This is a genomic window from Paenibacillus sp. FSL R5-0341, assembly GCF_037975235.1.
Taxonomy (GTDB): Bacteria; Bacillota; Bacilli; order Paenibacillales; family Paenibacillaceae; genus Paenibacillus; species Paenibacillus amylolyticus_A.
Genome location: NZ_CP150241.1, coordinates 1,095,761 through 1,153,431 on the forward strand (window position 1 = coordinate 1,095,761; position 57,671 = coordinate 1,153,431).

Here is a 57,671-nt window from a genome sequence, read left to right on the forward strand (position 1 = left end):
CATGGGTTTGAGAAGTTTGAAGTGCACTGAGACCACCGATGATCGCACCAACGTTTCCGCCAACTAGGCTCCCAATCATGGCACCACCGACTTGGCTAGATCTTGAGGTTTTGGTGTGAGTTACTCCATCAATAATAATCTCGGACTGGAGTATATCTTCATACTGAAATATTTTCGTTTCATAATTAAACTTGGAGAGAGTACGAGAGAGTTCAACCCCTTGGTTATCATGTGTGTTATACATAAAACATACTTGCTGCTTCATTTCGTCAATTGCAATCATACTCTCTAAATCTACGGAACGGAACTCCTGACTAGCAGCGAATTGACTTGTACGATTAAGAGTCATATCCATTACTCCATCCATATCTTCAGCAAATCTCCTCTTCCTAACTTCACCAAGAATAAGAGCTCCGAAGTTGAATATGGCGAACCCCACTACTCCAAACCAAAAAACAAATTTACTATCATTGGAGATACCTAGCAAACTAATTGATCCAAAAATGATCATACCCAAACAACCTACACCATACCACAAACTACTCACACTCCTAATTATGTATAATTAAAATACGATCTGTTATATTTATCGGAATTTATCTAGGAAATTGAATAAGAAAGGATTCTATACTATCGGTAGTAAATAGGGATATATAGAGATTTACAATACGTTATCTACAAACATCCTACACCCACACGAGGTACATTTATGAAACAAGGCATATATGAACAGCTTATCAACACTATCACCAGGCAAGAGATTTCGGCGCTGGACCCGGATGTGTATAACATTGGGACCGAGAAGCTGGATGCAGAGGAAGCGCGCAAGCTGCTGTCCACGTATTTGGCGGCGGTGACTCGGCGAGCGCTCAAGATTGTGCGGGAACAGACGGAAGATAAGACGGCAGTGTTGGCGCAGATTCGAACGTGTAATGAGATTATTGCTACCCTGAAAGGCACACTGGGGGAAGAAGAGTACAATGAATTGCAACTGGATGAGCAGGGGGAAGTGCTGACCCATGTATATTCCAAACTGAACAGCATTCGTGCGGTCCGGGATACCAAAATCGTTCGTCCAGATACGCCAATCTCCCAAAGCTCTTTGTTCACAGGTGCAAAGTCCGAGCCGAGTATGTTATTGGAGCTGCAAAAGGAGATCGTGACCGCCGATCGGATCGATTGGCTGGTATCGTTTATCAAATTCAGCGGGCTTCGCCTGCTTCTGGAACAGCTTCAGCAATTTACAGCATGTGGCGGGAAGCTGCGTATCATCACAACTACATACATGGAAGCAACCGACCTTAAGGCCATCACTGAACTTAGCAAACTGCCCAACACGGAAATCCAGATTTCGTATGATACCAAAGTGACTCGACTGCACGCCAAAACGTACATTTTCCACCGTGATACTGGCTTCACTACAGCCTATGTCGGCTCCTCTAACCTTTCCAACCCGGCGCTAACCAGTGGTATGGAGTGGAACCTCAAGGTGACGGAGAAGGATTCACTCGACGTGCTGCGCAAGATTGAAGCGACCTTCGAGAGTTACTGGAATGACCGTGAATTTACGCGATATGTAGCTGAGGATGAAGGCCATGAGGCACAGTTGAAGGCGGCTCTGAATCGTAAAAAAGATCAGTCCAGCTACTTTCACCTCGACATCCAGCCTTACGATTATCAAAAGGAAGTGCTGGAGCAGCTGCACGCCGAGCGTACGCTGTACGGACGAAACCGCAACCTGATCGTCGCCGCCACAGGCGTTGGCAAGACGGTCATCTCTGCCTTCGACTACAAGCGATTCCGTGCAAGCCATGCGGGAGCAAAGCTGCTTTTTGTCGCCCATCGGGAAGAAATCTTGAAGCAAAGTCGGGATACGTTCCGGTATATCCTGAAGGATATGAATTTTGGCGAGCTGCATGTCGGGAATCACCGAGCTGAGGCGCTGGACCATCTGTTTGTTAGCATTCAGAGTCTTAACTCTATGAAGTTGACGGAGATCACCAGCCCTGATTATTACGATTACATCATTGTGGATGAATTCCATCATGCGGCTGCTCCTTCATACCAGAAGCTGTTGTCCCATTACGAACCGAAGATTTTGCTGGGACTCACAGCCACGCCGGAACGGATGGATGACAAAGACATTACCGCCTACTTCGATCATACGATTGCCGCCGAGATCCGTCTAACCGATGCCATTGACCGGAAACTACTGAGTCCTTTCCAGTATTTTGGCGTCACCGATACTGTCGATCTATCTCAGGTAAAGTGGTCGCGCAAAGGCTACGATCTGAACGAACTGGAGAAACTCTATACCCATAACAAAATCCGTGCCAACCAGATCATCCAAAGTCTGAACAAATACGTAACCGATCTCGACGATGTGAAGGGACTTGGGTTCTGCGTAGGGGTGGATCATGCGATGTATATGGCAAAAATATTTAACAAAGCCGGCATTCCATCCATGGCCCTGCATGGCGGGTCGAGCGAACAGGAACGTCATGCTGCGAAAGGACAGCTGGTGAACGGGGAACTGCGCATGATCTTTGTCGTGGATCTGTACAATGAGGGCGTGGATATCCCTGAAGTGAACACCGTCCTGTTCCTGCGTCCTACCGAGAGTCTGACCGTATTCCTGCAACAGTTGGGACGTGGGCTCCGGATGGCGGATGGCAAAGAGTGCCTGACCGTGCTCGACTTCATCGGACAAGCGCATCAGGAATACAGGTTCCGGGATAAATTCCGCGCCCTGATCGGCGCTACTAAACATTCTATCTCGTACTACGTTGAGAATGGATTTTCGAACTTACCACGCGGCACGTTCATTCAATTGGAAAAGCAAGCGAAGGAATACGTCATGCGCAACCTCAAGCAGATGAGTCGTAATCGCAGAGCGTTGATCCAGAAGCTGCAAACGTTCCAGCAAGACACCGGACTGCCGCTGACCTTGGCTGGTTTTGTAGAGCATCATGGGATGACATTGTATGAATTGTATGGTGGACGTACGGGCAAAAGGTATTTCCGGGGTATGTTGGCCGAGGCCGGACTGACAGAGCCAATAGAGAGTGAGCAGGATGAGTACATCCGCAGACTGCCGTCTGTGCTGACGATCAACTCCCGAAGCTGGCTGACGTTCCTGATCGACTTTATTGAAAAAGGCAAAGAACCAACCAACGCGGATGAACAGCGCATGTTGATTATGTTCTATTACACCTTCCACCGGGCCGCGCCTGAGAAACTAGGGTTGAGCAGCATTGAAGAGGGTGTGCAGCGTGTGCTGTCTTGTGAAGCATTCCGAGCAGAGCTTGTGGATATTTTCAAATATAATCTGGCTCATCTGCGATTTGTGGATAAAAGTAATTCGTTCCCGTACACTTGTCCACTGGATATCCACTGTATGTACTCCATCGACCAAGTGCTTGCCGCCTTTGGCTACTGGAACGCTGAGCAATCACCCGCCTTCCGTGAAGGCGTGAAGTATTTTGCCGATGAACAGACCGATATCTTCTTCATTACATTGAACAAATCGGACAAAGATTTCTCACCATCTACGCTGTATGAGGATTATGCGATCAACGAGCGTTTATTCCACTGGCAGACACAGAGCAGGGTGTCGGAGCATACAGCTACCGCACAGCGGTATATCCATCATCGAGAGACGGGCAACCAGATCGTGCTTTTCGTGAGGGAGTATAAGGAGGAGCATGGCTATACGTCTCCGTTTGTGTTTCTGGGCGAAGCCGATTATGTAAGTCATGAGGGGAACAAACCGATGAGCTTTGTATGGCGACTGCATGAAGAGATGCCTGCGAAGATGGTAGCGGTGGCGAATAAGTGTATTGTTTAAAAACTAGAAAAGAAGTACTGAGTAAAAAGTATGTATCGTCTTATAGTTATGGTATATTTATCCTATAATTACGTTTTATCAGGGGGGCTTTGGTACTTGAAAATTTAGTTGTGGAATAAGGGGCAATCTTTTGCCAATAATTTTAATTTTTGCGTAATAAAAAAAATTATAATGAAGGTGTAGTATTTATGAAAAATGTTAATTTACCTAAATTAATATCTATAAACATTGAAAATTATTCATTATATAAAAAATCTCCTACTTTTAAATTTAATTTTCATGATGGTATTTCTGCAATAATTGGAGGAAATGGTATTGGAAAGACTACTTTTGTAGAAACTATTCTTTTTGGATTATTAGGTCATAGGAAAATATATACGGTGCCTGGAAAGAAGAAAATAAAAACTAAAGAGAAGATTTCAAATCCTGATTTCTTTACAGTTAGGATGAACGAATCTTATAAAAATAATAACCTCGCTAGTGTTAGTTTAGACTACAATATCGGTAGTAATAAAATACTTATTCAAAGAAGCCTTTTCAATGATAAGATCTTATATTTGAGAATCAATGATCATGAGTATGATGAAAATGTGGAAGAAGAGTTTTATCAAAGTGCTATCTTAAATATGACTGGTCTCAGTTCTTATCAGAATTTCGATAAAATTGTAAGAACTTTTTTGTTTTTTGATGAAAGAAGAGACAACATCGCCTGGGATCCACAAGTACAAGATGAAATTTTAAGAATTTTATTCTTTGAAGAAAGCTTTCTTGAAAAATTTAAAGAACTAGAAAACGAAGTAATTACTCTCGATACAATGGGACGGCATAGAAGTGAGGCTAGAAGAACAGAGGCAGAGTCTTTAGAAGATCTTAAAAATGAAAAAAGTAAATTATATACTTCGCTAAACTTAAGTGAAGATTCTGATGAACAAAATGATCTTGAAAAGTTGTTGGATCGTAAAAATATTTTGGAGGAGGAGCGCCATGATATCGAACAAAAATTAGAGGTGATTCTTGAAGAGTTTAGTAAAATTAAATCAAAAGCCGATACAGCAATTGGAGAGCGTAACGAATTTTTTATGAGTATGGAGAATGTGGATACTGAAGTTTCAAAACTAGAATCAAAATTATATAAAAGCATATATAATCAATTACCTGATTATTACGTTTCTATTGAAAAGGTTCTTATAAGCGAGGGAAAGTGTCTGGCTTGTGGTAATAAAAATAAATCAGCTAGAGAAAAGGCGATAGAAAGAAAAAAGGAAAATAAGTGTTTGATTTGTGCATCAGAACTACAGATTGTAGAAGAGTACGACTCTCAAACAATTGGAAAGATTAACGAAATTGCAAAAATAAAAACTGAGTTAGAGATAAAAATAAGCAATAAGGATTATTTAGTATCTCAACTTCAAGACCAAGTTCAAAATTGTAATATTGAAATAGTTACTTTAAGAGACTTACTAAATAATAAACACAGGGAGTTAATTAATTTAGAGTCTTTAATAGCAAGAGAAAATCTAGCTAATGGGCCAGATACCTATTCTCAGATCATAGAAGCAAAAAACAGAAGAATTGAAGTGTTAAAAAAAGAGGTAGAGGGCATTTACAATCTAAGAGACCAAAAGAAAAAGGAATTAAACAAAATAAATAATCAATTTAAGGAAATTGTAATTAATTTAAACCAACATTTATCTCATTTTTTTAATAAATATGCCAGTACTTTCCTTGGATTGAATTGTGAATTGACAGTTGAAGAGCGAATGGTTAATAAAATACCTCACATCCTTTATTTGCCAAGAATCAGCGGGAGTATTAGGGAAGGAACTACATCCGTTTCAGAATCACAGCGTTTTTTTTTGGATCAGGCTTTTAGAATGGCAATTATCGATTATTTACAGAATACTATCCCCGGATTTGAAACATTTTTTATCACAGAGACTCCAGAAGGTAGCCTTGACATAGTATATGAGTCCCAAGTAGCAGCGATGTTTCTTTTATTTGCTAAGTCTTCAAATAATATTATTTTTACATCTAATTTAAATAGTTCAAATTTTTTAATGAAATTGTATGACTCTTTTGATATGGAAGAACGCAATCTACGTACTCTTAACCTTTTAGAAAAGGGGAACCCTACAAAACTTCAAAGAGATAATAAAGATTTACAAGCCTTATATATTCAGTTATTAGGAAGTGAATAAATGAAAAGCTCCGATCTAATAATGAAAAATGATTTGTTGATAATTGCCTACAATATGAGTGAGGATGGATGGTCAGGGGCAAACAAATCAACTTTCCAAAGAATACTATATTTTTCCGCTGCACTATCGCCAATATTTATACCAAATAATATATGGAGTTATAACTTCTCGAATACTTTATTTGGTCCTTATAATAATGAAATCAGTGTGCAAATGAATGATTTACATGTTAAAGGTTTTTTTGAATTAGAGAGCAGGAAGATATATGCAACCCGTGTCGAGGATAGATATTCGATTTCAGATCGCGGCAAAGCAGTATGCCGAAATAATCTGTTTTTAATAGATACTCTAAGGAGTAAAGTTGCGTGGTTTAATATTCTTGTTAAGGCTCTTAGTATATATGGAGAAGATTTTTTATCTAAACTGATTAAAGAGGATCCAAATGTTTTTTATCAAAATGCCATGAACAGAAGAGCGAAATTAATTACAGACGAATCAGAAGAAAACCTGACAAAAGAGTTCTTCGAATACATCAAAGTAAAAGGAAAAAGAGATTTGAATCTAGAGTTACAAGATGATCAAGATTATCTTCTATTATTTTTTGATGTATTATATCAAAAATATAAAGGGGATAGTTAAATGCAGTTTGATGCTTACGAGTTTGGAATAAAAAAAGTGTATCAGAAAAATCCCCTATTTAAACTCCAAGATTTACTTAAAGAAGGGAATATAGATATCGATCCTGGAGAACTTTTAAACTTATTTATTTATATAAAGAAAGAATGGGAATCAGTTAAACATTTTAATGTCCAAGGCGCTATTATTATTTCCGATAGTACCACAGTTACTGGGGATGTTAGTTTTAGGAAAAATGAACTAATAAAAGATATTCAAAATGTTATACAGTCAGCGAAAAAATGTATTATTTACAATCTTAATACTAATGGCTTTATTGGTCACGTTGAATTAAAAAATGATAAGTTCACATATGAGGACTTAGTTATCCATTCAAAAGAACACCATATAATTTCTATTTATATGGGAATAAAGGGTATAGATATTATAATTAACGGGATACCTTTTGAAAGTGAAAATAGAATGGAAAACTATTCTGATGTTATTAACTATAGAAGTTTAGTTGATATTTCTAACTATAAGGAACTATTAAATAGATTTTTCAAAGAAAGAATTCAATATGATCCTTTTAAAAGTCTTTTCGTGTACAAAAATGAGTTGCCAAAATCTTTACATTCATTAATTGAAGAAAACCCGAAATTATTAAAAGTGAAGCCAGAAGAAAGGTTCCAAAAGGAGCTTGAATACTTTCTTAAGCAAAACTGTCTTGGGAAGGTGTTAACAGAAGTTAAAAATAAGTTTGGCGAGCGCTATGATGTCTGGATTTCTACGAGTGATGACAAGCTATATGTTTTTGAAATAAAATGGCTTGGCAAATCACTAACAGCTGAGGGGAATATTTTCAAAGGATATAATGACCCGGTTAGGGTTATGGAGGGAGCACACCAATTAAAGAAATACATCGATGATGCAGAGGGCCATTCACAAGCTCTTGGTGGGGATTTCAGAATTTATTGTGGAGTACTAATTACCTACGATGCCAGAGAGGATATGACGGAATTTGATGATTTTAATGAATTCACAGGGTATCCCCAATTGGATTTAAAGCAACATTTTAAAATTGAAAAAGACAAAATACCTGCGAGCAAATATTATAAAAAAGTAATACAATCAAAAGCAAAGTAAATTATTTTCCTATCAGAACTTTAATCTGTTACAATTGATTAATAGTCTATCAGGGAAGGCGAATTACATGCTATCATTTAATGCTACAAGAATTACAGACTGGTCTGAAGATTATTTGAATTTTATGAGTGCACACCGTAACAAAAAAGAAGCAGTAAATAGATGGTTCCCTATACTGGAGGGTTTCTCTAACAGCTTTGTACAATCAATCATTCATGAACAAAAACTTGGAGAATTAACGTGTTTGGATCCTTTTTCCGGTGGGGGCACAACTTCACTAGTTGCGCAAGATTTGGGGATTAAGTGTCATTCATTTGAGGTTAGTCCCTTTATGAGTCAAGTATGCAGAGCGAAACTAGGGAAAAGTTATAAATCTGTAGAGTTCATTGAAATAATCGACCGTATAGAAACCATGCTTAGTAAGTGTCAAACTCATAATTATAAAATTGGACTTAAGACAATTTCAAAAAAAAACAATTTAAAAAAATGGCTCTATCATAAAACTGCTCTAGACTCTTTATTGTGTATACGCAGGGCAATTGACGAAGTTACTGAAGTATTTCCACAATATAAAGATATACTTTATGTAACCCTTGGTTCAATTTTACTGCAATTTAGTAATGTCAATAGAGATGGAAAAGCTCTCAAATATAAAGAAAATTGGGATAAAAAAATATATAGAAGAAAATTGATTTATTCCACATTTATTGAAAAATGTAAAACCAGTGTTTTAGATGACATCCTAAATGTTGAGCGCAAATCATATGATAACCTTGTTAACAACATAGAATTGTTAAAAACAGGCGATTGTAGAGAATTAATTGATCAAATAGAGAATTCTTCTGTTGATTTGGTTATTACTTCTCCGCCTTATCTAAATTCCCGCGATTATACTGATTCGCACATGATTGAATTGTGGATTCTAGGGCATGTTAATTCTTACGAAGATGTTAGGTTTTTACGTAGACAAACGATGAGATCTCATGTTCAGGTTAAATGGGGACAATATGTACTTCCAAACAGCATGCTTTTAGAAGATAGATTAAATAAAGTATTACTACACAAAGAAAGATTTTGGAACAGTAGTATTCCAAGTATGATTGCTGGATATTTTTGTGATTTAGAAGATCTTCTATTGAGTCTTAAATCGAAATGCAAGTCAGGCGCTTTACTATATATTAATGTTGCTAATTCATCATACTTTGGCGTAGTGATTGAGACTGATCGGATTATAGAAGAGATAGCGAATAATTTAAATTATAAGGTTCTCGAAATAAGATTAGCTCGAAAAATTAAAACAAGCAGTCAACAATCTTCCGAAGTTAAATGGCTTCGTGAAACTGTTATAGTGTTGCAAGCCTAAGGAGGCTTGCAATTTTTTTTGATTTCAAATTTCAGTATCTAAAATGAACTTCAATAAATAGCTCATTTATAGACCCAGTAGGCGTCTTTGCTATGTATTTTGTGAAAGTGTAATGAATAAGGATAGGACCGGTGATGTACAGAGGAATAGTATCATTCCCATTATGGATATTATTCCTTAAGTTTATGGTAGTAGTTACCATAGGAGTTAGCATTTAGCAGCAGTATTGTGAGGCTAGGTGTTTTGAGAATATTTCTATTAAATCAACCCATCCCTCCACATAGCAACTTGTATAATGGCAACAAGGGAGATTCTGGATCGAGGCTGGGAGACTTCAAGAGCAGAAAGGATGTTATACCACATGCCTACATACAACAAATTGGTACGGGACAAGATTCCGCATATTATCACATCCAGCGGTAAGGAATGCCGCACACGCATTCTGGACCCGGAGGAGTACAAGCAAGAATTAAGAACGAAGTTGCAAGAAGAATCGGATGAGTATGTAAAAGCAGCAAGCGATCAGGAAGCTCTGGAAGAATTGGCAGACATGCTCGAAGTGATTCGGGCGCTGGCGGAGGTGCATGGTGCGAATGCGGCGCAGCTGGATAAGCTACGGGCAGACAAAGCTGAGGAGCGTGGTGGATTCCAGGAACGGGTGTATCTGATCGATGTCGACGAAGCTTAACGTAAAACTCATTACAGATAACTTGGCAGACGAACTCATTTCCCGGATGCAGCATGCGTCCCGGATTTATATTATGACGTCCTTTATTATGCAGTCCGGGAAAACTACTGACCCCGCACTTAAAGCGGGCGGCGGAGCGTGGGGGCCGAGGTGCGGATGCTCGCGGGAGGCTATCTGTATATCACACAGCTGGAAGGCTTGCGGGCGCTCTGTGAGGTCGATCCACGAATTGATACACGGCTGTGGCAAAGTATGGGCATTTTTTTTCACACGAAAGCTTATCTGTTCGATGCTGATTGTATAAAAACCATAATCGCTTCATACAAAAACCTCAAAAAATCCTCATTGCCAAACTGACCGAAATAACCCACATAGCGACGATCTGTCGTATAGGCTTCAGCGATACACCTCAAAATCTCATCATCACAGCTCATAAACTGCTCCAGACAACCCTTCCATTCTCCCACCAACACTTGCACCTCACCAGAAGCAGGAGACAGATTCTTATGCTTCGCCAACTCCCGAAATACCTGCTCCATGTTGACCGAGAACTGCTGGTAGGCTTTTTCTTGTTCTTCCACAGACAGTTGGTTCACATTAGCTTCGAATTCCTGATATTTCTCGGTGTCTCCATAGATGAACTTCGCCTCGGATTCATATTGCTCTTGAATGGAAAGTATGGAAGAGTCGTCGAACAGATGAAGATGAGAGATATCTGTACCATCTACATACTCGTCCAATTGGTCGATGATGGTTTCGAGTTTTTGTTTGCGTTGAACGAGTGTACTGCGATGCTCTCTCAGGATATCTTTCTGTTCTTCTTTCGAAAGTTGCATCATGGCTGCAATGTCTTTCAAGGAGAAATTCATTTCTTTGAACAAGAGAATCATCTGCAGATTCCCCAGTGCCTCTTGATCGTAATACCGATAGCCATTGTCCTCGACTCTGCTCGGTTTTAAGAGATCGGTTTTATCGTAATAATGTAATGCGCGTTTGGTGATGCCTGTAATCTGAATGATATCTTTAACGGTGAAATAGGGTGTCTTCATTCCAAAAGTCCTTTGTTTCAGCAAGGATAACACTTGCCGGAGTGATGGTTGCTTGGGTAATCGGTGTACCTGTTTTGTTCAGATAATATTGAATTAAGTGATAACCGCAGGCATAGCCAGCCGCATAGGGCATACCTACGGGCGTGAAGTTTTGCAGTGTGGCAAGTTCATCGCCGTATAGATACGGATTGATCTGGTCAAAACCGGTGACATGTAGCTGGTCTTTCATCTTTGGTTTGATAACGTTATTCAAATTCTCCATATCCGTTTTGGCTACCCAGGGTCCTAGCAGTTCTTCTCCATACAGGGATGTCGCAAAGCTCTCAGCCAGCCCCTCGCTAACAACCATCTCGCCAAGCGTAATCTGTGGATTCCACTGGATATATTGATATCTCACATTATGATTGCATTCATGGGCTAACACGGATTGCATACGAGGTAGAGTATACCCATTGGGGATCAGGTTCGCAATAATATAACCCGGGATTCCACCATCTCCGCTGATGCCTTCGTTCATGGTGAGTGAAGGACTATTCTTGTCGCCTAATAAAATCGTATATAGATATTCGGAGACCGATAGCTCAATCCCGTGCTCTGTAAAGGTCGATAGACTCGTACAAATAGCTTCATGACACTGTTGCCAGAATACTTCAGACGAAATCGCTGCTAACGATTCGTTAATCTCGGTCGTGATATCTTCGGGAGCGATATTCATAAAGTTATTCATCATGATCACATCGAAGCCATTAGGTTCGCTTGATCGAAACGGGATCTGTTGAATGTTCCATTTGTTCATGAATGGACTCATCATTCGCTCGCGGTATAACTCCACTTTCTCATCGGGTGCAGCCTGGATGATCTCCTCATAGATTTGATCTGAACGTAAAGCGGTAATCTTCATCCTTAATCTCTCCTTCATGTAAGCTTGAGATCATTATCAAGTATGACCTAACGTTACAGTCAAGCGTTGATGTTAGGCTGCTGATTCTCTGAATGATTCTCCATCTTCATTGCGAATATCAGAGCAGAGAGGATATAGATCAGGCTTAACAAGAGATAAGGGAGTTGCAGCGAAAATACGCGATCAAATGTCGTCTCACTAACCCGCACCAATAATCCGCCGAGAAGCGTACCAATGGCACTGATGCCAAAGGATAGAAAGCGAAACACACTTCCGACCCTGCCAAGCATCTCATTAGGAACGGAACGTTGCAGGATGGAGGAACGGGTAACATTGTAGACAATAATGAAAAATGCAGCACAGAAGTACAGACTACCTACCATATACGCATTTGTAGTTAGACCCACCACACCGTAGATGATTCCCATGCACAAAATGGAGAAAATAATCAATTGTTTTGTACTCCATTTCTTGCGCATATAAGCAACAGCCTGACTTCCTACAATGCTGCCGATTGTTGCAATGGAGATGAGAATACCGAATGCAAAAGCATCCAACTGAAGCACATCTCGTACAAAGAAAATCTGAGTAGCGAGAATGATCGAATACATCAGCGTAATGGTAACAGATAGAATGGCTAGTCCGCGGAGAAAACGATCATGATAGACATATCGAATACCGGACCACATCTCACGTTTCCAATTCTTCATCGGGCGAACTTCCTTCCGGGTTGCTTCCGTATCCCCTGGATAGAATTTTCCCTTCATACTAATTAAAAAGAGCAGAGCAATAACAGCCGTTACGGCGTCTATGGCAAAAGGGAAAACAATATGCAGGGTTATAATGAACCCTCCCAGAGCAACGCCCAGAATATCACTCGTGATTAACTGTCCGGCGGTGAACTGCCCATTCGCTTTCTCCAATTTACTTTCATCTACAAGTTGTGGGATGACCGTCTGCACTGTACTGTCGAATACAACTCGGCTCAGGCCGATACCAAACATGAACAGAGCCAGAATCGGAATGCTCACCCATCCTCCCCAGATGCACAATGTCAGAGCAAGTAGAAGGAACATTCGAGTAAAGCCTGCGCCAATCAGCATATGTTTGCGTGAGTAACGGTCGATGAGGACACCTACAGGTAGACTGAAGAGAAGCCAGGGTAAACGAAGTGCCGTCATCGTGACGGAGGCATACAACGTATCGCTTGTAAGGGTTGATATGAGCCAAGGAACCGCAGCCAGTGTAAGTCCATCACCCAAAAATGTAAGCGAAAATGCACCGAATAACTTGGTATAATTCGATTTGATTTTCATCGTTTCCTCCACCAATAAGATGTAAAGCATAGTAACTTTGAGTCTGGAAAATAATGTGTTTTCACTTAAACCTAATTTAAGTTATTGCAAAATGGTTTTCAATCCTATTTTTACAACAAATAACTTCACAAAACGCTTACAAACTTTCAATTCTACCCTACCTTTTCCGCTACGAAGCTGAGATAATGGGAGAGGAATAAGGTATGAAACAGATGCGACAACCATGTTCACTAACAGCCCAAAAATAAAAGCTGCACATCCATAGGAGGATTATTAATGACGACACAACCATTGAATCTGATCCAATCCACGGAGGGCCAAGCGTTGCTTGCCCAAATGTATGGACAATCACAAGTAGAGGAACAGACTGCACGTTACACCAAGCTGAACGCGACGTTCGAAGAGTACTTTGGTGCGCAAGAGGAAAGCAAGTTGTTCAGCGCAGCAGGACGCAGTGAGATTGGCGGCAACCACACGGATCACAACCATGGTAAAGTGCTAGCGGGCAGCATTACGCTGGATACGATTGCCGTGGCTGCACCAACTGCGGAGTCGGTTATTACGTTTTACTCAGAAGGCTATGACAAGAAATATGTAATCGATCTCACGAACCTCACGCCAAATACGGAAGACGATGGCACAACAGCATTGATTCGTGGTATGGCTGCGGGATTTGGAGAATTTGGATATAAGGTTGGCGGCTTTCAGGCGTATCTCTCCAGTAACGTGTTCTCGGCATCTGGGGTGAGTTCTTCGGCGTCATTCGAGATGCTGATCTGTACGATTTTGAATCACTTCTATAATGACGGTGCACTGGATGTTGTCACCTTGGCGAAAATCGGTCAGTATGCGGAGAACCACTATTGGAACAAACCTTCCGGTCTGTTGGATCAGATGGCTTGTGCGTACGGCGGACTCATTGCTATTGATTTTGAAAATCCCGCACAGCCTGTCATTGAACCTGTTCAGTGGGATTTCCAACAAAATGGCTACTCATTAGTCATTGTAAATACAGGCGGTAACCACGCTGATCTGACGGAAGATTACGCTGCTGTACCTTATGAGATGAGAGCGGTTGCTCAGGCACTGGGCAGTGAGTATGTTCGGGAAATTACAGCTGACGCCATCTATGCCAACCTCAAGAAGGTTCGTGAAGCGGCTGGGGATCGTGCTGTGCTGCGTGCACTTCATTTCCTGGAAGAAAACAATCGTGTCGATGGTCAGGTTCAGGCGTTGCGTGATGGACGTTTTGCTGATTTCTTGAAACTGATTACGGCGTCTGGTAACTCGTCATGGAAGTGGCTGCAGAATGTATATCAGAGTGGTGCTGTGAAGGAACAGGAGATTGGCATCGCGTTGGCACTGACCGAGAATTATCTGCAAAACCTGGGTGATGGTGCTTGTCGGATTCATGGTGGTGGATTCGCAGGGGTTATTCTGACGATCCTTCCGAACGAAAAAGTAGAAGAGTATATGTCCTGGATGCACGACATGTTGGACACGCCGATTATTGTCGTTAATGTGCGTGCACAAGGTGCAGTATGCTTGAATGCATTGATCCCTAACGCGAGCTAAATAACACTCAGTTAAATAGTTCTAGCATGATTCTACGAAGTCCGGGCTATGTCCGGGCTTTTTGGGTTGTCCATTTTTTGAAAAATCTTCAAACCTTGAAGGTCTGTAATGTGTTATTTAAGTAGTGGTTTAGTGAGGAAGGTAGTGACATGGAATACAGGCGTACTAATGATGGTTCGAAAATGATGGTTCGAATAGGTGAGAGGCAGTATCTCAATAATGTGCTCATGGGAGGAAGGATCAGATGATTACACCTACAGTGGCTGGGCAGGAAGAGGCTCAATTATACGAGGAATTGCGGCGTGCGATCGATGAATTCGAAGAGGCCGAGCAGCGGCAAATCGTTCTCAATCGGATGATCAGACGGCTCAGGTTTGCCAAGTGGCGCAAAGATCGAATGCGCAAGGTCGATGCATACTGCCAAAGGATCAAGCCCGCCACACTCTGGATCATCCTAGCCACAGGCGTACTTGCTCCAGTCTTGTTATTTAGCATGTTCATCTGGGTATAGTTGTGGGTGGAATAAAATGAGGAAATGCAAAGAATAGGGCGAGGTTAGGCAGAGACGATCCTAATTATATATAAAGGGTCATTTTTTTACAAAGCTCCTAGGTATTATCAATTCTTCTTGCGCTAACACATCTACTTAAGAGGTTTTATGTCATCAGGTATTGAGCCTGTTTTGACTTCATTAGTATCATAATCCACCATTGTAAATATTTCTTGACTCTTATTTCCTTTTACGTGCCCTGTCAGTGACACCGTATGAGACAAGTCAGACGGAATGAATTTGTGGCCTGTAACCTCAACATCAATTCCATAGATTTCTTTAAAATATGCTTTGCTTGCAATCTCAGCTTTTTGTACAATTTCTTTTTGCTCGTTCGACATGCAACCGCAAAATACAGTGATACTTATAACAATCATTATTAGTACGGTTAGAGCTGTACGATATTTAATACTGAGCATATCTATTACTCCTTGTTGGAACTTACTTGGTTTTTTAGTCAAGTAACTCTTTTGGTACAACGGCTGTTTGAACTTCAAACGTGTCATAATCAATGATGATGGTAATTTCGGTTTCTTTATTATTTTTAACATGACCACTCAAACTGATATTGTGACTAAGATCTTTTGGCATAAATGTATGATCAGTGAATTCCACTTCAGTATTATAGTGATCAATAAAGTATTGATGACCCACTTGAGTTGCTTCTTCAATAGTTTTGTCTTGATTTGGAATATAATTACATCCTCCCAATATAAGGGCTAAGATTATAATTGTAATAGATACAAGTTGAATATTTTTAAAAATAATCTTTAACCTCCTATATATTTGAACTTAACACATTATAATATACTTTAACTTTTTAGATCAGTAAACAGAGAAGAGTTTTTATGGATACCTATATAACTGATCAAACATATAAGGAAATTTCAGAACGGTCCTATCTTAATTTGTATGAAGGAGAGAAGATTTCGTAATCGCTGATCAGCAACGACTTGTACAACAGAAGATATGTACCATTCATGGAAGGTTGCAGCAGGATGCAGTGATTGTCTATATCTGCTCACAAGTAAATAGTCAGATAGGAAGTAAGCTTCCCACCTAACTATTGTTGCTTCATTCATACAATTGTATCGATTGAAGTCACTTGCGTAAGGAGCTAATACTGATTAGTGTAAATCAGTATTATTCTTGTTCAAAGTTTGAATTTTCTCTTGCATATACTGGCGGTAATCACGGAAGCTGCTGATGTGATGCAAAGAATCGGAGTTCTCAGACTGAATCTTTATTTTACCGTCCTGAGGCAATTTTTTCATCTCAGCCACGACGGATTTGGAACCTTGGATATCACCGGACATGTCTTGAATTCGCTGTAATAATGCGGGATGGCCTTCATGTTGGAGCATTTCGGCGAGGGGTCTCATTTCCTCCAGCTTTTGGCTCGATCGTTCAAGTGTGGTTATCACTTTGTCTCCATCTGTACTTGCACTAAGTGAAACCATTCGGTGGATATGATCTTTCTCCATACGCTCAAGTGCCTCAAGATGAGAAGCTTCTAGTCGTTTGGGATCGCTCCAACTCTCCAACCGAACGGTGTCATTCTGTTGCTGGGAAGCATTATTCGTAGTGCCATTACCACAGCCCCATAACAGAGTTGAGCAAGTTAACACAGTTCCAACGACAATGATACTTTTTAACCTCATGCTGTCACTCCTTCGATAATTTTCCTGAAGGTAGTATGAGCTATAATATCCAAAATCATGCTTATTCTCTTCATTTCTATCCCATAATTAAGCATATCATTAATTTTTTTGGTAAAAATGGCCTAGACGGATTTCCATATTATTTTGCTATTCAAACTCAAATTACAGACTTTCTACTTATTTTTGTAGGCATGAGTTTTCGGGTGTGTGGATATTGATTTATAATGAATGGATATATACAGGAAAATTGTTACAAATAAACTACGTCTAACAACTGCATAAAAAAGAGACCTGGACGTTTTCTCCAGGTCATTCCTAATGAGACATATAAATTGGTGTATCACTTTGCAGTTTTTTCTCAGGAAGAAGGTACTTCCTTTTTCGGATTTCGACTATCGATAAACCAGCCTGGTCCTTGTACACTGATAACCTCCTGCGTATCGTAGTCATAGGAAATGGTAATTTGTTCATCTTCATGTCCCTTTATGTGACCGTTTAGGTATAGGCGTGAATGGATGTAAGGGGCGTCAATATCGTGACTTGTTACAATAAAGTCCGCATCATAGTACTTCTTTATGTACTGAACACTTATTGGTGTAGCTGTATCTACAATACTTTGCTTATCTGAGGTAGACATACTTGAACATCCTCCTAATAAGAATAGAAAAATAAGTAAGGTCAGAGCTATAGGCTTTACTTGCATAAGCGTTAATTCTCCTTTTATGGAAATAAACTCTAAAGACACTTTAATACAAATTATTGTAATAGACAAGGTGGGGTATCATGACATACATAAATGATAAGACCTATTGGACCATTGCTGATGAGGTATACATACGAGAATTACCATCATCCGGATATAAAAATGAAAATCTTCCAGGTTGGACAATAGTTGAACCGAAGGGAGCAATACTCCACGATACAAATGGTTCGGGGTTTGATGCTTCAGTGTTTTACAATGAAGATATTAATCAAGTTATTATTGGGTATAGAGGAACTGAACCACCTGATCGTCCCAAATGGAGTGTACTAACAGATTGGGAGACTGATTTAAATGATGTTGTGGGTAATCGAACCAAAAATTTGGAGGAAACTCACAATTATATGGAGCAATATAAGGAAGAGATTTCGTCACTACCTCTACATAAACAAATGCCATTTATTGAAGCTGAATCTAGGTACCAGAATAATCAGTTTGTTCAGGCAATGAACCTCTTTGATAAAGTGAAGGAGGCGTACCCAGAAGCTGCAATATCAACGACTGGACACTCGTTGGGAGGCGCTCAGGCGGAATATGTCGCGATTCGTAATGGAATATCGTCAGCTAGTTATAATCCGCCAAGTATTGTACATTTACTTCCTGATGATTTGCAAGAGAAGGTTCGGAACGGAGACTATCTGAAAACGAATGTGGCTTATGTCCATCCAGGGGATTCTGTGGGTTCTGGTGTGAAGAGTGCTGAGCAGCATGTCGGTGCTACTTATTATATCAATTCCACTTTTGAAGATGCTAATCGATACGAGACAATTCCCATGTTCTTACCTATACCTCGGGAGACGTGGTGGGAACAAAGATTGTTCGGTAACAAGTGGTCGTTTGAATTTATTCGTGTTCCTTCCATAACTGGAGAACAGAGTGTACTATCTAAGTTTTTGGATTCCATGTTAGTCGGTCAGAAAACACATAGTATGGATCATTTTACATTCGATGAGAAAGGGAACATAAGTAACACATTGTATACGATAGATGGGCGACGTGTGGATGGTCAGCCTAGAGTAGATAACTATTCAGAGATGATGAAGGCAAGAGAAGAGTTTAAGGAAGCGATGAATACGCTTGTTGAGAAGCATGGTTCTGCTATGGGAGGTTTCGGACAACTTGCGGCAGCAGTATTAGGGATCAGCCCAGTCGATATGCATAGACAGAACTCAGCGTACTATGTTGGCGACCAACACGGGAGAACCATTCAGCTAACACCTGAGGAGCTTGGACATGCTTCCAGACAGATGCGGGATAGTCTACATGGTTTTGCCAATGATGCTCGCTCTTCAATCCAGATGTTCCAAGCGCATATATCAACAAGTGAGAGCCAGTCCTTTACTCCTATTGCTTATGATGCTACAGCAACGTTGGAGCGGATCAATCGGTGGTACCAAGAATCTATTACAGAGATCGCAGATTATATCGAACGTAAAAGACAGGATTTTGTTCTGGCAGATCAATAATAGCCTAGATTTAATGAACGTACAGGAGGTGTACATATGGGGAGAATATCTGTCTCTCTGTCAGATCTGAGAAGAGCGATCCAGCAGTGTGAACAGTTGCAGCAACGCTTGATTCAACAGGAACAGCAGATGCGAAACATATATGGAAGGCTGCAAGACTGGAAGGGAGAGTCTGCAGTACAGTTGTCTGCAAAAATGTCGACATTTCTTGAAGGGACTACATCCAAATTAGCAGAGCTAGAAGCACACAAAGAACAATTAAAACAATATATAAGGAAGATGGAAGAGGCAGACCTCGAAAATCGACGTAAAGCTCAGTCCCCTTATTAATCGATTTTATTTCCGAGCGAGGAGGAATTATGTTTATCTACATCAATTCGATCTGGCGCTGGGCCATCAATCTTCTGTATCCTGCCATTATCTTTGTCTTCAAGAGCTGGGGACCGATATTGGATTCTTGGATAGGTCCTATTTTGTTCGTCGCGGTGTTCTGCTTTCTATGGAGCGATGTAAAAGACATGTTCGTTTCGACAGGATTGACATGGTTTATTGCCATCCCGTGTTGGTGGTATTGGATTGAGCGTCCGAAACCATCGTTTGGTGCGGAGAATTTTGCCGCACATCTATGGTTAATTGTACTTATGTATATTGTCTTTGTGCTCATTCCTCAGACCTTAATCCTGACTACTCGGTTGCGGGTAATGGATTATTATAAAAAGTGAAAGTCAATTTAGAGTAATCAGCCCTTGCCATCATTTTATAAATTGATGGTAGTAAAGAAGGTGTACAGAGAGGTATGCGTATGACACGTAATTGGAAAAGGACAGCGTACGTGTTGTTCTTTGTATTGGTCGCTCTGTTTTTGATACGCTCTTGTGGTCCGCAGGACATCGACACAATCTTAAGCGAAGAAGGTATTCCCCCAGAACAGGTAAAGCTAGTTACAACTATTGAAACGCGAACTCAATTGGTTTTATATCAAGATCTCACTACGAATAACCTGACTCCTGCTTTGATCCAGCAAAAGATGTGGTTCACTGAACTGGCCAGAATAGGCGGGGGTTTGCAGGATAATCAGGCCGAGCCGCTGACTTCTCATATATCAGGATACGAGGAGTCTAAAGGCAAAATGATCTATATTATATACGGGTATCTTCACGACGCTGACATTACCCAGCTGCATATACGTTACGAACCCAAACCAGTATCTTCACAGGTGGAAGCGAAAATCGTGGAACCTTCTCCCGATCAATCCAGCGGCAGGTTGTGGTATGCGGTAATTCAGCAGCCGATTCACGAGATGATTTGGGACATAAAAGGATTGAACGACGAAGGTCACGTCATCTACTCATCTCTCGATAGTGAGGTTAGGAGGTAGCATATGAGTCGCTTAAAAAGAATCAACAAGCCATACTTCATCTTCCTCATCTGGAACTTACTCATGATTGGTGCCGTACAGGGGTTAACCTTTCAGCATGAACCCGGCAGAGGGGTGTCTGGTAACGGTAATCTAGGGCTTTTGGTGTTATTTCCATCTCTTCTGACCTTTCTGATTCTATGTATCTGGACGACCACTTTGTCCAAATGGTGGTTGTACGATCAGCGTCAGCGCTGGGGAGGGAAGATGCATGCCTTGATACCCCTGGTTGCTTTCCTACTGTGTGTGTTGTCTGTCGCTTGGGAGTTACACATCATCGATGAATTACGCATGCAACTCAACGGATTTACGAATGATTCGGATTCCGCAGTGTACCGTTTTGGCTGGCTGAATCAGTACACGAACACCTTGTTTTACAATATTCCAATCCTGCTGTTCGGTCTGTCTTTCTCCATATGGATTGGCTGGCTGATGGAATGGAAACTTCGCAGTCACAGACCTGTATGACCCGAACTGCAAACGAACTATATCCACATACACAAACACCCCTTATCCGTCGTTTCATACGGGCAAAGGGGTGTTTCGCGTTCTTGCTATACTTTGCGTTTATATTTCCCTGTATACGGGATAGTAAGATGGATCTTGAGATCCTGGATCGAATCTTCCGTAAGCATCATCTTACTCCCATTGTTGGATAACTTACGCCAGAGTTTCGGATTTTTGCGATACAGCTTCTCCTGAAGACCGTAAATATCCACCCCACGCTCAAGGCCGTGACGGTAGGTCTGCATGATCTGTTCCCGCAACTTCACTTCACTGATCTGGATCATCTCTTCATAAGAGGTGGGCACCAGATATTCGTACAACGCGGTTAGGTATTGGGCATCAATGTTGAACTTGACCTCTTCACCTTGAATGACAGGCTTAATTTTGATCTTCGGCAATCCTACACTGAGTGCCCCATAGATCGTTCCGTCCTTCTGGACAAGTAGGGGAGCACGCCGCATGTCCTTGATTAGCCAGTGATAACCGGGAAGCTGACTGCGTGGCAGGAATTCGAAGTTAACCCCCGTCCTTTCAAAAAAGGCCCCCTCGACCAGAAACAGATCATGTTTCTTTTGGTTTTCAGACCATTGAGTATTGTTCAATGCAATACTCGGCAGATACGTGGTGGTAGCCGGATCATTATGCGTTGCAATGAGCTTGAAGCTGAGGACGGGCGGGTACAACGATTCTTCCATATAAGTGGGCAGCGGGTTATGAAGAATGCTATCCAGTGGCGACATATTGTAGATGGACGTTGCACTCAGGATTTTTTCCAGAGGCTCTCGTGTTCCATATACCCAGGTTGTATAACGAGATTCTGGAAACCGTCCCAGCATGTCGAACACTTCTTTGATATGTTTACTGGTGAGCACACCTTCTGCCATAACGATGGCGGTCACATGCCCCCAGGCCATATGCAATTGAGCCGTACGGAACAACTCGTTGAGCGCAAGGCTCATGGTTTTCCCTTCGGCATGGCCGACCCACACAGGTGGGGTATCTGCACTTTTGGTCGAACTTTCACTTTTGGCAACACTGGCAAAATCCAGCGTTTGCACATACAGATGATACATGCCGTCCTTATAATCAATCCCAAAGGCTTTGGCGTAGTCTACCTGTTGGATTTCAAATGCACTCCAGCATCCACTCGTCATCACGCACATCGATAGGCTTAACAGACTCAGCAAACATCGCTGTAACAAGTGTTTCATCGTCCGTTTCCTTTCTTGCGCGGTTCTTGGGTCTCCAGATAGACGGGTCTGCGTTTACCCAACCCTTTGGGCAGTTTGAATAATGAAGCTATCGCTTGTTTGAAATGAAGTGGCGTTAACGGCGTGAGATACGGAATGCCAAACGACTTGAGATCGGTCAGGTAGATGAGGAACAGAATTAACGACAGGATGAACCCATAGATGCCAAGGGAAGCCCCCAGGACAAAACAGAGGAAGCGCAGGATCAGCACAGAGCTGGTCATGACCTGGTTTACAATCGTTGCTCCAGCTACGACCGTGACTGCGATAATAACGATCATGAGTGGGGAGACCATACCGGCCCGGATGGCGGAATCCCCGATAATCAGACCTCCGACGACAGTCAGTGTCTGGCCGATGGCACTAGGCAAACGTACCCCCGCCTCTCGGAACAACTCCATCAGTAGCATAATGAGAAACATCTCCACTCCCGATTCCATCGGCAACCCCATCCGTCCAACGGATATTGTTGCAACCAGAGGGAAGGGGATCTGGTCCATATGAAATGAGGTCAGCGCAATATAAAAGCCAGGCAGGAACACGGTGATCATCAGACCAAGAAAGCGCAGCATCCGTCCTACGTTCACAGGTAAGAAGGGAAAGCTGGCATCCTCCGGGGATTTGAGCAAAAGAAACAGATTGACCGGCCCAATAATGGCGCTGGGATTGCCGTCGACAATGAGGATAAAACGTCCGTTCAGGAGACATTCCGCAGCAAAGTCAGGCCTACCCGTATAATGGGTGACGGGAAATAAAGTAATCTTCGAAGGCGACAGCAACTCTTCCAGTTCATTGGCGGTCAAGATGCGTTCGGTCTCAATCTTGCGCAACCGATCCTGGACGTCTTCGATCAGCTCCGGATTGGCGATATTCTTGATATACATCAATGCCACCTTGGTTGCAGAACGTGTACCGATCAGTTCGATATTACAGGCCAGCTGGTTCGTACGCAGACGTGTACGTATCAGGGCAACATTGACGGCAAGGGGTTCAATGAACCCGTCTCTTGCCCCGCGGATCGAAACTTCGGTGGTCGATTCCTCCGGTGTTCGAGTAGGGATATTAGATATATCAATACTCCACATGGTTTGCAGGGAAGGAATACAGATCAACATTTGGCCTTCAAAAACACGGAGAGACATCAGTTCAGTTCCAAATGCCGGATCTTGCAGATCCATTCGTGTCCAATCCAGACTGATGCACTTTTCAATGTCGGATGTACGGATAAAGTGTGTATTTTCATATGTTCGTTTGAGTTCCGGGAGAATAATATCGTAGATCGCTTCACTGTCCACCATACCGCTGCAATAGGTCATAATGAGTTGCATCGGAGGTTCTCCGATCATATGACTATTGATGATAACATCGTCAGATCCGGCAAAAAAGGTATTCAAGTTATGCTCGTTCATTCGGAACGGTTCAACTTCACGATTATTTTTGGGCTGGGTTGAGATCGGCATGATCGGGAGCCTCCTTGTCTTTTTTATGGATTAATGCAGCAATCGTTAATATCACCGTAACGGCGGAGACATAAGCGAGCATGACCGGGAACTGAATATGGTCCACATAATAGTCGACGTAATCAATGCGCCACCATTGCATCGCCATGAAGCTCATAATGACGGTAATGGTAAGAATGGCGATATATCGTTTCTTCGGTCGGCGGAAATTCAGCAGATCCACAATGAGATACATGGATATAGCAACCCTTGCAAAGGAACCACTAAGCCACTGATAGATGGACAAAAAATCAACGTGTTGCAGCAGCTTTCCGATATTCACAAGTTTCCATTGCTCATAGGGACTGTTCCGTTGCTTCGCTGCTTCTTCAGGACCGAATTCCACAATGGCTCCGATCGTGGGACCGATTGCCATACTGAGCATGAAAATACCTAGGATCAGAACATACCACCAACGAATTTTGCCTTTGACTTCATGTTGGAACAGCATGAGAATCCAGATTTCCATAAGCCCGGCAAGGGAATAAATCATGCCCCGCCACACGGGACCCATGCCGTTCTCCATAATCGGAAACAATAGGCTGTAGTCTTTGTATTTCATATTGGCGGACATCACAAAGTAACCAAGCAGTATCACAAAGGGCAGCAACAGACTGGAAGTCATCGCGATGGATCGTATGCCCTTGGCCGCCGCCCAGGCAGCAACCAGCGCTCCGCCACCGGCCAGAACATAAGGAGGTGTGAATTGAAGATACGTGGAGACTGTCCAGTTGGTTGTCTCATATAACGTATGCGTGCCAAGCGTGAACAGCAAGATGGAAGCGGAGATCCGGAAGATCCAGGAAGGAATGGCTCCGAATTCTCGCGTGATCCAATCTGTTAATCGCTGTCCACGTACCCGTCGAATAATGATGTACATCATACATAGAAACAACATGAACAAGGGAGCGGCTGCGACAACAGATAACCATCCATCTCTGCCCGCAGCTTCGAGAATTGCTGGGATGGACAAGACATGGCAGACCAGTCCGGCACTTAATAAAATGATGGAAAAGGACAACCAAATGGTGATTTGACCTTTTTCACGACTCATGCGAATCCTCCTTTCCAATGAAGGAAGTTTCCGTTAGGTTGTACAGCATACAGGAAGTTGATTCCTTTTTCATATTTTTTCACAGAAAGCGGCAAACGAGATGGACGAGCCAGCCAGAAAGCTTTAACATACAGATATAGCAATGTCGAAGAAAACTTCTGAGCGAAGTATAGAGAAATAGGGAGGAAACCTGCGATGACAAATACGACGAAGGCACCTGGAGAGACGAAAGTTGGCTTTATTGGTACAGGCGTGATGGGTAAAAGCATGGCTGGGCACATCCAGCAAGCGGGATATCCGCTACATGTCTACACGCGAACTGCTGCCAAAGCAGAAGCGTTGGTAAAAGAAGGTGCCGTATGGCATGACACACCAGGCAAACTGGCTGCCGCGTGTGATGTCATCATCACGATGGTGGGGTATCCGAAGGATGTGGAGGAGATTTATCTCGGTGAGGATGGTCTCGTAGCCAATGCCAAACCGGGTTCATATCTCATTGATATGACGACCTCAAGTCCGTTACTGGCTGCACGAATCTTTGAAGCTGCGGAAGCCAAAGGACTGCATGCACTGGACGCGCCTGTGTCGGGCGGTGATATCGGAGCGCAGAACGCGAAGCTGTCCATTATGGTTGGGGGTAGTTCGGAGGCCTTTGAAGCCGTACGTCCACTGTTTGAGCAGATGGGGAGCAACATAGTGCTGCAAGGCAAGGCGGGAGCCGGGCAGCATACCAAAATGTGCAACCAGATTGCCATTGCCTCTGGTATGATGGGCGTATGCGAAGCACTCGCTTATGCCAAGACGTCTGGTCTGGACGCGGAGACCGTGCTGAAGAGCATTGCTACCGGTGCAGCCGGAAGCTGGTCACTCAGCAATCTCGGCCCGCGCATGATCGCAGGCGACTATGAGCCTGGATTCTATGTGAAACATTTTATCAAAGACATGGGAATTGCACTGGAGTCTGCAAAAGCGATGGGCATGAAAACGCCTGGGCTGGCGCTGGCCGAATCCCTGTATCAGGAAATAGCGAATAATGGTCTGGAAGAGAAGGGTACACAGGTGCTCTACACCTATTATCTTCAGGCTTAACAACCAAGAGAACAGCAGCGTATTCTTTTTCTATTCAGGAAAGGTTGCGCTGTTTTTTTAATTTTGCGGCTTGTTTATGCGTCTAAAGTCACGGAATTGGTTAAATGTTCATATGTACTTTGCGTATTGGAGACATTTTGATCGTTTTCCCTTTATTTTTCCCCCTCTTTATCCGACATAAGTAATAGAAGTTTACATAATGAATGTGTCAAAGGATGTTATTCCTCCTGTAATGGTCACCCGTAACCCACACTACAATAGAACGGAGCTTGCCCATGTTCAAGAAGATCCTGTCTCTGTTCAAGACACAGCCAGAGCTTGCGAACCAGATTACAGCCTCCGCTTCAGCGTTACCATCGACGACAACCATTCCTCCGCGTATGGTCCGCAGTAAGCGCAAGAAAAAGGCGGAAGGGGATTGGACACGCCAGCCGGAGGAGCCCAGCACAGCAGATCAGCTGATTGGTCTTCCAAGTGAATATAAAGTGCTGAACGACTTACTCGTTACCAATCCGAAGTCACGCTCCGGTTATTCGCAGGTTGATCATGTTGTGATCGGCCCTCGGGCAATCTTTGTGATCGAAACCCGGAATTTGACGACAGGTGAGATCCGCGGCGGACGAAGAGAGGCCAATTGGTCGGTCAGCAGTAGCCGGGTCAAAATGTACAATCCACTCATGCAGCATCGTGCACATGTGGAAGCCATCCATGCACACCTTGGAGACTACAAAAGAGTACGTCTCGTCTCTATGGTAACCTTCACCAACCGATGCCGCATCAGTGTTGATCCTGCTGTGAGATATGTGAATTCGGATGAACTGATCATCTACGATCATGAATTGGTAGAGACCATTCAGCGGAAGACGGAACGACTTGAGACTGAAGTTCCCGAGACTGTATTTCAAGAGAAGGATATTCAAGCGATCTACGCTCTGCTCTCATCTGTCAATTCCACGGATCCTCAGATTCGGTCAGAACACATGGAGAAAGCTAAAGGCATTAAATAATCACGCTTTACGAACACTGTTGTCCTTAAGGGCGGCAGTGTTTTTGTGTTGCGGTGGTAGTTAATACAGGAATAGTAAAAGGCTTTAGACACAGGTATATCGTCGTATACACCCCATTTTTGACTTGTGATACAATGTAGACCATGTTTAATTGTGAATCGCGCATGTTATCCGAAAGGATATTTTTGTAAGTGAGTGTTCAAGTCTTGGAGCAGAGGTTAATGGTTCTCAGGAATATACATACGATAAGGGGAAGATTATACGATGAAATGGAATTATAAGATAAAGACGTTCACAGTTATGCTTGGTTTGGCAGCGATTCTGACAGCTTGTGGTGGCGGAGCGAAAGAGACGTCATCGCCGGAGTCTGCTTCCGGTACAGAAGTTGTTTCGTCAGAGAGCAGTAGCTCGAATGCTGCTGTAACAGAAACCGCAGCAACCGGTTCGAACGGTAGTGAGCAGACAGGTTCAGCTACAGAAGAGTCTTCTTCAACTGACGAAGGCAAGATTGGAAAGGACTCTACACTGGACGAGTTAAAGCAGCAGTATGCGGATAAGCTTGGTTATATCCGTATCCCTCTGAATGATCATCCGGTGCGTCGGGTGAGTGAGGAAGGTTCCAAAAATATTAATGTTGCCAACTATAGTGATGCCGTTGTGGACATGAATGCAGGGGTGCCGATTCATTCTGATTCGCAGCGGTTGATTGATGATGCCTTTCCTTTTTTCACAACCGTGCAAGCACCTGACGAATCTTATATAACTTGGGAAGAAGCAACCAATCTGGAGCGTGCCATGGTGAAAACGCTGTTTATCGCCCGTGAAGGTCTGCTGATCACCGAAGATGCGATGAAAAATAAGGATTATAACAGTACATCGTTCCAGGATTCCAAGGATTTCTTCAGGGTCACAGCGGAATTTGAATCCATGGCACCTGTTGCACAGCATCCGCGTGACATCACGTTGAGTACGCTATACGACAAAGCACGCACGTCGTGGGGCAAACTTGCTGCGATGGACCCGGAGCAGGATGAAGCGGCGTTTGCCGAGATGTATAAGACGACAAGAACCGATGCCAACAATGCGATGGGATTGCTTAATGTTCTTTTGTCTACGAATGAGGAAGAACGGATCAAAGAGATTTACGGGGAATAAAAATGCCGTGATCCAGAGTTAATCTGGATCATCCCGGTAACATGTCTGGATCACATGCCTTCAAACTCTGACTACCGATTGAAGCGGGGTCAGGGTTTTTCTGGTTTTTTCCAATAGGTGTATGATATGTTTTTAGGAGTAAGACATGTACGGAATATAGGTGAGGTGTGTGAAATATGTGGTGGATGAACTTTTGTAAACGCTTTAAATTTAAAACAAAGCTAATCTTGTTTTTATCTACCGCAACGGTCTTAATCTCCGGAATCACAGGATTGATCACCTATCGCATTCATATCGACCTGTTCAATGAAGAGGTCAGTCGCCAGTATAGTCTTACCGCAGAGCAGATTCTTGCACGTCTGGATTCCAGGGTACACGACATGTATAAAGTCACCGATTATATCACACTGAATCCCTCCGTAAAAAATGCCATCAAAGCACAGACCTCTGGCATCTCGTCCTACGATCAGATGAAGCTGGAAGATGAACTGGATGATCAGTTGTATCAGGTAAGGCTGGATGCACCGGAGATCATGGGGCTCCGCATATATGACCTGAAGGAAAACATATTTAATCTCGGCGCCTTTGCTGGCTCATTTCAACAGATGGATCCTTCCTATCTGGCAGAGATGGTTCATAGACTGGAAGGAACGGGCGGCGAATATGGTTGGAATCGTTTGGGGCCGGATGCCTTCTTGCAGGAGGAACAATCCAATTGGATTCTGGCGGGACGATTAATGCGGTCTGTTGATCTGGAGACCTATGGCGTAATGCTAATACTGTTTAACACCTCGTTGTTCGAATCGTATCTCAAAGATCTGCGACTGAACGAGGAAGTTGCTGTCTACTTGTTTGACGCAGATGCTGAGCTTCTTTATGCATTTCATAATCAGGATGCGGATCCACCACCACTTACCGAGCTAAGCCTAGGGGCGACTGAGATCAGGGACGAGCAGGGAACACCCCAATTGTATACGAAGCAAACGTCAGACAAAGCGGGCTTCACCCTGGTCAGCAAGGTCTCACTCACTCAGATTCAGAACAAGGGAAAGATCATTGTAAAAGTTGCTGTGTTCTCTGCCGTAGCCAGCATATTATGCTCCTGGTTCATCATTACCGTAATTAGCGGCAGACTGTTGCGTCCACTTGCGAGTCTAGTCAACGCGATGAAAAGAGTGCGTGATGGACAGTTCGATACACGGGTACGGATCGAGACACGGGATGAGCTCGGTTTCATCGGTGAACGATTTAATGCAATGGCTTCCCGGATTGATACGCTTATACATGAAGTGTACGAGCGGGAACTCAGTGAAAAAGAAGCTGAACTCAAAGCTATTCAGGCCCAGCTGAATCCCCATTTTCTGTATAACACCTTGAGCATGTTTTTCTGGAAGTTCTATATGCTTGGTGATGAGAAATCGGCTCGCCTGGTCACTGCCTTGTCCGAGATGCTGCAGTATACGCTGGAACCCGTGCAGCAACTGACGACCGTGCAGGATGAGATGAAGCAAATTGATCATTACCTGCAGATTCAGCAGGCCCGGTATCAGGAAGCCTTGTCAATTGAAATTGCCGTTTCTGCTGAATTGCTTCGCTGTCAGGTGATCCGACTGTTGCTTCAGCCCATCGTGGAGAATGTTTTTGTTCATGCCTTCTCGGACAAAAGGAGCAACCGCCATCTGGAGATTCGTGGCTCGCGGCAAAACGGGCATGAAGGAGAGCCGGATCTGCTCATCATTGAAATTTCAGATAACGGCTGCGGCATGCATGCATCGGTCATTGAACGCATTATGACGCCAGTGGCACATGCAGATGAGGAACGTCAGCACATTGGCATGCGGAGTGTACTTCGAAGAATTGAGTTGATACACGGTGAACCCTACGGTGTACATATCGAGTCGACTGTGGGAGAGGGAACGCTAGTACGTCTTCGTTTGCCTTATCAGATCGGTGAGGACTCATGCCGGGAAATTCAGGTGACTGAGAGGAGTAGGTTCTGTTGAATGGACGTATGCTCGTAGTGGATGATGAAGCATTATTTCGTCAGGGTCTGATTCATCTGGTTCGTAATAACCCCCTCGGGTGGGAGGTCGTTGGGGAAGCGGCCGATGGAGAAGAAGCGATACAGGCTGTACACAGCTGCACACCTGATCTGATCATTACGGACATCAACATGCCTGTGATGGATGGTCTAGATATGGCCGAACGCATACACGAGAGTGGACTGGACATTATGATTATCATTTTGACAGGATATCGTGAGTTCGAATATGCACAGCGTGCCATCCGGTATGGGGCAATTGAATTTTTGTTAAAGCCGTTCTCGCTTGATGAAGCATGTCAGGTGTTACAAAAGGCACATGAACGATATCGCCGAAAACAGTCCGACATTCGGATCAGGGAACAATACAGCCAAGTGGACCGTACCGAGAGACTGCGAGAGGAACTGACTTCGTTGCTGCTCCACCATCAATTTGGAGCGATAATGAATCGGATCGAGATGTTGCTAGAAGAAGCGTCCGGGATGAGCTTGTCACAAGGCAAAGCGGAGATTCATATGCTTATGAAGGTCATGATGGACTTACTGGTACAACAGCTTCAGCCTCAGGAATCCGGTGGTATGGACTCAACTGCCCCAGATCCACTGCTCTGGATTCATACCATACCTGAAGTCATCGCTTGGGCCCGTTGCAAGAGCGAAGAGTGGGTGGATATGCTGATGCGGCTAACTCAGGAACAGCAGGATCATGTCGTTACACGAGTTATACAGTATATTGAAATGAACTATTCCAGCACATGCACGTTGCAGGCCGTGGCTGCCCATGTTCATGTGACACCCAACTACTTGAGCCATTTGTTCAAAAAAGAGACAGGACAAGGCTTTAGCCAATATGTCAGCAAGCGCCGAATTGATAAGGCGAAGCTGCTGCTGCATAGCACTCGGCAGAGTATGGCAGATATCGCGGAACTGACCGGGTTCGATAACTCCAGTTATTTTACAACCGTATTCAAACAGATGACGGGGGTATCGCCCCGCGAATATCGCAAGCAAGTAGCCAAGTGAAGTGCCCGGTAGCAATCCCTCTTGAACTGCTGCAGGGTCACAATTAAAGAGAAGCCTTCTCTTAATATCTGTTCGTTTCCAAGGTCAACCCCACCATGTGGGGTTATTTTTGCGTAGAAAATTATAAAAGGATCGTTAAATAACAAATGTTTACGCTTACATTTTTATCTAAAATACAACTATAGTACATCAACAGCAGAGAGGAGTGATGGATGTGAAGGGGGAACTGACCGCAGGTCCGCCGTCTGGATTACAACCGCCGGATAGTGAAATGAAGCATCGGATTCGGCAGCAGCGGCTTCGACGATTCAAGATGAATATACCGTTAATCTTGATGTTTGTTCCGGTGATTATGTTCTACCTTACCTTTCGTTATGCACCCATCGGAGGGCTGGTCATGGCCTTCAAGGACTACAACTTTTATGATGGGCTGTGGAACAGTCCATGGGTGGGCTTTCAGCATTTTCAGACGCTGTTCAGTGATCCGCGCACGGTGGAGATTATTCGTAACACCTTGTTCCTCAGTCTGTTAAGTATCATTATCGGGTTTCCTATTCCGATCATTCTGGCCATTATGCTGAATGAAGTGCGAAATATGGCCTTTAAGCGAACGGTGCAGACGGTGGTCTATATGCCACACTTCTTTTCCTGGGTCATCATTGCGATGATGATCATGACGGTGTTCTCTTTGGAAAATGGGATTGTCAACCGCTGGGTCGAGGCCTGGACGGGAGCACCTTATCCGTTCATGTACAACAAGGGCTCCTGGGTAGCGGTGTTTGTTGGCTCAGGGATCTGGAAGGATATGGGCTTCAATGCCATCATTTTTCTCGCGGCACTAACGACCATTGATCCGAGCCAATACGAGGCTGCACAGATGGATGGGGCCAGCAAAATGCGCCAGATCTGGCATGTCACCCTTCCGGGTATACGCTCCACCATTATTCTCCTGCTTATTCTGTCGATGGGGCGGGTGATGGAGGTCGGATTCGACCAGGTGTATATGCTTCAGAATTCCAATGTCAATGAGATAGCGGATGTAATCAGTACCTATATCTACCGCACCGGTCTTCAGGGAGCACAGTTCAGCCTGACAACGGCGATGGGATTGTTCGAATCACTGGTTGCATTTATCCTCATTTTCAGTGCAAATTATATCGCGCGGCGATTTAACGAAGGTTTGTGGTAGGGAGGGAGAACAGCATGAGAAAAACCAAAGGAGAAAAAGTCTTTTATCTAATCAATTATGTATTGTTGTCATTGGTTGCCGTCAGCTGTATCCTGCCCTTACTGAACACTGTTGCCTTGTCATTTAGTGATGCGAGAGCGGTTGTTTCAGGTCAAGTGGGGTTATGGCCCGTCGATTTCACATGGTTCTCCTATCACAGCCTAATTACGGGAACGCCGATTCTGAATGCATTCTGGAACAGTGTGGAGATCACATTGATCGGTACAGGGCTCAGCATGGCGGTGACGATTATGGCGGCATATCCGCTGTCACGTAGACATTTTTATCACCGGCGCTTCTTTACGATGGCGATGGTGTTCACGATGATTTTTAACGGTGGACTCATCCCGACTTATTTGGTCGTGCAAAATCTCGGTCTTGTGAACAGTTACGGCGCGCTTTGGCTACCGGGCCTGGTGAGCACGTACAACATGCTGATTATGCGATCTTATTTTGAAAATCTGCCGGGGGAAGTGGACGAGGCTGCGCGCATCGATGGTTGTGGTGAACTGGGGCTTTTGTTCCGAATCGTGTTGCCATTATCCAAACCTTTGCTGGCGACTATTGCTCTCTTTTACGGCGTGGGTTACTGGAATTCGTTCATGAGTGTGATGATTTATATCAATGATACGTCCAAATACAACATGACCGTGCTTGTCCAAAATATGATTATGTCCAATCTGAATGTACAGGATTTTACCGATCCAACGATGATATCGAATCTGACCCCGGAAGGCATCCGGGCAGCAGCTGTCATTGTGATGGTCATACCCATTTTGGCAGTGTATCCGTTCTTGCAGAAGTACTTTGTTAAAGGGGTCATGCTTGGATCAATTAAAGGTTAACCCGCATGGGTTCATATTACAGGAGAGAAAGAGGGTCTTATCTATGGCGTTAACGATGAAGGCATGGATGAAGTCGGGTCTCGTTCTGGGCTTGATCGGTGGTTTGCTGGCGGGATGTACAGGAGGTAACGGTAGCGAACAGGCGGAAGGCGAAGGCAACAGGGGGAACATCACGTCAACGATCTATGATCGTGGCGCGGTCCCAAGCGGCATGGGTACGATCGAAGATAATATGTGGTCCAAGTGGATTAACGAGAATGGCCCGGCTAATGTAAAATATACAGCAGTTCCCCGCTGGGAATCCCAGTCCAAACTTAACGTATTATTCGCTTCTGGCAGTGCACCGGATATCATTTTTGAATTCGGTACGCCGATCCGTAACACACTGTTTAATCAGAAACAGCTGATGCCGTTGGATGAGTTGATCGAGAACTCGAGTGTGGAATACAAAGCCTTGATGGAGAAATATCCCCAGCTCAAGAAGGCCGGTATCAAAAGCGATGGTAAGCTCTATGAAGTGGGACGTATGAACGAGGTGTTTCCACTAACGAGCTTTTTCATACGGGAAGATTGGCTGGAAAAGTTGAATCTGGAGGTACCGACCAATGAGGAAGAGATGTTGGCGGTAGCCAAGGCCTTCACGGAGAATGATCCCGATGGAAACGGAGCTAATGATACATATGGCATCGGTGGATTTCAGTTCGGCGATACAGCGGGTCTGTTTCGCTATATGTACAACGCCAACTGGGTGAATGTGGAGGACGGAGAGATGGTAGTTGGTCCCAACAACATGAAAGAAGCCACGGCATTCAAACGTGCATTATATGAAGCAGGTGTGGTCGATAAGGACTTATTGACCGACAAGGACGGGGCCAAGGCGAAGCAGGATTTCCTGAATGGCAAAATCGGTATGTACGCGGCCATGACTTCGGATTATACCGGGTTTGCAGCGAAGGAACTGGATACACTGATGCAGAATGTTCCTGAGGCCAAATTAAAGGTCATCGCTCTGCCAACCACGTCCGTAGGACAGCACACGATGGTGTGGAATAACCCCGTTCAGATGACTGCAGCTGTGAATGCGCGAGCCAAAAATCCGGAAGCAGTTATGCAATATATCGATTTTCTTACCAAAACAGAGTCAGGGCGAACCTTCAAAAATGGATTTGAAAACACGCATTACACGCTGAACGATCAAGGCTGTCCGCGCATCTCTGATCAGGAGAAATACAAGCAGGAGATCAGCTGGGCAGGCGATTACGCCATGTTGTACAGCCGTCTGGAGGAAGGCAAATGCGGGTATACAGAAATGCTGTTCAGCGAAGAGATCCCGTCGCAGAAGGAAGGACTTCGACTATTCAAGGAAGCGCGTGAGGTATACATGACGGATCTTCCGGTAGGAGAGGGTGTTACCCATTCAGAACATATGCCGCAGCTACCCAAGGAGCTTCAGGTGAAGTTGACCAATGTGACAACAGCGATCAACGATATTTTTACCCGTTCCATCATTGGCGGAAGCAAATATACGGTCGAACAGGCAGCAACGGAAGCACAGCAGAAGTGGGAGCAAGGCGGTGGACCGGAGATTGAAGCATGGTATAAAGACTGGTGGAGCAAGGAAAAGGATAATGTACTAGTCTGGGACGACTTCTATGAAATCTATGAACAACAACAGGCTGATTTTGAAAAAGCAGAGTGAATTCAAGGATTCGAATCATTCATAAGATTTATAATTTTGGTGTTGGTAGAAATAAGCGCTCTGATCTCCTGATCAGAGCCTTTTTATGTTTGGGCTTCAAATAGGGGAATATTTGCCTGAAAAATGAAGTGAATAGAAAGTTCTCGCATCTCGCTTGAAACTATATCCAGAACGATGCGTATCATAAGGTATTAATTGTTTTTTAATGTAGAATATTGCCGTATTTCAGAGTATAGTTAAGGAATAATTTAACTTATATTCAATCATGATGTAGGGATGAAAATTACTGAAAACCATGAAAAAAGTAAAGAACACCATGTTTGAAACTATTGGAGGTTGAGTATGAGTTCATTTAAAAGCTGGTTAAATTCAACAAAACAAGGACTTGAAGAGCAAGTCAAAAAGTTTAAAAATAAAGATTTTATGGACGCCGTAGTTGCAGGCTGTGCACTGGTTGCTTTCGCGGATGGTTCCATTGACGAAGCCGAGAAGAACAAGATGGCCGGTTATATTAAACTGAGTCAGGAATTGAAAGTATTCGACATGGGCGAAGTGATTACACGCTTCAATCACTACGTGGCGAACTTTGAGTTCTCTCCGGAGATCGGGAAGCAGGAAGCGCTGAAAGCCATTGGGAAATTCAAATCCAAGCCGGATGTAGGCCGCGTTATTGTGGGCGTATGCAGTGCGATTGGTTCAGCTGACGGCAACTTTGACGATCAGGAGAAAAGAGTGGTTGCCGAGATCTGCAATGTACTTGGACTGAACCCGGGAGAATTCAATCTCTAAGTTTGGGTAGATATTTTACATGTGAAGGGAGGTGAAAATCAGTGGCAAGCATTAATTTGGTCAAAGGACAGAAAATTGATTTAACCAAAGGCAATGCAGGACTTACTGAGGTGATTGCTGGTCTCGGTTGGGACCCGGTAACTGCCAAAGGGTTCTTCGGAAGAAAGAAACAAGCGGATATCGATTGTGATGCATCGGCGATCATGTTGAATGAGGAAGGCAAGTTGGTGAAGGACTCCAACCTGGTTTGCTTCCACAACAAGCAAAGTGCATGTCGTTCGGTTATCCATTCAGGTGACAATTTAACAGGACAGGGAGACGGTGACGACGAACAGATCAAAATGGATCTGTCCCGTATTCCTGCTGATGTTCATAAAGTATTAATCGTTGTTAATATCTACGATTGTGTCAATCGCAAGCAAGATTTTGGCATGATTGAGAAGGCTTATATTCGTATTCTGGATGGTAAGAATTCCAGTGAATTGGTGAAGTTCAACCTATCCGATAATTACACAGGTTCAACAGCGTTGATCTGTGGTGAATTGTATCGTCATGGAGGCGAATGGAAATTCTCGGCAATTGGAGAGGGTTCCCATGCGGTACATATCAACGAACTCGCTCGCAGGTACTCATAAGTACAAGATTTAACCTAAATCGACAATAATCCTGATATTCATATGTCACGATAACTACAATACATTTAAATAAGCGAGGATGATCATACGATGGCAATTAATCTCTCTAAAGGTCAAAAAATCGATCTGACTAAAACGAACCCAGGTTTGACAAAAATCACAGTAGGCTTGGGCTGGGATACCAATAAGTATGATGGCGGAAAAGACTTTGACCTGGATGTATCGGTATTCTGTGCCAATGCAAACGGTAAAGTAGAAGGCGAGAAAAACTTCATCTTCTTCAACAATCCACAAAATGAAAATGGTTCTGTTGTTCACACCGGTGACAACCGTACAGGAGATGGCGATGGTGATGATGAGCAGATCAATATCGACCTGCCTAACGTACCCGCAAATGTAGAGAAAATTGCTTTCTCCATTACAATCTACGAAGCTACAGAACGTAGCCAGAACTTCGGACAAGTCTCCCGTGCTTATGTGCGAATCGTCAACGAAGCAAACAGTGAAGAACTGATTCGTTTCGACTTGGGAGAAGATTTCTCCATTGAAACAGGTGTAGTTGTTGGTGAATTGTATCGTCATAACGGCGAGTGGAAGTTCAGTGCCATCGGTAGTGGTTACCAGGATGGATTGGTTGGATTGACACGCGATTACGGTTTGCAATAGGACGTACAGAACGACTTACAGGATGGGAAGAACCGTCTCCTGGACGGTTCTCCTTTTCATTTAATCACATATCTTTGGAAGGGTGGAAAAACAAATGACAATCAGTCTTGCCAAAGGACAACGTATTGACCTGACTAAGACGAATCCGGGTCTTACCCGTGTGGTGGTTGGTTTGGGTTGGGATACGAACAAATATAGTGGTGGAGTCGATTTTGACCTGGACGCTTCGGCTTTTTTGCTGTACGAAGATGGAAAAGCCAAAGGTACGGATGACTTTGTTTTTTACAACAATCCAAGCGGTGGTGCGGGTTCAGTGACACATACCGGTGACAATCGTACGGGTGAGGGTGACGGCGATGATGAGCAAGTTGTCGTGGATTTCAGCAAAATCCCTGCGCACATTCACCGGATCGGTATTACCGTAACCATCTATGATGGAGATGGACGAGGGCAGAATTTTGGACAAGTCTCCAACGCTTTCGTTCGTGTTGTGGATGCTGCAAGCGATCGGGAAGTGCTTCGGTTCGACCTCGGAGAAGACTACTCTACCGAAACAGCTGTGGTGTTCTGTGAGTTTTACCGTGCAGGTGCGGACTGGAAATTCCAGGCGGTAGGCAGCGGCTTCACAGGTGGACTATCTGCTTTATGCAAAAATTACGGACTGGATGCACAATAACTTGGCATAGAAAGGTGAATCTGCTATGGCGATTTCTGTCGTGAAAGGCCAGAAGAGTGACCTGACCAAAACCAATCCGGGCTTGTCCCGTCTAACCGTAGGCATTGGTTGGGAAGCAGCATCGGGTGTGGAGCTGGACACATCAGCATTCCTTCTGGGTTCAGACAATAAAGTGGCTGGAGATGAGGATTTTATCTTTTATAACCAGCCCTCTACCTCGTTCATCACGTATAAGGATGGCGGGCAGGTTGGTGGCGAGAAGAAACAGTTCGCCATTGATCTTGACAAAATTCCTGCTCGAATTGAGAAAATCGCCTTCAGCCTGACGATTCATGACGGTGAAGCACGACGCCATCATTTTGGAAAGGTTCAGCATGGTTTTCTACGGTTTGCCAATGCAGCTACAGGTCAGGAAGTGATGAGATACGATCTGGGAAGCGGTTTTACAGTGGAGACCGCGATTGTCATCGGTGAATTGTATCGCCATAACGGAGAATGGAAGTTCAATGCAATAGGGTCGGGTTTTGCAGGCGGATTGAATGCACTCTGCGCTAACTTTGGTGTGGATGTGGATGGTGGATCAGACCCTGCGCCAACGACTTCAACCGTTCCTCCGACAGCTGCACCGACTCCACTACCGCCCCCGGTACCCGTATCCGAGCCAACGCCTTCTCCTGTGAATTCGATCAATTTCAGCAAAATTGAATTGAAGAAGAAGGGCGACACCATTAACCTCAAGAAAAATGCGGGGGGACTTGGTGAAATCCTGATTAACCTCAACTGGAATCAACAGGGTAGCAAAGGATTATTTGGTCGTAGCAAGAGTGTGGATCTGGACTTGGGTTGCCTGTTCGAGATGAAGGATGGTACACGGGACGTGATTCAGGCTTTGGGACAAACGTTTGGCTCACTGAACCGTTTCCCTTACATTGCGCTGGATGGGGATGACCGGACGGGATCGGTTAAGACGGGAGAGAATCTACGGATTAATGGTGCCCGCATCTCGGAAATTGAGCGCATTCTGGTATTTACCTATATTTATGGTGGTGTGGCCAACTGGTCTCAAGTAGACGGTGTGGTAACCATTCAGCAGAAGGACGGTCCCGATATCATTGTCCGAATGAATGAATACGGGAGTCCGCTCGGCATGTGTGGCATTGCGATGTTACGCAATGTGAACAATGAGACATTCAGCATTGAACGAATCGTGCAGTTCTATAATGGGCATCAGGCGTTGGACGAGGCTCATGACTGGGGAATGCAGTGGGTTGCAGGAAGAAAATAATCATTCGTAATTATTCAATATAAATGCTGTATCGGTCAGCACCATTGTAAGGATACTGTTGACCAACGTTATCCTCGATAATAGACCATCAATCCCTCCAGATTAAGGAGGGATTGGTTTTTATGCCCCGACAGCTGGAATCAATTCATGCAGATTGGCTATTGCCAAAGGTGCGAGGAGGAGACAATCCTGAAATATTTCAATTTTTTGAGTCTGGAAGAAGAAGATACGTTATTTTTCTCTTCACCCGTCTCGTTCAATCACCGGACTTCCAAAGATTTACTGGCATATGCTGTTGGGGCTGCTTTATATATGCCCGCGACGCGCACTCATATCGCGGACGACATTATGAATGGTAAGCATGAAGGTCTAACGACTATTATTATTGATCTGGAGGACGCTGTTGGTGACGACCAAGTGGAGTTTGCTGAACAGTGTCTTGTACAGCATCTGACTCAACTGATGACTTATATGGAGACAGGCATGCTCAGTCAGGATCGAATGCCTCTTCTATTTGCTCGTGTACGCTCACCACAACAGTTGGAACGTCTGATTGATACGTTGGGAGAACTGGTATCCATGCTGACAGGCTTGGCTTTGCCCAAGTTTTGTGTGGGGAATGGCAGGGCTTATTTCGACCAGATCCGCAAGTATAATCAACTGAAACCGGATCATTATCCTGTTCTCTATGGCATGCCCATCTTGGAGACTGCTTCGATAATCTATCGGGAGACACGTTGGGAGACTTTGCTGGACCTTCGAAACATCCTCGATGAGAATGATGAATATGTGCTTAATGTACGCATTGGTGCGACCGATTTCTCTAGCTTGTTTGGACTACGTCGAAGCCCGGAATTGACTATATACGATATCGCCACGATCCGTGACTGCATCTCGGATATTATCAATCTGTTCGGACGGATGGACAAGCCGTATGTGATCTCGGGTCCTGTCTGGGAATATTTCAGTCAGCGTGAGCGCGTGTTCAAACCTCAATTAAGACAGACCCCATTCGAAGAAACCCTTGGCAAATCAGGGCTGCATCTGAGAATGAAATATATTACGAATACAATGGATGGATTGATGCGTGAAGTCATGATGGACAAGGAAAATGGAATTGTAGGCAAAACGATCATTCATCCTTCTCATATTAAGCCCGTACAAGCGATGTACGTTGTTACGCATGAGGAATATTCCGATGCCCAAGATATCATAGCCCGTAATGACGGTAGCCTGGGTGTGTTCAAAAGTAATTACTATAACAAAATGAATGAGATTAAACCACACTTGAGCTGGGCAAATCGAATTCTAATCCGATCACAAATATATGGGGTGTTACATGAACAGCAGCATTTTGTCGGGCTCTTGCCCAAGCACGAACAACAACACAACTACGTTCCCAATTCTTGATCAATTCAGTCTGCACGTTGAGGTCACACATAACCCGCTGGAACTGCCACTGGAATCCCTATTTTCCATGGCTGCACGAATCAATAAGAAACGTTCATTTCTGTTTGTCAGCAAGCTGCTGGGCAAGCATATTCCGGTTAACCCGTATACCTCACTTCTGAGCGGCGCGGCATTGGCTGTTCTGCTGTATGAGCACCTGACAGAAAAGATGGAAGAGACAAACGCTCAAGTAGCCAAGTGGAAACGGGGAATGGTCGAGGGGTTAATTGATCCCAAGCAAGCCCGGCAAGTGTACAACATGCTGTTGCAAGAAAGCTTGAGTTTGCCGGAAACGATTCGTTTTGTTGGTTTTGCCGAGACAGCTACAGCGCTGGGCCACAGCATGTACGAGATGTTTGCTGATCATGCTTCCTACATTCACACCACTCGCGAATATGTTCCAGCGATGCATCCGGATATTCAATTTGAAGAAGAACACTCCCACGCGATGGCTCATCGTTGTTATGCGTTGGATCGTGAAGCCTTTGCAGGAGAGGGTCCGATTGTTCTGGTGGACGACGAGATTACGACGGGTAAAACGACGTTGAATATCATTCGGGATATTCAGGCTAGCTATCCTCGGAAGCAATATGTGATAGCTTCACTGTTAGACTGGCGTACGGAAGCGGACGAGCTTCGTTTTGCCGAGTTGGAAGCTGAGTTGGGGATTACCATTACACCGTTGAGCCTGTTGAAGGGCCGCATTGAAGTGGTGGGTACTCCACAGTTGGAACCAACACAGCAAGCCGAACCGCTGTCCCAACATGTCGTAACGCTTAAGACAACTACCGTTGCCGATGACTTTGAACAGCTGCATGCCACTTCGGAGGATGGTGAAGGCAAACGCAGCACAGCGAGCTACGTTCAGCATACGGGCAGATTTGGTATGCAATCGCGACATAATGGCGTATTGCGTGAGGAGATTAGCCGGATTGCAGAACGACTTCGATCGCAGCGTACAGGAGATCGGACGTTGGTGATGGGAACAGGGGAGTTCATGTACATTCCGATGCGTATTGCGGCTGAGATGGGAGAAGGTGTGTTGTATCAATCCACTACCCGTAGTCCAATCCATACACATCCAGCTCCAGCATATGCGGTTCGTAGTGGTGCCGGATATGCCTCGCCAGAAGATGCTTCCGTTCGTAACTTTATCTATAACATTGCCCCCGGACAATATGACGAAATTTTTGTGCTGCTGGAGAGACAGATGTCCGAAGAAAGAATGGAACCGATGTTGAAGGTACTGGGGCAGTTGGGATGCGCACATATTCATATCGTATATTGCGGCTTGCCAGAGAAGACAGGGGACAACAAGCAATGAACTTAACTACACTGGAGCTAATCAGACAACGTGAGATTCAGTCTCCCGAACCGATGGGCAGCTATGCTGCATCGGACGTTGTTTTCCTATTGAAGGATATCAGTCATGTGGATCTGGAAAAGGGAACGGGTGAACGGGAGCAGGCAATCCAATCCGGGGTTCATTATTCGGAGATGCTGCCCGTGGAATATCAGCCTACAGCAGAATACATCGAACTGTTTCACCAGACGCTGGAACAATCCGCCGCAAGAATCGCACGTCATACCGCCATTGTGGCTGAGAAGATTGTGGAGCGCAGAGGACTGGATCTTGTTCTGGTATCTCTGGCGCGAGCTGGAACGCCTGTGGGTATTCTGATCAAGCGTTATATTGAATTGAAATACAAGGTGACGATTCCGCATTATAGCATTTCAATTATTCGTGGCAAGGGTATGGACGAGAACGCAATTTTATATATTTTACAGCAGCATGGTCTGGAAACAGCTATTCAGTTTGTAGATGGTTGGACAGGCAAAGGGGCTATTCGCAAAGTGCTGAAACAGTCCTGTGACCGAATAGAACAGACTTATGGCGTAAGAATGGACGATGATCTTGCCGTATTGGCCGATCCGGGGCAATGTTCAGGAACTTTTGGGACAAGGGAAGATTATCTTATTCCTAGTGCTTGTCTGAATTCCACCGTCTCAGGACTCGTGAGCCGTACAGTACTTCGGAATGATCTGATTGGGCCGGCAGATTTTCACGGAGCCAAATGGTATCGTGAATGGTCCTCTGCGGATGTGTCGACCCAATACGTGGATACCATCGCTCAGCATTTTCCGCAAATGATGGACCTAGCGGAGATTCGAACGGAGGACAATGCTACAGGTACTTCGGAAATCACCTGGAAGGGCTGGCAGGATATCGAGTCCATCCAGCAATCCTTTGGCATTGCGAACATCAATCTGATCAAACCTGGAATCGGAGAAACAACCCGAGTACTGTTGCGCCGGGTCCCCTGGAAAATTCTTGTGGATCGACTGGACAATCCAGATTTACAACATATTATGATGCTCGCCAGAGACAGAAATGTGCCGGTTGAGGTATATCCGGGACTAACCTATTCCTGTTGCGGCATTATTCAATCCCTGGGAGGTGGAGGAGAATGATGATCTACGCAAGTGATCTGGACCAGACGCTGGTGTACTCCCGTCGTGCGCTCCGTATTCCCGAAGATACACCGGGACTAGTTCCCGCAGAGTGGATTAACGGCAAGTTGTCCGCGTTTATGTCAGCATATGCACTGGAGCGGTTGCAGTCTTTGCCACAAGACATTGTATTTATGCCTGTGACGACACGTACCGTGGAGCAGTACCGGCGCATTCATATTTTTCAGACCGAATGTATCCCGAAATATGCGGTGACGAGTAATGGTGGCAACATCATTGTCGACGGTGAGGTGGACGATGAATGGAATCTGCACATCCGTTCTTTGCTTCGTCAACAGGCAGCTACTCCCGAAGAGATCCTGGATTTATTCGACGATGTACTGAGCCCGGAGTGGGTGATTAACCAGCGATTGTGTGATGAGCTGTTCTATGCGCTGCTGATTGAACGTGACAAGCTTCCAACGGAACGCATTGCGGACAAGATTCGGGTGTTAGAGACACTGGGATGGGAGAGTTCAATTCAGGGTCGGAAGCTCTATCTGGTGCCTTCGGCCGTGAACAAACGAGCTGCAGTGGAGCATATTAGGCAACGTATCGGCGAAGTGCCTGTGATTGCTTCAGGCGATTCCTTGCTGGATCGCTGTTTGCTGGACTTTGCGCAGCATGCCATTGCTCCATCTCACGGAGAGTTGCATGTGGAGAGACAGCGTGTACCTGAGCAAGTACCGTATCAATTCACGGAACAATTCGGTGCTTTTGCAGCGGATGAGATTCTCGATTACGTCCACCGTATTCATAACGATCAACAGATCCAGATAGACCATGCCGTGATAAGGGAGACCGTATAAATGAAAAAAATGAAGATTTACTTCAACCGTTGGTTCTCTGTAACGTATCATTATATGAATGCAATTCGGGACAATGAGGATGGCATGGAATTTGAGATCTACGGTACTCATCCTGATCCGGGACATATGGCATTACAGGGCTGTGATGTTGCGGAAGTTGAACCACGAGTAACGGGCCGGGAGTATGTTGATTTTTGCCTCGACTTTTGCCGTCGTCATCAGATTGATGTCTTTATTCCACGTTGGAACATGCTGGACATCAGCAGACATATCTCCCTGTTTGAAGAGATTGGTACACGGGTTATCGTATGCTCGGATACGGAATTGCTGGAACAATTGATGGAGAAAGACCGCTTCTATGAATCAGTTCGTGAGAAGGGCATTATGGAGATTCCGGATTATTTCACGGTCAGTAATGCTGCACAATTCCAGCAAGCTTATGAGGCGTTGCGTGCACGTGGACATGATGTATGCTTCAAACCATGCAATGGTGAGGGCGGCATGGGATTCCGGGTGATCAACAATGAACGTGATCCGTTGCAGGAGTTGTTTGGATATGCGCTGAACTCGATTTCATATGAAGATGCCCTGCGCGCGTTCTCTTCTGCTCCGTCCTTTCCCAACGTCATGGTGATGGAGGTACTGGAAGGATATGAATACAGCATTGATTGTCTTTCAGACCGTAATGGGAAACTCATAACGGCGATCCCGCGTAGAAAAGAAAGAGGACGTCTGCGTTTACTCGAAGAAAACGAAGAATTGCTGGCGATTGCCCGCAATGTAGCAGAAGTATATCGGATTCCTTATAATTTTAATATACAGATGAAGTATCGCAAGGATACACCGAAGCTGCTTGAGATCAATCCGCGAATGTCGGGTGGATTGCATATGTCTTGTCTGTCGGGCGTGAACTTCCCTTATCTGGCGGTCAAGTCTGCACTTGGCCATGATATTGGACCACTTCATCCGAAGTTTGGCATACTGGGAAGTCATATCGAACAGCCATTTATAATCGACGTTCAGAAGGTAAGCGGAGTACACCACGTCTAGCTGAGAATTTTCCTCAACATTGACACCTTCTGGATGGTTTTTTTACAATACGGATGAGAGGTTATTCAAAAAGTCTACTTTTGATTACGAATAATGCCTTACGGCATCATCAGCATCGAAGTTGAAATTCAGCCGAAATGTCCGTTGCTCACGTAGTTTTCATACGCTCCGCTACTCCATTTCTATCTTCATTCCATCTTCTCGGTACTGAAAATCAGACTTTTTGAATATGCACTGTATGTGTTGTTAAGGCAGGAGGACAAGTAATGTTACGGAAAACGAAGATAGGTATAGGCGCACTGGTCGGTTATGGTCTCGCGGCAATCTCGAGTCCCTTTCTACCGGATGTGATCACGTGGGCGATTCCGGCACTGGCAACTGTGGTCGGGGGACTGATTCCTTCACGTTCCACGCCACGTACACAGGTCGAGGGTTCGTCATCAGCCCCTGTACCCATAACAGATATCGGCAATGAACCATCCCGCTTGAACGGGGGACAAGCACCGAGCGCAGTGCCAACAGGGGCGATAGAAGCTTCTCCGGCACAGCCTCATTCGAGTTCCACTTCCGCACAACATGCGGGCACAGAACAAGCGAAGCCTCCACGGAACGAACCAGATCCTGTATTTGATCCGGTGATTGAATATCTGGAAGTTCTGGAGGACATGATTATCTCCGAAGGTCAGAAGAACGAGCTGGATAATGAGATCGTGGAGAAATCACTGGCTTTGTTTGCCCGTTTGCAGCGTGTGATCCCTTCCCTTCAGGAGCTAAATAACGGGGATATCAACCATACGGTACGCAGACTGATTTTGAAAGACCTGAACGGTTTTATTAATCCATTTCTACGTTTAAGTGGAGAAGCCAAACGCAATAATCGGCGTATGCTTCTGAATGGTCTTAGAGACGTGGATTCCAAGATATCGGATATTGTATCAACGATTGAACATAAAGACTTAATGGAGCTTCAGAACAAAGCGGAACTAATACATCAACGGTATAATAGCTCTGAATTATAGGAGGGATTGGCATGGCAACGGAATGGGCTCAGTTGAAGCAGGAAGATGAGCAACGGATTAACCAGGAAGCAACGCAGCTTATTCAGAAAGTGTCCCAAAGTGATCCGGCTCACCTGGATACCTTAATGGATGATATCGGCAAGTTGGGCGTGAAAACACAAGAGAGAGCAGGACAGACCCTCAAGCTGCTTGATCGTCCAGTCAATGAACTGATGTCGGGGAACCGGGCCGAGGTATCGAACATGATCCTGAAGCTCCGTGATGAATGTGAAAGTTTGCAACAGAGTAAAAATGTGAGTTTTGTCGGAAAGTTATTACGTAAAAGCCCACTGAAAAACTACGTGTACCGTTATCAATCCGTTCGCACGAACATTGATGCCATCATTAACGGGTTGCGGGACGGCAAGGACAACCTGGAAGAAAGCATCGTGAATATGCGCCAATTGAAACGTTCTTCCATTCAGGAGATCTACAATCTGCAGACCAAAATTTCTTTTGGTAATCAATTGAAAGCATTGTTTGAAACCGAGATCGCCAAGCCTGAGAACGAGAATCGCAAAGCACATCTGGAGCGTGGGTTGCGCAAAGTGGTAACACGTACCCAATCCATGACAGAGATGATCATGCTTTACAATCAGGCAATCGCAGCTACCGACATCATTAATGATAACAATGACAAGCTGATTGATTCCGTTAATAATGCCATTGATAAAACAGCGAATCTGATCACCGTTTCGGCTATGATTGCGATGGCACTTAATGATCAGGAGAAGGTCATTTCTGCTGTGGAAGCTACGAATAAGACAATCGAAGATCAATTCAAGGAGAACGCCAGATTGTTGAAGACAACGACAGAGAAAACGAATGAGCTGTTGTCCAAACCTGCTATGTCCCTTGAAGCAGTCAATCAGGCGATGGGTGATCTGATGTCTGCGCTGGATCTGTCCGAGCAGTCTAATCGCCGGATCATCGAGAGCTGTAATGACTATACCAACAAGATGACAACTCTTAACGCCAAAATGAGCGATCGACTGGGTCTGGAAGGGCCGAAGGCTGCTGCCATTCCGGAGAAAAACAAACCGGATTCCAGTGCATTAGGATCTTTCCTGGATTAGGTAATAGAGTAGGGACTCGCTGCAAATGGTATGACATCACTACATGATTTTATTTTCTACGAGGGACGCTGAGTGCGTCTCTTTGTTTCATTTGTTTGATAGAATGAAGTTAAAATCTGGGGTTGTGCGAAGGAGCTTGCTGAACATGCTGGACTTCTCATTCGAGATTATTGATGAGACCAAGATTAATATTCAATACAAATATGGCAGTGAGTTCTTTAACTTTAACCTGTATTTTGCAAACGGGGAGTGGACACTGCATCCATTTGACGGCATACTGATCCAAAATCGTGAAATGTGCAGTCTGATTGTGTCTGAACTGCTTCGTAACAAAGATTTTCATGTCATGTTAGCCAAAGAGAAAATCATCTTATCCCAGCTGCGTACGAGTGTTAATCTCCAGTCCGACGAGCCGGATGAATGGGTAGCAGATCGAAGAAACACAGATTATTCCAGTCATGATGATGAGTTGATGGATTACATAGGGAACCACAGTTTCGAAGAAGTATTGCAGCTTGAGCAAGAACAGATTGAGGCCAGAGTGCAGTTTTTCCAACAGATCATTCAGAGAATGTTTATGGAGGGACTTGGACCGGAAGATGCCGATTTTATCAAAGTTCAAGCCGTGATTCGGATATATAAAGAGACATACGATCGTCTTGGTGAGTTGAATGATCACAATCGAGATGATCGTGGACGCAGAAGATGGTAGTGAACATCTCGCTTGGTATGTAAACAGATAACTATATTTCTGTGAAGTTAGGCAGATACTCATGATTTGCATGTGTCATATGGAGGGCGATCTTCATATGTTATTTTACAGGGATCTCCCAGAGGGAGAAGTTCTGGCGGAGCCTAGGGCCACCATCATTATTCTCCCTTTACACTGGCAGATCACAAGCATTGCAGGCATGGCTTATTTTCTCCGACCCGAGATATACCCAGTAGATTTATGAGGGTGCTTCTCACAGCACTTTTGTCCAGTAGATTTATGAGGGTGTTTCTCGCAGCATTTGTGTCCGGTAGATTTGTGAGGATGCTTCTCGCAGCACTTTTGTCCGGTAGATTTGTGAGGGTGCTTCTCGCAACATTTGTGTCCGGTAGATTTGTGAGCGTGTTTCTCGCAGCATTTGTGTCCGGTAGATTTGTGAGGATGTTTCTCGCAACATTTTTGCCCGGTAGATTTGTGAGGATGCTTCTCGCAGCATTTGTGCCCAGTCGATTTGTGAGGATGCTTCTCGCAACACTTTTGTCCAGTCGATTTGTTAGGGTGAGATGGTTTTCCGCAGGATTTGTTTCCGCTAGATTTATTGCCGCCACGAACGATGCATATCGATTTGACGTGATATGTTGGAATTCGAACCACTTCCTGGCGATCTGTTGTGATAATTAACTGGTTTTGGTTAGCCTCTGCGAGGATTCCTTCCACCTCATCCCGACTACCTTCATTAATCAGTACACGTCTGAAACGCAGTGCCTGTAAGACTTCCAAAAAGGAATTAGAAGGAATAGGATTGTTCATTGGAGTTGAGCTGCCACTGGAGCGACCTGTGTCGGTGATGCTTTTGACATTTAATCCATTTACATATACGCATCCTTTTTTACAGCTAACGGCCATATAATCACCACGAACATCTATCAATTTGCCTTGAACTGCTTCCGCACCCCGATTGACTTTGACTTCTCTTCCGAGCAGACCTCGTATTCCCTGACCATTCATAGACATTGTATTTACCCCTTCCAGAACATGAGTTCAGATCAACTAAAATGACGGATGCGTTGTAATCTCTCAATCTGCATTCAAGTTTGTCTGTAGTTTAATCATATGTGGCATGCGCGTTGGAGGGACTAGCCAACAAACCATTTGTATATCAAATTGGCTATCATCTATAAAAAGTTTTGTATATTTATAGCTGATAGATTCTTTATCTTTTTCGTATTCGAGTACACTACATTCGCATTTGCTTGCATGATCCTGTGCATATGCCCGTTCGATCTGCTGTGCTCCTGCATAGGATGCAGGTAGTACTTAACGGACCCATATTACAGGTCATGAAAGGCGGATGAACATGGGTTTACCTGTCTACCGGATTGCTGTGCCTGCGCAGGAGTATCAACAATTAACATCTAATATATGGTCTGAACAACTGGTTAAAGGTTCCATACAGATGGACGGCAAACAGATCCCGATCCGGATTCGTTATCGAGGAGGGCATACACGCGGTTATCCCAAAAAGTCATTTGAGATTCGTACGTCCAGCCGAACGTATCATTTTAATGCGGAGTATGATGACCCCTCGCTGCTTCGCAATGCGCTGTCTTTTCGTTTCTTCGAGTCTATCCGTGTACCGGCCCCTGCGACTCGGCACTGCGTGCTCTACCTTAATGGGGAGCTGTTGGGTGTATACCTGCGGATCGAAGGGGTGAAATCCTTTTTTTTTCGCCAAAGGAAAATTCCTGTGCGCAGTATCTTTTATGCGATCAATGATCATGCCGGGTTTACAATTAATTCGAACTCATCATCAACGAGCACTAGCGCGAACCTATTGTCAGGATACAGTCTAATCCGCGGCAAGGATGTGGATAAAACCCGGCTGCGGATCTTTATTCAACAATTGAACACGAAGTCCAGACTGGAATTGTTTCGTTTTTTACAGTCGAGGATTGATACGGACAACTATTTACGCTGGTTATGCGGGGCTGTACTTACGGGCAACTTTGATGGATTTGATCAGAATTACACGTGGTATGAGAAAACAAAAACCAAAAAGTACGGTATTCTGCCATGGGATTATGAAGGAACCTGGGGAAGAAATTGTTACGGGGCGAAGGTGGATGCCAGCCTTGTTCGTATCCAGGGGTACAATAAACTTACGGGTAAAATGTTGGCCTTCCGACATTTTCGTGAGCAATATAAGAAGCTGCTACGGCAGCATCTGATGAATGCTTTTACAGAGAAGCGAATTATGCCTATAGTCCATCGATTGCACAATGACATTCGTGAAGAGGTCGATCAAGATCCTTACATGAAATGGCCCCTGAATGTATTTGCGGGTGAACCGGAGCGAATTCGTACCTACGTGGCGGAACGGCGGGAATATTTGACCGAGAGATTACATCAGCTGTAAGCACTTAACTAGCGCGGGGAAGGGAGACCTTCCTTTTTTTACGGCCAAAATGATGAGAAGTTTATTGTATTGGGAAAAGTAGGGTAATAAGAATAGAAGCGGGATTGTAAAATACGCTATAATAACCATATGTGTACATAGAAATCATTACATATTGGACGCAGTGGAGAAAACAACATGTCTAATGGAGGCTCTGAGCTGGAACGTGCTATCGGTTTAGGGTGCTCCGAGCCGGAGGAATGCTTATGATCAAGCTGTTGTTCTACTTGAAGAAGTACCGAGTTGCCGCGATTGCAGCCTTGGTCATGATGTTAATCGAGCTCGCCGTGGAGCTGGCGCAGCCTTATCTGATCTCCAAGATCATCGATAACGGGATTCAGCAGGGAGACTTATCTGTCGTTTGGTTATGGGGCGGTGTGCTCGTAGGCAGTGCTGTTGTAGCTTTTGCTGCCGGAATTGCGAGTTCGTTCTTTGCATCCCATGCAAGTTTGGGGTTCGGATACGATCTGCGGGAGAAGCTGTATGAGAAAGTGCAAACGTTCTCTTATGCGGTCTTCAACCGGTTCGCGACATCGTCCCTGATTACGAGATTAACGGGGGATGTGACCCAGGTTCAGGATACGGTCTTCATGAGTCTGCGCTTCATGACACGTGTACCGCTGGTGGTCATTGGTAGCATGATTATGGCAGTAATCGTAAATCCAAGATTGGGTCTGCTGTTGGTTGTCATGGTGCCTGTACTGCTCGTCGTTGTGGTGTGGATGATCAAAAAGGCAGCGCTGCTGTTCCGCAATGTGCAGCGCAGACTGGATGCCGTCAACGGAGTCATCCAGGAGAATCTCACAGGCATCCGGCTGATCCGTGTCTTCGTACGGATGGGCCATGAGATTGAACGCTTTGCCGGATTCAGCGGCAAGCTGATGAAAGGCACGATCTCCGCGCTACGTCTGACGGAGACCACGATGCCGTTCATGCTGCTCATGATGAACGGTTGTATCATCGCCGTGCTGTGGTTTGGGCGAGTAGACATCGCCTCTGGTAATGCGACCGTGGGTGAAGTGGTCGCCGTGATTAACTACCTGCTTCGCACGATTGGTGCCATGTCTGCATTGTCGTGGATTCTGGTAACCTTCTCCAGAGCAAGTGCTTCGGCGCAACGGCTGAATGAAGTATTCAATACGGAGGACACGTCGGAGACTGAACAGACAAAGGCATTATCAGCGTCTGCACCATCTGCTGGATCTATGAAATCTTCACATTTTCCGCAATCTTCATATTCAGCGAAGAAACAGCGCACGGTACAGGGAGCGGTTGAATTCCGCAGTGTAGGCTTCAGTTATCCGAATAGTGAAATTACAGTACTGGATAACATCACATTCACTGCAAAAGCAGGGGAGCGCATTGCCATTATGGGAGCAACAGGCTCAGGCAAGTCTTCATTGGTGCAGCTCATTCCACGCTTATACACAGAGGATCAAGGAAAGGTACGGATTGATGGTACCGATGCAGCAGAGCTGGATCTGTCCATGCTGCGTGGTGCGATTGGTTATGTGCCGCAAGAGGTCATCCTGTTTACCGGTTCCGTGCGGGAGAATATTGCCTGGGGTCGGGAAGATGCTACCTTAGATGAGATCGTGGAAGCGGCGAAGCGCGCCCAGATCCATGAAACGATTGAGAATTTACCAAACGGTTATGATACATTGCTGGGTCAACGGGGAGTTAATCTCTCAGGTGGACAGAAGCAGCGACTTTCTATTGCACGAGCACTGGTACGTAGGCCGAGAATTCTGATTTTGGACGATAGCACGAGTGCACTGGATGTGGCTACAGAAGGCAGACTGCTGGATGCACTGGAAGAATTGTCGTGTACCACGTTTATCATCACTCAGAAGATCAGTTCGACCACTTCGGCGGACCTGATTCTGCTACTCGATGATGGACAACTCATTGGACAGGGAAAACATGAAGACCTGATGGAATCGTCAGAGCTGTATCGTCGAATTCATGAATCACAATACGGGGAGGGCGCACAGCATGTTCAAAGCATTCATTGAGCCTTTCCGTCAGCCACCGCCGCCAATTGATCCTGAGACGCTACGGTCAGGTGGTGGCCGCAAACCCAAGGCACGAGCGAAGAACTGGTCAGGTACATTAGGTCGAATCTGGACCTATCTGGCAAGACGTAAGGTCAAGCTGTCCATGGTGCTTTTGATGGTATTTGCCAGCTCCGCACTCGCTTTGCTTGGCCCCTATATGGTGGGGGTGGCCGTAGATGATTTCATCGCGGGTGAAGCCGGCTCAAGCTGGACCCGGTTTCTGATTGGATTAACGGTAGTTTATGTCTTATTCTCGCTCACATCCTGGCTCCAGAACATATGGATGATTGAAATTGCACAGGAAACGGTGTACCGCATGCGGTATGATCTATTCTCCCATCTGCACAAATTGCCGATTCCATTCTTCGGTAAACGCCAGCAGGGTGAGATTATGAGTCGGGTGACCAATGATATCGAAAATGTTAGTGGTACGCTGAACAGCTCGGCGATCCAGATTTTTTCGAGTGTGTTAACACTGCTCGGGACATTTGGCGTTATGCTGTGGCTCAGCCCACTGCTGACCCTGCTTACCTTTATCGTCGTGCCTTTGATGGCCATCGGCATGCGTTGGATTACGCGCAGAACCGGACCGCTCTTCAAGGAGCGACAACGCAACCTCGGTGAACTTAACGGTTATATCGAGGAGACATTATCCGGGCAGCGGATCATTAAGGCATTCTCCCAAGAGGAGCGGGTGATTCGTGGGTTTGAGGAACGCAATACCCGCATCCGGATTTCCGGTTTCTGGGCTCAGACGATCTCTGGTTTTATCCCGAAACTGATGAATGGATTGAATAACCTGAGCTTTGCGATTGTAGCGGGCATCGGTGGTATTCTGGCGATTCAGGGTTCGGTTACGGTCGGGGTGATTATAATCTTTGTGGAATATGCTCGCCAATTCACTCGTCCCCTCAATGATCTGGCGAACCAGTGGAATACGCTATTGTCCGCGATTGCCGGTGCTGAGCGTGTATTCGAGGTGCTGGACGAAGATGAGGAAGCAAAGGATGAAGGGGCGGCAATATCTCTGGAAAAGGTGGAGGGAGCGGTTCGTTTCGACAAAGTATCCTTTGGATACGATGAAGGACGTAACATTTTGCATGACATCAGCTTTGAAGCCAAACCGGGTGAGATGATTGCTCTTGTAGGGCCGACCGGAGCGGGGAAAACGACATTGATTCAGTTGTTATCCCGTTTCTATGATCCAACGGGTGGCACATTAACCGTAGATGGGCGCGATATGACCACCATTCGGCGTGAGAATCTGCGGTCCCATATGGCATTTGTGCTTCAGGATTCATTTCTGTTTCAGGGTACGATCCGGGAAAATATTCGGTTTGGCCGTCTGGACGCGACGGATGAAGAGGTGGAAGCAGCCTCACGGCTGGCGAATGCCCATTCCTTCATCGTGCGCATGAAGGATGGGTATGACAAAGTGCTGCAAGCCGACGGAAGTGGCATTAGTCAGGGACAGAAGCAGCTGCTCGCCATTGCCCGGGCAATTCTGGCCGACCCATCCATACTCGTACTGGACGAGGCGACCAGTAGTATTGATACCGTCACAGAGATCAAAATCCAGGAAGGGCTACAACGTCTGATGCAGGGACGAACGAGCTTTGTCATTGCCCACAGGCTCAACACGATTCGCCAGGCTGATCGGATTTTGGTACTGAAGGATGGTCATCTGTTGGAGCAAGGCTCGCATGATGCGTTGTTGGAACAAGGTGGTTTCTACAGCGAGCTGTATTACAGTCAGTTGCGTAAGAAAGCGCAGTAGTCAGTCATTTTGGATAATAAGTGACATGTATTAGAAAGCTTATTGTTATGAAAAAGAGCAGGGATGAGGGCGTAATGCCCTCACTTCTGCTCTTTTTGCATAGCTTATTGAAGAAACATGGGAAATGAAACTTTGAATATGTGTTAAAATATGGATATAATGGGATAGGTCCGTTTTTTGGAAGGTTGCCAGCGGTTTTGAAGCATGGGAATGAATTTATACACGTAGGCCTGTAGTCAGGCAAGTTATGCGTTATAAGAGAGGAGGGCAATGCGGAATGGAATTCAAATTTGGGAATGTTTCTATTCTTCTACCCCCTGTACACATTACGATAATCGCAATTATTATTATTTTCATTCTAGTAAGGTGGAGCAAGCAGTTAGAAACAAGACGTTTTACGGTTTTCTTTTACTTTTTGATTAGTACGTTCATTACTCCAATTTATTCTCAGAGTACAAAAGATGGTATCTTTGAGCTATGGATCCCTGCAGGGTTTATTGTGATTTTCTTTTATTTGATTCGCAGCGAAAGAAATCATCCATCTAAAATGAAAGCGAGTATCTTAGGATTTTCCATAGCGTTATATCAGTTAATTCTTCATTATATCGTATAACGGGACGGGATAATTTATTAAGAACAAGCAAGCGTTTCTATAAGAAGTTATAGGTTGGAAAAAAAGAGCAGATCCTGATCACAGGACCTGCTCTTTCTTATTTAACTTCCAATGACTTTCCAGTTATCCGCCTGTTCAACCGTTAACGGTTGATGTCTGCGGATGTAATCCTCCACCAGTGCGGCCATATCCGTGGCACCTTCGTGCAGTACCTTTTTACCTGGATACATCGCATAATCCCCGCCGCCAGCAGCGCGGTAGCTGTTCATCACCACAGAGTACATGCCATTCATTTCCATTGGCTTGCCTTCATGTTCCAACTTCACAACTCGACTGCCTACAGGTTGGGAGATATCCAGCTCGTATTCCATGCCAGCCCACATATCGTAATTATAATGTTGGGGTTTGGGCTCCATATAAGCCGGATTGACTGCCACCTCACCAGAAGCATTCACTTCAAAGTAACGTGCCGTTTGTTCCAGTGCCTCCCGGATATCCTGACCACTCAACTCCAGCACCGTCAGCGTGTTGGGATAGATGAAGTTAGATAACACGTCCCGAACGGTGATATGGCGCCCGAATCCACAAGCTTCTTCACTCAGCATGGCGGTATTGGACAGCTCAGCCCCGGTCGCTTCCATCTGCACTTGATGTACAAAAGCAATGAACGGATGTGCCTTGAGCCGCAGGGACGTAGCATTGGTGATGGACAGATCCCCGGCCACCTCGCCAATGGGGTGATCAAGCCATGCTTGGGCCTCAATTTCTACCTCATCCGTAAGTTTCAAGACCGTAGCATCTGGCTTGACTTCACTATGTTCATCCAGAAGTAACAACCGAGCCTTCTTATCTGTAATCTGCCACTTCCCGCCCGATGATTGTTCCAACTGAACGGATACATGCCCGGCACCATTGCCACTGAATCCTGGCTGAATGACGGTTACGCCATGAATATTAGCGGTAAGCTGTCGATGTTGATGTCCGGTAAGCAGCACATCAATGCCTTCGATGTCCCGGCAGATGGCATAGCCTTGATTTTCTCCAGTTAACCGTTCGGTAGGCTCTCCTGTCTCCAGATCACTCTCAAATCCGCCATGATAACTCACAACCATTACATCTGGTTGTTCATGCTCGCGTATATAGCTAACCCACGTACGGATGGTCTCTAAGGCATCAAGGAACTGTAAACCCTCAATATTCTTCGGGTGCTCCCAGTTCGGTATGTAATGCGTGGTTGCGCCCATTAGGGCTACTTTGACGCCAGAAGACAAGGTTTTAATTAGATACGGAGGACCGTAAGCAGGTACGTCCGGATGCTCATCTTTTACAATATTGGCAGACAGCCAAGGGAAGTTGGAAGCCTCAACGGCTCCGCGTAATAAGGTCTGACCATAGTTGAATTCGTGATTGCCCATCACCGCTGCATCATAACCCAGTTCATTAAGTACTGTAATGAAAGGATGCACTTCGTTTGTGGAAATCTGTGAAGCAGCATATGAGGCCAAGGGTGATCCTTGCAGCAGATCCCCATTATCCACCAGCATCAATTCAGGTGAGCGTTCCCGTTCCTTACGAATCAGGGAAGCGAGCAGGGCAAATCCAGCCGGGCGGTATGCATTGGTGTTGTAGTGAATGGGACGGATGGCCCCGTGCAGATCACTGGTGAATAGGATGTCGAAGCTTGCCGTATGGTTTATGGATGTCATTTTACAATCTCCTCTAATATATAAGTTCAGAACTATGGAATTACCATAAAACGGAGAAGACTGAATAGCTTGAAGAACCGAAGTATACGCCGTTATCTCCGATGTTCTTCTTATATCTTCAACCATAATGAGCCTATTCTAACAGATACAAGACCTGCTGACAGCCTGACAGGAAACTTTACAAAACTCCAAATTTCGTTTCACATCGCGCTAATATTTGGCAATTATAGTAGACAAGTACTGAAAAATAGAAACTCTTTGGAGGGTGTTCGTTTGAAGAAGTCTGCTTTATTTTTACCATTGTTGATTTTGGTTATGTTTCTGAGTGCTTGTGGGTCTAGTAGTACAACTGGTTCGGCTAACGGAGATAATGCGAGTTCGAATGCATCCGGTACGTCTACGGCAGAGACAGAGAAACCTGTCGAAGGTTATGTACCAACTGAACTGACGGTTCAATTCGTTCCTTCCCAGAATGCAGACACACTTGAAGCCAAAGCGAAACCGCTCGAGAAGTTGCTTGGTGACAAACTGGGCATTCCGGTCAAAGTCAGCGTATCCACTGACTACAACACAATTATTGAAGCAATGGCTTCCAACAAAGTAGACGTAGGTTTCTTGCCTCCGACAGCTTATGTACTGGCTAAAGAAAAAGGCGCTGCACAAGTTATTTTGCAAGCACAACGTTTTGGTGTAAATGATGAGACAGGTGCTCCAACCGAAGAGTTGGCGGATTCTTATAAATCCATGTTCATTGTGAAAAAAGATTCGCCGATTCAATCCATCGAAGAGCTTAAAGGTAAAAAAGTCGCTTACCAAAACGTAACGTCTTCCGCAGGTTATGTATGGCCGGCAGGTCTGTTGCTCGACAGAGGCATTGACCCATTGAAAGATGTATCACCTGTAACGTTGAAAGGTCATGACCAAGGTGTTATCGCTGTATTGAACGGTGACGTTGATGCAGCAGCTATTTTCCAAGATGCCCGCAACACGGTAGCTAAAGACTATCCGACTGTATTTGAAGATACACGTGTACTGGCGTTCACTGAGCCTATTCCTAACGATACCATTGCCGTTCGTACAGACATGAATGCAGATTGGACTGCGAAGATCAAACAAGCCTTCATCGATATCGGTAAAGATACTGAAGGTCACCAGATCATTAAAGAAATCTATACGCATGAAGGTTATGTAGAGTCCGATGATAGCAAGTTCGAGATCGTTCGTCAGTATGGCGAGAAAGTGAAAGGTGAGTAATTGATCCAAAAGTAATTCGGGATCTGTTCACTTTGTAGTAGCTCTCTTGGATGGGAACAGCTTAATCGTAGCAATGGACAGGCCAGTTCAGCGTGATCTACGCTGCGCTGGCTTGTGCCATTATAGCAAGGACTAATGTATGCA

General features: G+C 44.8%; 51 protein-coding genes (1 of these 51 cut by a window edge). 39 read left to right on the plus strand and 12 right to left on the minus strand.

Annotated elements, in window-relative coordinates:
- Positions 1-538, minus strand: partial view of a hypothetical protein gene (locus MKX75_RS04840; RefSeq protein ID WP_339168651.1) — the 5' portion only. Its footprint begins 335 nt before the window's first position; 538 of the gene's 873 nt are visible here — the first part of the coding sequence; its start codon is at positions 536-538; its stop codon lies off the left edge, out of view.
- Between the two features lie 171 nt (positions 539-709).
- Between MKX75_RS04840 and MKX75_RS04845 the strand changes: the two genes are divergently transcribed.
- The 6 genes from MKX75_RS04845 to MKX75_RS04870 all read left to right on the plus strand — a co-directional run bounded on the left by MKX75_RS04845 (position 710) and on the right by MKX75_RS04870 (position 9,857).
- A complete protein-coding gene (locus MKX75_RS04845) occupies positions 710-3,847 on the plus strand; it encodes a DUF3427 domain-containing protein (RefSeq protein WP_339168653.1) in 3,138 nt (1,045 codons plus the stop codon).
- Positions 3,848-3,996: 149 nt separating this feature from the next.
- The gene (locus MKX75_RS04850) at positions 3,997-6,045 is read left to right on the plus strand and encodes an AAA family ATPase (RefSeq protein ID WP_339168655.1); all 2,049 of its coding nucleotides are present in this window, start codon (positions 3,997-3,999) and stop codon (positions 6,043-6,045) included.
- A complete protein-coding gene (locus MKX75_RS04855; protein WP_339168657.1) occupies positions 6,046-6,684 on the plus strand; it encodes a hypothetical protein in 639 nt (212 codons plus the stop codon).
- A complete protein-coding gene (locus tag MKX75_RS04860) occupies positions 6,685-7,806 on the plus strand; it encodes a hypothetical protein (protein WP_339168658.1) in 1,122 nt (373 codons plus the stop codon). It abuts the gene before it with no gap.
- A gap of 67 nt (positions 7,807-7,873) precedes the next feature.
- Positions 7,874-9,169 (plus strand): hypothetical protein, encoded by a 1,296-nt coding sequence (locus MKX75_RS04865; RefSeq protein WP_339168660.1) that lies wholly within the window; start codon positions 7,874-7,876, stop codon positions 9,167-9,169.
- A gap of 361 nt (positions 9,170-9,530) precedes the next feature.
- Positions 9,531-9,857: a nucleoside triphosphate pyrophosphohydrolase gene (locus MKX75_RS04870; RefSeq protein ID WP_339168662.1), complete on the plus strand. Its 327-nt coding sequence runs from the start codon at positions 9,531-9,533 to the stop codon at positions 9,855-9,857.
- A gap of 278 nt (positions 9,858-10,135) precedes the next feature.
- Here the strand turns inward: MKX75_RS04870 and MKX75_RS04875 are convergent, their stop codons facing one another.
- Genes MKX75_RS04875 through MKX75_RS04885 form a run of 3 tightly spaced genes read right to left on the minus strand, consistent with a single transcriptional unit; the run spans position 10,136 to position 13,123 of the window.
- Positions 10,136-10,906: a MerR family transcriptional regulator gene (locus MKX75_RS04875; RefSeq protein WP_339168664.1), complete on the minus strand. Its 771-nt coding sequence runs from the start codon at positions 10,904-10,906 to the stop codon at positions 10,136-10,138.
- On the minus strand, positions 10,881-11,807 hold the full coding sequence (locus tag MKX75_RS04880) for a DUF2268 domain-containing protein (RefSeq protein ID WP_339168666.1): 927 nt from the start codon (positions 11,805-11,807) through the stop codon (positions 10,881-10,883). Before MKX75_RS04880 ends, MKX75_RS04875 begins: the two co-directional genes overlap by 26 nt.
- A 59-nt stretch (positions 11,808-11,866) precedes the next feature.
- A complete protein-coding gene (locus tag MKX75_RS04885; RefSeq protein ID WP_339168668.1) occupies positions 11,867-13,123 on the minus strand; it encodes an MFS transporter in 1,257 nt (418 codons plus the stop codon).
- A 276-nt stretch (positions 13,124-13,399) separates the two neighbouring features.
- Between MKX75_RS04885 and MKX75_RS04890 the strand changes: the two genes are divergently transcribed.
- Positions 13,400-14,698 carry a galactokinase family protein gene (locus MKX75_RS04890; RefSeq protein ID WP_339168670.1) on the plus strand — a complete coding sequence of 433 codons (1,299 nt, stop codon included), beginning with the start codon at positions 13,400-13,402 and terminating at the stop codon, positions 14,696-14,698.
- A gap of 244 nt (positions 14,699-14,942) precedes the next feature.
- Positions 14,943-15,209, plus strand: a complete 267-nt coding sequence (locus MKX75_RS04895) for a hypothetical protein (RefSeq protein WP_339168671.1) — start codon at positions 14,943-14,945, stop codon at positions 15,207-15,209.
- A 131-nt stretch (positions 15,210-15,340) separates the two neighbouring features.
- Here MKX75_RS04895 and MKX75_RS04900 read toward each other — a convergent pair whose 3' ends face one another.
- The 4 genes from MKX75_RS04900 to MKX75_RS04915 all read right to left on the minus strand — a co-directional run bounded on the left by MKX75_RS04900 (position 15,341) and on the right by MKX75_RS04915 (position 17,546).
- The gene (locus MKX75_RS04900; protein ID WP_083679643.1) at positions 15,341-15,667 is read right to left on the minus strand and encodes a hypothetical protein; all 327 of its coding nucleotides are present in this window, start codon (positions 15,665-15,667) and stop codon (positions 15,341-15,343) included.
- 34 nt (positions 15,668-15,701) lie between these two features.
- Positions 15,702-15,959 (minus strand): hypothetical protein, encoded by a 258-nt coding sequence (locus MKX75_RS04905; protein ID WP_339168672.1) that lies wholly within the window; start codon positions 15,957-15,959, stop codon positions 15,702-15,704.
- Positions 15,960-16,375: 416 nt separating this feature from the next.
- Positions 16,376-16,909: a hypothetical protein gene (locus MKX75_RS04910; RefSeq protein ID WP_339168674.1), complete on the minus strand. Its 534-nt coding sequence runs from the start codon at positions 16,907-16,909 to the stop codon at positions 16,376-16,378.
- 358 nt (positions 16,910-17,267) lie between these two features.
- Entirely contained in the window at positions 17,268-17,546 is a 279-nt protein-coding gene (locus MKX75_RS04915) for a hypothetical protein (protein ID WP_254847935.1), read from the minus strand.
- Between the two features lie 146 nt (positions 17,547-17,692).
- Between MKX75_RS04915 and MKX75_RS04920 the strand changes: the two genes are divergently transcribed.
- The 5 genes from MKX75_RS04920 to MKX75_RS04940 all read left to right on the plus strand — a co-directional run bounded on the left by MKX75_RS04920 (position 17,693) and on the right by MKX75_RS04940 (position 21,020).
- A complete protein-coding gene (locus tag MKX75_RS04920) occupies positions 17,693-19,135 on the plus strand; it encodes a hypothetical protein (RefSeq protein WP_076332980.1) in 1,443 nt (480 codons plus the stop codon).
- Between the two features lie 36 nt (positions 19,136-19,171).
- Positions 19,172-19,465 carry a hypothetical protein gene (locus tag MKX75_RS04925; RefSeq protein ID WP_076332979.1) on the plus strand — a complete coding sequence of 98 codons (294 nt, stop codon included), beginning with the start codon at positions 19,172-19,174 and terminating at the stop codon, positions 19,463-19,465.
- A 29-nt stretch (positions 19,466-19,494) separates the two neighbouring features.
- Positions 19,495-19,857, plus strand: a complete 363-nt coding sequence (locus tag MKX75_RS04930; protein WP_076332978.1) for a hypothetical protein — start codon at positions 19,495-19,497, stop codon at positions 19,855-19,857.
- Between the two features lie 80 nt (positions 19,858-19,937).
- Positions 19,938-20,513: a hypothetical protein gene (locus MKX75_RS04935; protein WP_076332977.1), complete on the plus strand. Its 576-nt coding sequence runs from the start codon at positions 19,938-19,940 to the stop codon at positions 20,511-20,513.
- A gap of 3 nt (positions 20,514-20,516) precedes the next feature.
- Positions 20,517-21,020: a hypothetical protein gene (locus MKX75_RS04940; RefSeq protein ID WP_339168677.1), complete on the plus strand. Its 504-nt coding sequence runs from the start codon at positions 20,517-20,519 to the stop codon at positions 21,018-21,020.
- Positions 21,021-21,106: 86 nt separating this feature from the next.
- Here MKX75_RS04940 and MKX75_RS04945 read toward each other — a convergent pair whose 3' ends face one another.
- Genes MKX75_RS04945 through MKX75_RS04955 form a run of 3 tightly spaced genes read right to left on the minus strand, consistent with a single transcriptional unit; the run spans position 21,107 to position 24,862 of the window.
- A complete protein-coding gene (locus MKX75_RS04945) occupies positions 21,107-22,270 on the minus strand; it encodes a Ger(x)C family spore germination protein (protein WP_145146237.1) in 1,164 nt (387 codons plus the stop codon).
- On the minus strand, positions 22,267-23,769 hold the full coding sequence (locus MKX75_RS04950; protein WP_339168679.1) for a spore germination protein: 1,503 nt from the start codon (positions 23,767-23,769) through the stop codon (positions 22,267-22,269). Before MKX75_RS04950 ends, MKX75_RS04945 begins: the two co-directional genes overlap by 4 nt.
- A complete protein-coding gene (locus MKX75_RS04955) occupies positions 23,741-24,862 on the minus strand; it encodes an endospore germination permease (RefSeq protein WP_339168681.1) in 1,122 nt (373 codons plus the stop codon). The genes MKX75_RS04950 and MKX75_RS04955 overlap by 29 nt, the downstream gene beginning before the upstream one ends.
- Before the next feature lie 195 nt (positions 24,863-25,057).
- On the opposite strand from MKX75_RS04955, the gene MKX75_RS04960 reads away from it, so the two are divergent.
- From MKX75_RS04960 to MKX75_RS05080, 25 genes are all read left to right on the plus strand, one after another.
- The gene (locus tag MKX75_RS04960; RefSeq protein WP_082763001.1) at positions 25,058-25,951 is read left to right on the plus strand and encodes an NAD(P)-dependent oxidoreductase; all 894 of its coding nucleotides are present in this window, start codon (positions 25,058-25,060) and stop codon (positions 25,949-25,951) included.
- 275 nt (positions 25,952-26,226) lie between these two features.
- On the plus strand, positions 26,227-26,958 hold the full coding sequence (locus MKX75_RS04965) for a nuclease-related domain-containing protein (protein WP_076332966.1): 732 nt from the start codon (positions 26,227-26,229) through the stop codon (positions 26,956-26,958).
- 264 nt (positions 26,959-27,222) lie between these two features.
- Positions 27,223-28,113: a hypothetical protein gene (locus MKX75_RS04970; protein ID WP_339168683.1), complete on the plus strand. Its 891-nt coding sequence runs from the start codon at positions 27,223-27,225 to the stop codon at positions 28,111-28,113.
- Positions 28,114-28,340: 227 nt separating this feature from the next.
- A complete protein-coding gene (locus MKX75_RS04975; RefSeq protein WP_175623775.1) occupies positions 28,341-30,116 on the plus strand; it encodes a histidine kinase in 1,776 nt (591 codons plus the stop codon).
- Positions 30,113-31,177 (plus strand): response regulator, encoded by a 1,065-nt coding sequence (locus tag MKX75_RS04980; RefSeq protein ID WP_076332964.1) that lies wholly within the window; start codon positions 30,113-30,115, stop codon positions 31,175-31,177. The genes MKX75_RS04975 and MKX75_RS04980 overlap by 4 nt, the downstream gene beginning before the upstream one ends.
- A 271-nt stretch (positions 31,178-31,448) precedes the next feature.
- On the plus strand, positions 31,449-32,366 hold the full coding sequence (locus MKX75_RS04985) for an ABC transporter permease subunit (RefSeq protein ID WP_047844113.1): 918 nt from the start codon (positions 31,449-31,451) through the stop codon (positions 32,364-32,366).
- Positions 32,367-32,380: 14 nt separating this feature from the next.
- Positions 32,381-33,250 carry a carbohydrate ABC transporter permease gene (locus tag MKX75_RS04990; protein WP_076332963.1) on the plus strand — a complete coding sequence of 290 codons (870 nt, stop codon included), beginning with the start codon at positions 32,381-32,383 and terminating at the stop codon, positions 33,248-33,250.
- Positions 33,251-33,293: 43 nt separating this feature from the next.
- Positions 33,294-34,949, plus strand: coding sequence for an extracellular solute-binding protein (locus tag MKX75_RS04995; RefSeq protein ID WP_083679639.1), 1,656 nt, complete (start codon positions 33,294-33,296; stop codon positions 34,947-34,949).
- A gap of 342 nt (positions 34,950-35,291) precedes the next feature.
- Positions 35,292-35,738: a tellurite resistance TerB family protein gene (locus MKX75_RS05000; protein WP_062837434.1), complete on the plus strand. Its 447-nt coding sequence runs from the start codon at positions 35,292-35,294 to the stop codon at positions 35,736-35,738.
- Positions 35,739-35,779: 41 nt separating this feature from the next.
- Positions 35,780-36,373 carry a TerD family protein gene (locus MKX75_RS05005; protein WP_062837433.1) on the plus strand — a complete coding sequence of 198 codons (594 nt, stop codon included), beginning with the start codon at positions 35,780-35,782 and terminating at the stop codon, positions 36,371-36,373.
- A gap of 90 nt (positions 36,374-36,463) precedes the next feature.
- A complete protein-coding gene (locus MKX75_RS05010) occupies positions 36,464-37,039 on the plus strand; it encodes a TerD family protein (protein ID WP_062837432.1) in 576 nt (191 codons plus the stop codon).
- A gap of 94 nt (positions 37,040-37,133) precedes the next feature.
- Complete coding sequence (locus tag MKX75_RS05015) at positions 37,134-37,715, plus strand: TerD family protein (RefSeq protein ID WP_036606267.1); 582 nt, start codon at positions 37,134-37,136, stop codon at positions 37,713-37,715.
- A gap of 25 nt (positions 37,716-37,740) precedes the next feature.
- Positions 37,741-39,000, plus strand: a complete 1,260-nt coding sequence (locus MKX75_RS05020) for a TerD family protein (protein ID WP_339168686.1) — start codon at positions 37,741-37,743, stop codon at positions 38,998-39,000.
- A gap of 207 nt (positions 39,001-39,207) precedes the next feature.
- A complete protein-coding gene (locus MKX75_RS05025; protein WP_076332961.1) occupies positions 39,208-40,410 on the plus strand; it encodes an HpcH/HpaI aldolase/citrate lyase family protein in 1,203 nt (400 codons plus the stop codon).
- Positions 40,340-41,773: a phosphoribosyltransferase family protein gene (locus MKX75_RS05030; RefSeq protein ID WP_339168687.1), complete on the plus strand. Its 1,434-nt coding sequence runs from the start codon at positions 40,340-40,342 to the stop codon at positions 41,771-41,773. The genes MKX75_RS05025 and MKX75_RS05030 overlap by 71 nt, the downstream gene beginning before the upstream one ends.
- Positions 41,770-42,921: a cysteine protease StiP family protein gene (locus MKX75_RS05035; RefSeq protein WP_339168688.1), complete on the plus strand. Its 1,152-nt coding sequence runs from the start codon at positions 41,770-41,772 to the stop codon at positions 42,919-42,921. The genes MKX75_RS05030 and MKX75_RS05035 overlap by 4 nt, the downstream gene beginning before the upstream one ends.
- Positions 42,921-43,769: a hydrolase gene (locus MKX75_RS05040; RefSeq protein ID WP_339170341.1), complete on the plus strand. Its 849-nt coding sequence runs from the start codon at positions 42,921-42,923 to the stop codon at positions 43,767-43,769. The genes MKX75_RS05035 and MKX75_RS05040 overlap by 1 nt, the downstream gene beginning before the upstream one ends.
- Positions 43,770-44,819, plus strand: coding sequence for an ATP-grasp domain-containing protein (locus tag MKX75_RS05045; RefSeq protein ID WP_062837428.1), 1,050 nt, complete (start codon positions 43,770-43,772; stop codon positions 44,817-44,819). It abuts the gene before it with no gap.
- Between the two features lie 266 nt (positions 44,820-45,085).
- Positions 45,086-45,838 (plus strand): hypothetical protein, encoded by a 753-nt coding sequence (locus MKX75_RS05050; RefSeq protein WP_339168690.1) that lies wholly within the window; start codon positions 45,086-45,088, stop codon positions 45,836-45,838.
- An 11-nt stretch (positions 45,839-45,849) separates the two neighbouring features.
- Positions 45,850-46,953: a toxic anion resistance protein gene (locus MKX75_RS05055; RefSeq protein ID WP_036606281.1), complete on the plus strand. Its 1,104-nt coding sequence runs from the start codon at positions 45,850-45,852 to the stop codon at positions 46,951-46,953.
- Between the two features lie 145 nt (positions 46,954-47,098).
- Entirely contained in the window at positions 47,099-47,665 is a 567-nt protein-coding gene (locus MKX75_RS05060; protein ID WP_339168692.1) for a hypothetical protein, read from the plus strand.
- Positions 47,666-49,022: 1,357 nt separating this feature from the next.
- The gene (locus tag MKX75_RS05065; protein WP_339168694.1) at positions 49,023-50,081 is read left to right on the plus strand and encodes a CotH kinase family protein; all 1,059 of its coding nucleotides are present in this window, start codon (positions 49,023-49,025) and stop codon (positions 50,079-50,081) included.
- Positions 50,082-50,326: 245 nt separating this feature from the next.
- Positions 50,327-52,135, plus strand: coding sequence for an ABC transporter ATP-binding protein (locus tag MKX75_RS05070; protein ID WP_062837423.1), 1,809 nt, complete (start codon positions 50,327-50,329; stop codon positions 52,133-52,135).
- A complete protein-coding gene (locus tag MKX75_RS05075) occupies positions 52,116-53,954 on the plus strand; it encodes an ABC transporter ATP-binding protein (protein WP_076332953.1) in 1,839 nt (612 codons plus the stop codon). Before MKX75_RS05070 ends, MKX75_RS05075 begins: the two co-directional genes overlap by 20 nt.
- 277 nt (positions 53,955-54,231) lie before the next feature.
- The gene (locus MKX75_RS05080; RefSeq protein ID WP_076332952.1) at positions 54,232-54,567 is read left to right on the plus strand and encodes a hypothetical protein; all 336 of its coding nucleotides are present in this window, start codon (positions 54,232-54,234) and stop codon (positions 54,565-54,567) included.
- Between the two features lie 101 nt (positions 54,568-54,668).
- Here MKX75_RS05080 and MKX75_RS05085 read toward each other — a convergent pair whose 3' ends face one another.
- A complete protein-coding gene (locus MKX75_RS05085) occupies positions 54,669-56,273 on the minus strand; it encodes a bifunctional UDP-sugar hydrolase/5'-nucleotidase (RefSeq protein WP_339168696.1) in 1,605 nt (534 codons plus the stop codon).
- A gap of 273 nt (positions 56,274-56,546) precedes the next feature.
- Here MKX75_RS05085 and MKX75_RS05090 point away from each other — a divergent pair, with 273 nt between their 5' ends.
- Positions 56,547-57,527 (plus strand): phosphate/phosphite/phosphonate ABC transporter substrate-binding protein, encoded by a 981-nt coding sequence (locus MKX75_RS05090; RefSeq protein WP_076332950.1) that lies wholly within the window; start codon positions 56,547-56,549, stop codon positions 57,525-57,527.
- The last annotated feature ends 144 nt before the right edge of the window (positions 57,528-57,671 follow it).

Excerpts from the sequence above, each read along its gene's own strand:
- MKX75_RS04990 (WP_076332963.1), top strand. The coding sequence starts at position 32,381 with ATGAGAAAAACCAAAGGAGAAAAAGTCTTTTATCTAATCAATTATGTA.
- MKX75_RS04940 (WP_339168677.1), top strand. The coding sequence starts at position 20,517 with ATGAGTCGCTTAAAAAGAATCAACAAGCCATACTTCATCTTCCTCATC.
- MKX75_RS05045 (WP_062837428.1), top strand. The coding sequence starts at position 43,770 with ATGAAAAAAATGAAGATTTACTTCAACCGTTGGTTCTCTGTAACGTAT.
- MKX75_RS04860 (WP_339168658.1), top strand. The coding sequence starts at position 6,685 with ATGCAGTTTGATGCTTACGAGTTTGGAATAAAAAAAGTGTATCAGAAA.
- MKX75_RS04875 (WP_339168664.1), bottom strand. The coding sequence starts at position 10,906 with ATGAAGACACCCTATTTCACCGTTAAAGATATCATTCAGATTACAGGC.
- MKX75_RS05080 (WP_076332952.1), top strand. The coding sequence starts at position 54,232 with ATGGAATTCAAATTTGGGAATGTTTCTATTCTTCTACCCCCTGTACAC.
- MKX75_RS04995 (WP_083679639.1), top strand. The coding sequence starts at position 33,294 with ATGGCGTTAACGATGAAGGCATGGATGAAGTCGGGTCTCGTTCTGGGC.
- MKX75_RS04960 (WP_082763001.1), top strand. The coding sequence starts at position 25,058 with ATGACAAATACGACGAAGGCACCTGGAGAGACGAAAGTTGGCTTTATT.
- MKX75_RS04920 (WP_076332980.1), top strand. The coding sequence starts at position 17,693 with ATGACATACATAAATGATAAGACCTATTGGACCATTGCTGATGAGGTA.
- MKX75_RS05030 (WP_339168687.1), top strand. The coding sequence starts at position 40,340 with ATGAACAGCAGCATTTTGTCGGGCTCTTGCCCAAGCACGAACAACAAC.
- MKX75_RS05060 (WP_339168692.1), top strand. The coding sequence starts at position 47,099 with ATGCTGGACTTCTCATTCGAGATTATTGATGAGACCAAGATTAATATT.
- MKX75_RS04885 (WP_339168668.1), bottom strand. The coding sequence starts at position 13,123 with ATGAAAATCAAATCGAATTATACCAAGTTATTCGGTGCATTTTCGCTT.
- MKX75_RS04910 (WP_339168674.1), bottom strand. The coding sequence starts at position 16,909 with ATGAGGTTAAAAAGTATCATTGTCGTTGGAACTGTGTTAACTTGCTCA.
- MKX75_RS05070 (WP_062837423.1), top strand. The coding sequence starts at position 50,327 with ATGATCAAGCTGTTGTTCTACTTGAAGAAGTACCGAGTTGCCGCGATT.
- MKX75_RS05015 (WP_036606267.1), top strand. The coding sequence starts at position 37,134 with ATGACAATCAGTCTTGCCAAAGGACAACGTATTGACCTGACTAAGACG.
- MKX75_RS04950 (WP_339168679.1), bottom strand. The coding sequence starts at position 23,769 with ATGCCGATCTCAACCCAGCCCAAAAATAATCGTGAAGTTGAACCGTTC.
- MKX75_RS05010 (WP_062837432.1), top strand. The coding sequence starts at position 36,464 with ATGGCAATTAATCTCTCTAAAGGTCAAAAAATCGATCTGACTAAAACG.
- MKX75_RS05055 (WP_036606281.1), top strand. The coding sequence starts at position 45,850 with ATGGCAACGGAATGGGCTCAGTTGAAGCAGGAAGATGAGCAACGGATT.
- MKX75_RS04985 (WP_047844113.1), top strand. The coding sequence starts at position 31,449 with ATGAAGCATCGGATTCGGCAGCAGCGGCTTCGACGATTCAAGATGAAT.
- MKX75_RS05000 (WP_062837434.1), top strand. The coding sequence starts at position 35,292 with ATGAGTTCATTTAAAAGCTGGTTAAATTCAACAAAACAAGGACTTGAA.
- MKX75_RS04890 (WP_339168670.1), top strand. The coding sequence starts at position 13,400 with ATGACGACACAACCATTGAATCTGATCCAATCCACGGAGGGCCAAGCG.
- MKX75_RS05085 (WP_339168696.1), bottom strand. The coding sequence starts at position 56,273 with ATGACATCCATAAACCATACGGCAAGCTTCGACATCCTATTCACCAGT.
- MKX75_RS04900 (WP_083679643.1), bottom strand. The coding sequence starts at position 15,667 with ATGCTCAGTATTAAATATCGTACAGCTCTAACCGTACTAATAATGATT.
- MKX75_RS04870 (WP_339168662.1), top strand. The coding sequence starts at position 9,531 with ATGCCTACATACAACAAATTGGTACGGGACAAGATTCCGCATATTATC.
- MKX75_RS05065 (WP_339168694.1), top strand. The coding sequence starts at position 49,023 with ATGGGTTTACCTGTCTACCGGATTGCTGTGCCTGCGCAGGAGTATCAA.
- MKX75_RS04930 (WP_076332978.1), top strand. The coding sequence starts at position 19,495 with ATGTTTATCTACATCAATTCGATCTGGCGCTGGGCCATCAATCTTCTG.
- MKX75_RS05040 (WP_339170341.1), top strand. The coding sequence starts at position 42,921 with ATGATCTACGCAAGTGATCTGGACCAGACGCTGGTGTACTCCCGTCGT.
- MKX75_RS04965 (WP_076332966.1), top strand. The coding sequence starts at position 26,227 with ATGTTCAAGAAGATCCTGTCTCTGTTCAAGACACAGCCAGAGCTTGCG.
- MKX75_RS05050 (WP_339168690.1), top strand. The coding sequence starts at position 45,086 with ATGTTACGGAAAACGAAGATAGGTATAGGCGCACTGGTCGGTTATGGT.
- MKX75_RS04845 (WP_339168653.1), top strand. The coding sequence starts at position 710 with ATGAAACAAGGCATATATGAACAGCTTATCAACACTATCACCAGGCAA.
- MKX75_RS05020 (WP_339168686.1), top strand. The coding sequence starts at position 37,741 with ATGGCGATTTCTGTCGTGAAAGGCCAGAAGAGTGACCTGACCAAAACC.
- MKX75_RS04970 (WP_339168683.1), top strand. The coding sequence starts at position 27,223 with ATGAAATGGAATTATAAGATAAAGACGTTCACAGTTATGCTTGGTTTG.
- MKX75_RS04945 (WP_145146237.1), bottom strand. The coding sequence starts at position 22,270 with ATGAAACACTTGTTACAGCGATGTTTGCTGAGTCTGTTAAGCCTATCG.
- MKX75_RS04855 (WP_339168657.1), top strand. The coding sequence starts at position 6,046 with ATGAAAAGCTCCGATCTAATAATGAAAAATGATTTGTTGATAATTGCC.
- MKX75_RS04880 (WP_339168666.1), bottom strand. The coding sequence starts at position 11,807 with ATGAAGATTACCGCTTTACGTTCAGATCAAATCTATGAGGAGATCATC.
- MKX75_RS04915 (WP_254847935.1), bottom strand. The coding sequence starts at position 17,546 with ATGTCTACCTCAGATAAGCAAAGTATTGTAGATACAGCTACACCAATA.
- MKX75_RS05075 (WP_076332953.1), top strand. The coding sequence starts at position 52,116 with ATGTTCAAAGCATTCATTGAGCCTTTCCGTCAGCCACCGCCGCCAATT.
- MKX75_RS04935 (WP_076332977.1), top strand. The coding sequence starts at position 19,938 with ATGACACGTAATTGGAAAAGGACAGCGTACGTGTTGTTCTTTGTATTG.
- MKX75_RS05035 (WP_339168688.1), top strand. The coding sequence starts at position 41,770 with ATGAACTTAACTACACTGGAGCTAATCAGACAACGTGAGATTCAGTCT.
- MKX75_RS04865 (WP_339168660.1), top strand. The coding sequence starts at position 7,874 with ATGCTATCATTTAATGCTACAAGAATTACAGACTGGTCTGAAGATTAT.
- MKX75_RS04895 (WP_339168671.1), top strand. The coding sequence starts at position 14,943 with ATGATTACACCTACAGTGGCTGGGCAGGAAGAGGCTCAATTATACGAG.
- MKX75_RS04955 (WP_339168681.1), bottom strand. The coding sequence starts at position 24,862 with ATGAGTCGTGAAAAAGGTCAAATCACCATTTGGTTGTCCTTTTCCATC.
- MKX75_RS04925 (WP_076332979.1), top strand. The coding sequence starts at position 19,172 with ATGGGGAGAATATCTGTCTCTCTGTCAGATCTGAGAAGAGCGATCCAG.